Here is a 57,671-nt window from a genome sequence, read left to right as displayed (position 1 = left end):
ACGTGCCCACGGGCGAGGTGTATGCCGGTGTGGAACATCCAAAGGGCGAGTTTGGCATTTATCTGGTATCTGACGGTGGTAACAAGCCTTACCGCATGAAGATCCGTGCTCCGGGCTTCGTCCACTTGCAGGCCCTCGATGAAATGAGCCGCGGTCACATGATTGCCGACGCGGTCACTATTATCGGCACGCAGGACATTGTGTTTGGCGAGATCGACCGTTAAGGTCGCGCCTGGAAAAACGGAACCGAATTATGTTGCTTTCCGAAAAAGCCTACCAACAGATAGATAAGGAACTGAACAAGTTCCCGGCAGATCAACGTCGCTCTGCCATCATGGCCTCTTTGGCCATTGCCCAGCAGGAAAAAGGCTGGGTATCGCCTGAAATTATAGAGGATGTCGCCCAATATATTGGCGTGGAGCCCATTGCTGTTCAGGAGGTCGCGACCTTCTACAACATGTTCCATACCAAGCCTGTTGGTCGCTTCACTATTTCTGTGTGTACCAACTTGCCCTGTGCGCTGCGTGACGGCGTCAAGGCAGGCGAATACCTGAAAGAAAAGCTGGGTATCGAATACGGTGAAACCACGGCTGACGGCCAGTTCTCCCTGATCATGGGAGAGTGCATGGGCTCATGTGGTGATTCGCCCGTCATGTTGCTGAACAATCAGCACATGTGCGTGCGTATGGAAGCCGAGCGCATTGATGCCATGCTCGAAGAATTGAAGACACACGGAGAATCGGCATGATTGCACCGGACATTCTGCGTAAGTTCTCCCAGGGATTAGAGCCTAATCCTGGTGACGACTTGTCGCGCAGCATGATTTTTCATGATCGCCATATCGAGCCACAGATTCTGGCCGGTTTGAACGGCGACAACTGGGGCCTGGAAGAGTACGTTAAACGTGGTGGCTATGAAGCCCTGCGTAAAGTCTTGACCACCGGCATGAAACCCGAAGACGTTATTGCTGAAGTCAAAACTTCCGCATTGCGTGGCCGTGGTGGTGCAGGTTTCCCCTCGGGCCTGAAGTGGAGCTTTATGCCCCGCACCTTGCCCGGTCAAAAGTACCTGGTATGTAACTCTGACGAGGGCGAGCCCGGCACCTTTAAAGACCGCGATATTTTGCGTTTTAACCCGCATATCGTGATTGAAGGGATGGCTATTGCCGCCTACGCCATGGGCATTACTGTGGGTTACAACTACATCCACGGTGAAGTGTTCGAGATTTATCAGCGTTTTGAAGAAGCGCTGGAGCAGGCCCGTGAGGCCGGCTTCCTGGGTGACAAGATCCTGGGCTCGGACTTCAACTTCCAGCTGCATGCATTCCACGGTTACGGCGCCTATATTTGCGGTGAAGAGACCGCGTTGCTGGAGTCCCTGGAAGGCAAGAAGGGCCAGCCCCGTTTCAAGCCGCCATTTCCCGCCAGTTTTGGTCTGTACGGCAAGCCTACGACCATCAATAACACTGAAACATTTGCAGCTGTTCCTTGGATTCTGCGCAATAGCGGCCAGGAATACCTGGAAGTGGGTATCCCTAATGCTGGTGGCACCAAGATCTTCTCCATTACTGGCGACGTAGAGCGTCCCGGTAACTACGAAGTACCTCTGGGTACGCCTTTTGCAACCTTGCTGGAACTGGCAGGTGGCATGCGTGACGGTCGCAAACTGAAAGCGGTGATCCCTGGTGGGTCCAGCTCGCCTGTTTTGCCGGCCGACATCATGATGGCGACCAATCTGGACTATGACTCCATCGCCAAGGCGGGCTCCATGCTGGGTTCGGGTGCCGTCATTGTGATGGACGAGACACGCTGCATGGTCAAGTCTTTGCTGCGTCTGTCCTATTTTTATTATCACGAAAGTTGCGGCCAGTGCACGCCGTGCCGTGAAGGCACAGGCTGGTTGTGGCGCATGGTGCATCGCATCGAGAACGGTCAAGGTCGCGCTGAAGACTTGGACATGCTCGACGACATTGCACATAACATCATGGGCCGCACCATTTGCGCCCTGGGTGATGCTGCTGCCATGCCGGTGCGCAGTTTCGTTAAGCATTTCCGCGACGAGTTCGCACACCACATCGAGCATAAAGGCTGTGTGGTGCCTCAATATTTGTAGGCCAGGACAACGTAATGGTAGAACTCACCATCGATGGCATTAAAGTTGACGCCCCGGAAGGCAGCATGGTCATTCAGGCTGCCCATGACGCCGGTGTCTACGTGCCGCACTTCTGTTATCACAAAAAACTGAGTATTGCCGCCAACTGCCGCATGTGTTTGGTGGACGTGGAAAAAGCACCCAAGCCTTTGCCAGCTTGTGCCACTCCCGTCACCAACGGCATGGTTGTGCGTACTCGTTCGGAAAAAGCCGTTGCCGCTCAAAAGAGCGTCATGGAATTTCTGCTGATCAACCACCCGCTGGATTGCCCTGTGTGCGATCAGGGTGGTGAATGTCAGCTGCAGGATCTGGCCGTGGGTTACGGTGGCTCCGAGTCGCGCTACAAGGAAGAAAAGCGCGTTGTGGCCGCCAAGTCCATGGGTCCACTGATCTCGACCGAAGCTATGCAGCGTTGCATTCATTGCACCCGCTGTGTGCGTACTGGCGAAGAAATCGCCGGTGTTCAAGAGGTCGGGATGCTGAACCGTGGCGAACACGCCGAGATCACCACCTTTGTGGGTCGCGCAGTCGAGTCCGAGCTGTCGGGCAATATGATTGACGTCTGCCCAGTGGGTGCCTTGCTCTCCAAGCCTTTCCGCTTTAATGCGCGTACCTGGGAACTGGCTCGTCGTCGCAGCGTTAGCCCGCACGACAGCGTGGGTGCCAACCTGGTATTGCAAGCCAAGATGGACAAGGTTTTGCGTGTCGTGCCTTTCGAGAACGAAGAAGTTAACGAGTGCTGGATCAGCGACCGTGACCGTTTCTCCTACGAAGGTTTGTACACCGAAGATCGTCTGACTCGCCCCATGGTGCGTGGTGATGATGGCCAGTGGCGCGAAGCCTCCTGGAACGACGCCATGCAAACCATCGTGGCCGGCATGAATGCAGTGCGCGAGAAGTTTGGTGCGGATCAACTGGGCTGTATTGGCTCGGCGACATCCACCACAGAAGAACTGGCTTTGCTGGCTCGTCTGGGTCGTGCTCTGGGTACTGAAAACGTGGACTTCCGTCTGCGTCAGACCGATGCCCGTCTGGATGGTGCCTTGGCCGGCGTGCCTTGGTTGGGTATGCCGCTGACCGCCCTGAACGAGCTGGATCGCGTTCTGGTTGTGGGCTCCTTCCTGCGTAAAGATCATCCCTTGATGGCCCAGCGTCTGCGCCAGGCTGTTAAACGTGGTGCTCAAGTTTCCTTCATTGATTCGGCTGCCGATAATCCATTGTTCAATGCGATTGCTGGCCGCATGACGGTTGCTCCTAGCCAGTTGGCCAACTCCTTGGCTCAAGTGCTGGTCGCTGTTGCCAAGGCCAAGGAAGCCGCGGTTCCTGCTGGTCTGGAAGGCGTACAGGTTTCTGCTGAAGCTCAGCTGATCGCTGACAGCCTGGCTTCCGGTGAACGCGTGGCCATCTTGCTGGGCAATATGGCAGTCAACTCGGATCAGGCCAGCGTCATTGCTGCCAACGCCAATGCAATTGCACAGGCCAGTGGTGCCAAGCTGGGCTTCCTGACTGCTGGCGGTAACACCGTGGGTGGTTACCTGGCCAATGCAGTACCTGGCAAGGGTGGTTTGACTGCCGAGCAAATGCTGGCTCAAACCCTGCGTGCATATCTGGTTCTGAATGTTGAGCCTGCTCTGGATAGCGATCTGGGCGAGCGTGCAATAGAAACGCTTAAGTCCGCGACGTTCTCGGTGGCTCTGACTTCCTACCGTTCCGCTGCTGAGCAGTGGGCCGATGTGATGTTGCCTGTGTCTCCTTTCACGGAAACCTCCGGTACTTTTGTGAACGCCGAAGGCCGTGTACAAAGCTTCAAGGGCGCCGCAGCACCTGTAGGCGATACTCGTCCAGCTTGGAAAGTCCTGCGTGTCCTGGGCAACTTGTTCCAGCTGGATGGTTTTGACGACGAAACGTCGGAATCGGTGCGTGACTCGGTCATGGCTGCTGGTGTGGAATCGCGTCTGTCCAACCAGATCAATCTGGCTGCTGGTGTCTTGCCTGCAGGCAGTGGCCTGGAGCGTGTGGCCGATGTGCCTATCTACCGTAGCGATGCGCTGGTTCGTCGTTCGGCTCCTTTGCAGGAAACACCTGCTTCGGCCGCACCGACCGCCCGCATGGCGGCGGCCACTCTGGCTCAACTGGGCTTGTCCGATGGTGATCTGGTAAAGGTGCGTTCCTCTCAAGGTGAAGTTAGCCTGTCAGCTCAGTTGGATGACACCGTGGCATTGAACTCGGTGCGTGTTGCCACCGCTTTTTCTGAAACTGCCGCTTTGGGTAGCGCATTCGGTCAATTGACAGTGGAGCGTGCATAACATGGATTTTCTCTCTGTCATCAATAACTACGGTACCGAGCTGCTCGGACCTACCGCTTGGTTTGTTGTGTGGACCTTGCTCAAGGTAATCGCGATTGCGGTACCGGTGATCTTGTGCGTTGCCTACCTGACTTACTGGGAACGTAAGATGATCGGCTTCATGCATTCGCGTCTGGGACCCACTCGTGTGGGTTACCGCGGCTTGCTGCAGCCTTTCGCTGACGTCTTCAAGCTGCTGACCAAAGAACTGATCATTCCGGCTCAATCCAATAAGGTTCTGTATCTGTTGGCCCCTGTGGTCACCTTGATGCCTGCCTTAGCGGCTTGGGCAGTGATTCCTTTTGGTCCTGATGTGGTGCTGTCCGACATCAATGCCGGTTTGCTGTACATCCTGGCGATTACTTCCCTGGGTGTCTACGGTGTGATCGTGGCTGGCTGGGCATCCAACTCCAAGTACGCCTTGCTGGGTGGTCTGCGAGCAGCCGCTCAGGTTCTGTCCTACGAACTGGCCATTGGTTTTGTCCTGATTACCGTGTTGCTGGTTTCCGGCACGCTGAATCTGTCGGGCATCGTGATGGGCCAGACACAGGGTTACTTCGCGGACAAGGGCTTGAACTTCTTGTCGTGGAACTGGCTGCCATTGCTGCCACTATTTGTGATCTACGTAATTTCTGCTGTTGCTGAAACCAACCGTCACCCCTTTGACGTGGTGGAAGGTGAATCGGAAATTGTGGCGGGTCCCATGGTGGAGTACTCCGGTACCGGTTTTGCTCTGTTCTTTTTGGGCGAATACGCCAACATGATCTTTCTGTCGGCTCTGGCGTCCATCATGTTCTTGGGCGGTTGGACTCCGATTGTCGAGTTCGCTCCCTTCACGTGGATTCCGGGGTGGCTGTGGTTGGGTCTGAAGACCTTTATCGTGGTCTCCATGTTTATCTGGTTCCGTGCGACGTTCCCACGTTACCGCTATGACCAGATCATGCGTTTGGGCTGGAAGGTATTTATCCCGCTGACCGGTGTTTGGCTGGTTATTGTGGCGATCTGGATGCAGACGCCCTGGAACATCTGGCATTAAGGCTAAGGGGCAAGATTATGGAAGCAATCAAAGATTTCTTTGGCAGCCTGATGCTGTCCGAGATGCTCAAAGGCATGCGCCTGACGGGGAAGTATTTCTTCAAGCGTAAAGTTACGCTGCGTTATCCCGTTGAAACCACGCCGACTTCGCCACGTTTTCGCGGTTTGCACGCTTTGCGTCGCTACGAAAACGGCGAGGAGCGTTGCATCGCGTGCAAACTGTGCGAGGCCGTATGTCCCGCCATGGCCATCTCGATCGAGTCGGCAGAACGTGAGGACGGCACGCGCCGCACTACACGTTATGACATCGATCTGGCCAAGTGTATTTTCTGTGGTTTCTGTGAAGAAAGCTGCCCGGTCGACTCGATCGTGGAGACACATATTCACGAATACCACGGCGAAAAACGCGGCGATTTGTACTACACCAAGGACATGCTGCTGGCTATTGGTGACCGCTACGAAGACGAAATTGCTCGTCGTCGTGCTGCAGATGCACCTTATCGCTAAGGCCGGAGCTCTACACTCATGTTATTTACTACTGTTCTGTTTTATGTGCTGGCGCTGGTGATGGTGGTGGCCGCGTATCGCGTGATCGCTGCCAAAAACCCGGTTACGGCCGTATTGCATTTGATTCTGGTCTTTTTCACGGCTGCCATGCTGTGGATCACGATGGGCGCGGAGTTCCTGGGCCTGTTGCTGGTAGTGGTCTACGTAGGCGCGGTGATGGTGATGTTCCTGTTCGTCATCATGATGCTGGACGTACGCCAGGAATCGGCTGCCAAGAAATTCCAGGCTCACGTTCCTATGGGGCTGTTGATCGGCGCCATCATGGTTCTGGAAATGGGCTTTGTGCTGACCAAGCTGTGGTTCACCACAGCGCCTGCCGCTGCAGTGCCTGCTGACTACAACAACACCCGCGTCATTGGCGAGTTGATGTATTCCCAGTACGTACTGGCAGTCTTGCTCGGTGGCATTGTGCTGCTGGTTGGCATGATCTCGGCCATTGCGCTGACTCTGCGTAAACGTGAAGGTGTCAAACGCACCGTGTCTGGTGAGCAGGTCAAGGTTCGCGCCAAAGACCGTTTGCGTATGGTTTCTATTCCCTCTCAAACCGAAAAGCCGTCGGTGTCCAGTTCGGCTGACGCTGTCGTGCCAGGAGACAAATGATGATGACGCTGACGCTTGCGCACTATTTGGTCCTGGGCGCTGTGCTGTTCACGATCGGCCTGCTGGGCTTTTTTCTGAACCGTCGCAACCTGATTATTTTGCTGATGTCTGTTGAGCTGATTCTCTTGTCGGCCAACATTAATTTCGTGGCTTTTTCCACGTGGATGGGCAATGAGGCAGGTCAGGTGTTTGTCTTTTTCGTCCTGACGGTCGCTGCGGCCGAGGCGGCCATTGGTCTTGCAATTTTGGTTCTGTTGTTCCGCAACCTTAATTCGATCAATGTCCAAGATCTCGACCAGCTCAAGGGTTGATGGGATAGCACACTAATGAACTCCATAAATCTTTACTTAACGATTGCACTTGCTCCCCTGGTGGGCTCGGTGCTGGCTGGTTTATTTGGTACCGGCTTCCTGGGCCGATTTATCGGCAAGACAGGCGCGCATCTGCTGACGATCGCTGGCGTGCTGATTGCCTTTATCGGCTCGGTCATGGTGATGTTTCAGGTGCTGGAAGGCCAGACCTTCAATGGCCCGGTCTACACCTGGATCACCATTGGCAGCGTTCAATGGGATATCGGTTTCCTGATCGACAAGCTGACTGCCCTGATGATGGTGGTGGTGACTTCCGTGTCGCTGATGGTGCACATCTACACCATTGGGTACATGAAAGATGACCCAGGTTATCAGCGCTTTTTCTCCTATATCTCGCTGTTTACCTTCTCGATGCTGATGCTGGTCATGTCCAACAACATGCTGCAGCTGTTCTTCGGTTGGGAAGCGGTGGGTCTGGTGTCTTACTTGCTGATCGGTTTCTGGTACGAACGCAAAACGGCTATTTTTGCCAACATGAAGGCCTTTTTGGTCAACCGTGTTGGTGACTTCGGTTTTGCCCTGGGTATTGGTCTGCTCTACGCCTACACCGGCTCCATGAACTACAGCGACGTGTTTGCCAAGGTTCAGGAACTGAGCACCATGACATTCCCCGGCACTGACTGGCAATTGCTGACCGTTGCGGCTCTGGCCCTGTTTGTGGGTGCCATGGGTAAATCGGCTCAGGTTCCTTTGCACAGCTGGTTGCCTGACTCCATGGAAGGTCCTACCCCGATCTCGGCACTGATTCACGCCGCGACCATGGTGACGGCCGGTATCTTCATGGTGGCTCGTTTCTCGCCAGTCTTTGAACAGTCGACCACTGCGCTGTCCTTCATTATTGTGATCGGTGCAACCGGTGCCTTGTTCCTGGGCTTGCTGGGTATTATCCAGAACGACGTCAAACGCGTTGTGGCTTACTCCACCTTGTCTCAGCTGGGTTACATGACAGTCGCCCTGGGTGCTTCGGCTTACTCGGCCGCTGTGTTCCACCTGATGACACACGCGTTCTTTAAAGCCTTGCTGTTCCTGGGCGCTGGTTCGGTGATTATCGGTATGCACCACGATCAGGACATCCGCAATATGGGTGGTCTGCGCAAGTACATGCCTATTACCTGGCTGACTTTCCTGATCGGTACGCTGGCTCTGGTTGGTACGCCATTCTTCTCGGGTTTCTACTCGAAAGAGCACATCATCGAAGCCGCTGGCGAAGCCGGTATCTGGGGTTCGACTTACGCTTACTACGCCACACTGATTGGTGTGTTCGTGACGTCGCTGTACTCCTTCCGTCTGTACTTCCTGGTATTCCACGGCAAAGAGCGTTTCCGTGACGTCAAGCACGACGAGTCGCATGGTCATGATGATCATCATGCTCACGGGGGAGACCCTCACGAGTCGCCTTGGGTGGTTACGTTGCCCCTGGTTCTGCTGGCCATTCCGTCTATCTTTGCCGGTATCTGGTTTGTTGATCCGCTGCTGTTCGGTGGCTACTTTGACGGCATTATCACGGTTCTGCCCGACCACCCTGCGATGGCAACATTGGCCAGTCATTGGACTGACTGGATGGCTTACGCCATACATGGCTTTGGCACGCTGCCATTCTGGCTGGTTGTGGCAGGCGCAGTGGTGGCTTGGTACATGTACCTGGTCAATCCTGCTTTGCCGGCAGCAATCAAAAAGAACAGCTCTTTTATCTACCGTATCCTGGAGAACAAGTACTACGTTGACTGGTTCAACGAGCAAGTACTGTCTCGTGGCGTTCGTTGCCTGGGTACGGGCCTCTGGAAAGGTGCTGACCGCGGTCTGATCGACGGACTGGTGGTCAACGGTAGTGCGCGCGTGGTGGGCTGGGTGGCTGCAGTTAGCCGTCATATCCAGTCTGGCTATGTCTACCACTACGCCTTTGCCATGATCCTCGGGATCCTGGCGCTCTTAACCTTTTTTGTACTGACGGTTCGGTAAATGGCTAGCGATATGGCGTCTTCTACTCTTCCTTGGTTAACGCTGGCGATTTTTGTACCTATCGTCGCTGGCCTGCTGGTGCTGGCTTTGGGGCGCGATGACCGTCCCACCTTCACCCGTTGGCTGGCCCTATTGGGTTCGATTGCTGGCTTACTTGTCACGATTCCTCTGTACACGAGCTTTAATCCCGGTACGGCCGACATGCAGTTTGTCGAGCTGGCCCCCTGGATTGATGCCTTCAAGGTGAATTATCACCTTGGCGTGGACGGTATTTCCATGTGGTTCGTCCTCCTGACTGCGTTCATCACGGTAATCGTGGTGTTGGCGGGCTGGCAGGTTATTAAGAACCGCGTGGCTCAATACATGGGTGCCTTCCTGATCCTGTCGGGTCTGATGGTTGGCGTTTTCGCCGCCCTGGATGGCTTGCTGTTCTACGTGTTCTTTGAAGCCACACTGATCCCGATGTATCTGATCATCGGTATCTGGGGTGGACCGAACCGGGTGTATGCCTCGTTCAAGTTCTTCCTCTACACGCTGATGGGTTCCTTGTTGACCCTGGTTGCCTTCATCTACTTGTGGAACGTGTCCGGCGGTACTTTCGACATCCTGACCTGGCACAAAGTCCCCTTGGACTACACCACTCAGGTGCTGATCTTTGTGGCGCTGTTCATGGCTTTTGCAGTGAAAGTGCCGATGTGGCCTGTCCACACCTGGTTGCCTGATGCTCACGTGGAAGCACCTACCGGTGGTTCCGTGGTGCTGGCTGCCATCATGTTGAAACTGGGTGCTTACGGCTTCCTGCGCTTTTCTTTGCCCATCGCTCCAGATGCCTCGCAAGGTCTGGCTGGAATCATCATTGCCCTGTCCCTGGTCGCGGTGATCTACATCGGTCTGGTTGCCATCGTTCAGGATGATATGAAAAAGCTGGTGGCTTACTCCTCTGTGGCTCACATGGGTTTTGTCACACTGGGCTTTTTCGTGTTCAACACCACGGGTATGGAAGGCGCGATCATGCAGATGATCTCGCACGGTTTCGTATCCGGTGCCATGTTCCTGTGTATCGGTGTGCTGTACGACCGCATGCATAGCCGCCAAATCGCCGATTACGGTGGTGTGGTTAAAGTTATGCCACGCTTTGTCACCTTCTTTGTGCTGTTCTCCATGGCCAACAGTGGTTTGCCAGGCACCAGCGGCTTTATCGGTGAGTTCACCGTCATCATGGGCGCGGTCGAATACAACTTCTGGATTGGTCTGTTGACTGCAACAGCACTGATTACAGGGGCTTCTTATTCGCTGTGGATGCTCAAGCGCGTGGCCTTTGGCCCCGTGGGTAACGACAAAGTTGCTGGCATGAGCGACCTGAGCGGCCGTGAGTTCTTCGTTCTTGGCGTAATGGCGATTGCGGTAATCGGTATGGGTGTGTATCCCAAGCCATTTACCGAGGTCATGCACGTTTCGGTTGAAGCGTTGCTGCAACACGTCTCCATCTCGAAACTGTAGGCCGAATCACTATGGATACTACCTTTAATTTTTCTCTGGCTTTGCCGGAGATCCTGCTCCTGGTTCTGGCCTCGTGTGTGCTGATTTTTGATGCGTTCAGCACGCATAAGCAGCGCCACTCGACCTTTGTTTTCAGCCTGTTGACGCTTGCCGTGGTTGCGGCCAGCGTGGCCTGGCAGTGGTCCAAGGGCGTTAGCGGCGTCTCGTTTGGTGGTCTGTTCGTCGTCGACGAAATGGCACACTTCCTGAAGCTGCTGTCGTGTGCGGCGGTGGCTGCAACCCTGATCTACGGTCGTGAGTACGCTGAACAGCGCGACATGATGGAGCGCGGTGGCGAACTCTACACCCTGACTCTGATGGCCTTGCTGGGCCAGATGATCATGATTTCGGCCAACAGCATGTTGACCGCTTATCTGGGCGTAGAGCTGATGTCTTTCGCTCTGTATGCGCTGGTTGCCTTGCGTCGTGAGCACCGTCAGTCCATCGAAGCTGCCCTGAAGTACTTCGTGCTGGGTGCCTTGGCCTCCGGTGTCTTGTTGTACGGCATGTCCATGATCTATGGCGCTACTGGCAATCTGGAGTTCCCACGTATTGCTGAAGTGATCGCTAGCGGTCAAGCCGAACGTCTGGCTCTGGTCTTTGGTGTGGTGTTTGTGGTGGCAGGTCTGGCCTTCAAATTGACGGCTGCGCCTTTCCACATGTGGACACCGGACGTCTACCAAGGCGCTCCTACCACCGTGACCCTGATCATTGGTGCCGCACCTAAGCTGGCCGCGTTTGCTGTGACCATGCGTTTCCTGGTTGAAGCTTTACACGGCGTAGCCGTGGACTGGCAGCCTATGTTGCTGATCATGGCGGTGTTGTCGCTGGCTCTGGGTAACCTGACTGCGATCATGCAAAAGAATCTCAAGCGTATGCTTGCGTATTCGACTATTTCGCACATGGGTTTCATTTTCCTGGGCCTGCTGGCTGGCGTTTTCAATGGCGAGACTCACTCTCAAGCCTACGGCGCCTCATTGTTCTACGTGGTGATTTATGTCCTGACCACGCTGAGCACCTTTGGTCTGATTCTGATCTCCAGCCGTCGCGGTTTTGAGTGTGAAAACATCAGCGATCTGAAGGGTTTGAGCCGTCGTAATCCTGGTCTGGCCCTGGTTTGGCTGCTGTCCATGTTCTCCCTGGCAGGTATTCCTCCGCTGTCCGGCTTTGCGGCCAAGCTGAGTGTTCTGCAAGCGGTGGTCGGCGCTGGCTATGTCTGGCTGGCCGTGTTTGCCGTGATCATGTCCCTGATCGGTGCTTTCTACTACTTGCGTGTCGTGAAAGTTGTTTACTTTGACGAGCCTGAAGGCGAAGCACACCCTGTCTCTACAGGCTTGATGACTAAGCTGGTCATGCTGGTAAACGGTGTATTGATTATCGGCCTGGGCCTGTTGCCTGGTGGTCTGATGGATACCTGCATCCGCGTGATTCAGTCTTCCTTGCAGTTTTAAGTAGGTAGCACTATGGACCAAAGCCTTTCCATCTGGGTTGTGATTGTTCTTTCCGTGATTACGGCCAACTTGCCGTTTCTCGTGGAAAAACCCTTGCTGGTTTTGCCTTGGTCCTTGCCAGGCGAGAGCTCCAGTCTCTCGTCCGGCTTGCAATTGATTGTTGGTGTGGTCTACCTGGCTGTGTTGGCAGGTTTGGGATTCGGTATTTACACCGTGATCGCCTCCAGCTCTGGCCTGAGCTCCTTGCCTGTTCTGCTGGGCAAGTTGTTTCTGGGGCTGGCGGTGGTCGCTGCGGTGTTTTATTTCCCGGCTTGGCGTACCCGCCACCAGAAAGTCTCTAAAGGCTTTTTCCCCCGCTTGCTGGAAGTCTGTGCTTTTTACGGCATTGTGATTGTTTTCGGCTTTGCATTTGAGGCCAGCATCGGTAATCCGTTTAAACAGACTTGGGTGTTCTTTACTATTACCTTTGCTTTGTTTTTGGTGATGGCTTATCCCGGTTTTGTGTATCGATACTTGATGCGCCACCCCAAAGGCAAGTTTGAATAGTGCTGACTGAATGAAAAAACCTCGCAAATTACATTGCGAGGTTTTTTTTCGTCCCAGCTTTGAGCTGATTTCTTAAGCTACTGCTTATTGGGCTGCCGATCTTGTGCTGGTTTCAGTACCCATAGCTTTGCACAGACCGCAGAAGCAATTATGGCTTGTCTAAGGGGGCATGGGTAGCACCGGCCACCCCAAGGCGTTTGCAGACGCCCTGAGCCTCTTGAGCCAGTACTAGTGTTAATTGTTCAGCGGGCAGGGGACGGCCTAGGGCAGCACTTTGACCGCTCCAGAGAGAGCTGAACTCAGTGCGGCCTTTCTTTTCGGCTTCGATACGCAATGGGCTAAGTGCTGAGCCTGCATGGGGGAAGACAGGCGCGCTGCTGCTCAATGGGCCGATTTCATTCATCAAGCGGGTGCTGATGCTGCGCGCAGGGCGGCCTGAAAAGAGATTGGTCAGGGCTGTACCGTCCGATCGGCTATTGCTCAAGGCCTCACGGTGCAGTGGGGTTATTTTGGATTCAGGACAGAATAGATAGGCGGTACCAATTTGAGCCGCGCTGGCACCTAGAGCCAAAGCTGCTGCAATGCCACGGCCATCTGCAATACCTCCTGCAGCGATCACCGGCACACTGACGGCATCGGCAATCTGGGGAACCAGGGATAGGGTACCCACCTGCTGATGAACCGTGGACTCCAGGAACACTCCGCGGTGGCCACCGGCCTCCAAACCCTGAGCAATGATGATGTCGGCACCATGCTCCTGCAGCCAGACGGCTTCAGCAGTGGTCGTGGCGCTGGACATGATCAGGGCACCGGTTTTTTTCACGCGCTGGACCAATTCCGCAGAGGGCAGGCCAAAGTGAAAACTGACTACTTCAGGTTTTAGCTCTTCCATCAATTCCGCGTGTTGTCTAGAGAAAGGCGCACGCGAGGCTTTGGGCAGTTCCTGGTTAGGGTCCAGACCGTATTCCTGGTAATAGGGCAGTAGCTTCAGCCGCCACTCTTGTAAGGCCTCTGGCTCCAGACGCAGGTCTTGGTGGCAAAAAAAGTTCAAATTGATGGGAGCCGACACCGCCTGCCTGAACAGCCCTACCTGCTCACGTATCTGTTCTGGGCTCAGCATGGCGCAGGCCAAGGAGCCTAGCCCGCCTGCGCGTGCAACCGCAATGGCCAGTTCGCTGTCTTGTGCGCCGGCCATAGGGGATTGAACGATAGGGTGCTCGATATGGAGCAGATCCAGCAAAGTATGGTTGGGCCAGATATACATGAAGGACGTCCTCGTCATTTCTCGGTAGCTTTTATCGTAGCAGGATGAGTTCAGCCTGAAAACTGACATTGCAGTGTACGGGCAAGGCCGTGGCACGCTTGCCGCACGCTACAATAATCGTCTTTTGGCACGATTGCTGTGCTGTCTTTTTCTGTTTTGTGGACGATCTGATGTCTCATCTCATTCTTCAAGGGCCGCGCCTGGATAGCGCCATCATCGAAAAAATTGCGGCAGTGGTGCAGGCCGATGGCGTGCAGGAGCTAGGCCCTACCGCCGTGCGCTTGCTGGGCGCGGATGAGCAGCAGCGGGCTGAAGTCCAGGCACTGTGCAAGATGGGTGCGATGGATTTTGCTTTTCTGGCGGAAATTGACCGCCTGAAAGACATGCGTGTGCTGGCAATGGATATGGACTCCACACTGATCAATATTGAATGTATTGACGAGATTGCCGATATGGCCGGCCGCAAAGAGCAGGTTGCCACCATTACCGAAGCTGCCATGCGTGGCGAGATTACAGACTTTACTGAGAGCCTGAATCGCCGCGTGGCTTTTCTGGAAGGCGTGCCGGTTAGTGATCTGGCCCGTGTATACGAAGAGCGCTTGCAGCCCAACCTGGGCGCTGATCGCCTGATTGCGACGGCTCATGCTCACGGCCTTAGAACCTTACTGGTTTCGGGTGGCTTCACCTTCTTTACCGAACGGATGAAAGACCGTTTCAACTTGAGCTATGCGCATTCCAATACCTTGGAAGTAGTCGATGGCAAGCTGACTGGCAAAGTGCTGGGTGCGATTGTGGATGGCCAGGCCAAAGCCCGTTTCTTGCAGGAATTGACGGCCGAACTGGGCGCAGGCCCAGAGCAATGTATTGCGATTGGCGACGGAGCCAATGATTTGCCCATGATGGCCCAGGCTAAATACTCGGTTGCTTACCGTGCCAAGCCGGTGGTGCAAGAGCAAGCCAGTTTTGCACTTAATCACTCCCCGCTGGACGCGGTGCTGAACTGGTTCCGTTTGGACGTTTGATATCGGCGGATCGCCAGCCTGCCCTGGTGCTGTACCGAGCAGCACCATAAAGCGAACCAGAACTCAGGCAACAAACCTTATCGTTCAAAAGAAAAGAGCGCCGTCATCAGACAGCGCTCTTTTTACATCCAGCGGTGTTGTTTAAGGCTTACTTCTCTTTGCGCAAACTGTTCAGCACATTTCGTACAGCCTGAATGCGGTTCTTGATTTCTTCACCTTTGGTGATTTCAATCCGCAGCTTGTCGGGGCCTGCTAGACGCACCTGTTTATTCTTCTGCACCAGTTCAATAATGCTGACCGGGTCCACATTGGGTTTGGAAGAAAACTGGATCGTAGCCTGAGCTTCGCTGGCGTCGATTTTTACGATACCCAAAGGTTCGGCTTTGATACGCAGGCGATGCACCGATAGCAGGTTCTCGCCGGCCTCGGGCAGCAGGCCGTAGCGGTCGATCAGTTCCTCATGGATATGGATCAGGTCATCTTCCTTGCGTGCGTGCGACAGGGCCTTGTAATGGCCCAGACGGGCATTCACATCAGGGCAGTAGTTAGACGGCAGTAGGGCAGAGGTATGCAGATTGACCTCGCATTGCAGGGCAAAGGGCGAATCCAGGTCGGGTTCTTCACCTGCTTTCAAGGCCTTAACGGCTGTGTTGAGCATATCCGCATACATGGAATAGCCCACTTCCTGAATATCGCCGGACTGGGATTCGCCCAGTACCTCGCCTGCGCCACGAATTTCCAGATCATGCATGGCCAGGAAAAAGCCTGCCCCCAGTTCTTCCATGGCTTGAATCGCTTCCAACCGCTTTTTGGCATTGCTGGTAATGGCATCCTCGCCAGGAGTGAGCAAATAAGCATAGGCCTGGTGGTGAGAACGGCCTACGCGGCCACGCAATTGATGCAGCTGGGCCAGACCCAGGCGGTCTGCCCGGTGAATGACGATGGTATTGGCAGTAGGCACGTCAATGCCGGTTTCAATAATGGTGGTGCACAGCAACACGTTGTAGCGCTTCTGGTAAAAGCCTTTCATGACGGCTTCCAGCTCGCGCTCGGGCATCTGACCATGTGCCACGGCAATACTGGCTTCGGGCACTAGTTCTTCCAGGCGGGCTCGACGATTGAGAATGGTCTCGACTTCGTTATGCAGGAAGTAAACCTGCCCACCCCGTTTCAATTCACGCAACAGGGCTTCACGGATGGTGCTGCCATCTTCACGACGCACAAAGGTTTTAATTGCCAGCCGTTTTTGCGGCGCGGTGGCAATAACGGAAAAGTCCCGTATGCCTTCCAGGGACATGCCCAGAGTGCGCGGGATAGGGGTGGCGGTCAGCGTCAGGATGTCGACTTCAGCCCGTAGTTGCTTCAAGGCCTCTTTCTGACGCACGCCAAAACGGTGTTCCTCGTCGATGATGACCAGACCTAATTGTTTGAAACGTACGTCCGCAGACAGGATTTTGTGCGTACCAATCACAATATCCACACTGCCTTCGCGCAGGCCAGCAATGGCGGCCTGGGTTTCTTTGGTGGAGCGGAAACGGGACAGCTCAGCCACACGTATGGGCCAGTCGGCAAAGCGATCCGAGAAGGTCTGCGTGTGTTGCTCGGCCAGCAAGGTGGTCGGGCACAGCAGGGCAACTTGTTTGCCATTGGCGACGGCCAGGAAAGCGGCACGCAGAGCGACTTCGGTTTTGCCAAAGCCTACATCACCGCAAACCAGACGGTCCATGGGCTGGCCCGAGGTCATATCGTTAATCACCGCTTCAATAGCGGCAGCCTGATCGGGTGTTTCCTCAAAGCCGAAGCCTTCAGAAAAGGCCTGGTAGTCATTTAATGGCAGCTTGAATTGGAAGCCTTCACGGGCGGCACGCTGCGCATACAGGGCCAGCAGTTCGGCGGCACTGTCACGTGCTTGTTTGGCGGCACGGCGGCGTGCCTTGTCCCATTGACCAGAGCCTAATTGATGCAGTGGGGCATGCTCGGGGTCGGCACCGCTGTAGCGGGCAATCACGTGCAATTGGGCAACGGGCACATAAAGCGTGCTGCCTTTGGCGTACTCCAGGTGCAGAAACTCTACCGGGCCTTCGCCCAAGTCCATTTCCTTCAAACCGCAGTAGCGACCAATGCCGTGTTCGGCGTGAACGACGGGATCGCCTTCGCGCAATTCGGACAGGTCCCGTACCATGGCTTCCACATCGCTGCTGCGCTCGTTGCGGCGGCGGCTGCTTTGTGTACGCGTCTGGGTAGGGTAGAGATCGTTCTCGGTCAGCAGGCTCAGCTTATCCTGCACCAGGGCAAAGCCGCGCGACAAGGGCGCGACCACTAAGGCAAAGGCGGTGTCTGATTCCAGCACGTCCGCCAGATTCTGGCAGTCTGCCGCAGGCGAGAGATCATGCTCACGCAGCATTTGCAGCAGAGTTTCTCGACGGCCTGCAGAGTCTGCACACAGCACCGTGCGGTTTTTGGGGTCCAGAACCTCTTGCCGCAGCTGGGCCAGCGGATCTTTATCGCGCCGGTTTACCGCAACAAGCGGCAAGGGCTCGAAGTCAGGGTGGGCGATGGGCTGATTGTCTGCCTGGGCATTCAGGCTTAAACGGCTAAAGGGCTTGATGCCATTAAAGAACTGCTCGTCCGACAGAAACAGACTTTCTGGAGGAAGAATAGGGCGCTCGCGATCACTCTTCAGGAAGGAAAAGCGACTATGCGTATCGCTTTGAAAGCGGCCAATGGCGCTTTGTGCATCCCCGTGGGTGACGACCAGACTGCCCTCGGGCACGTAATCCATCAAGGTTGCCGTGTCTTCAAAGAACAGCGGCAGATAATATTCGATGCCGGCAAAAGCAATGCCATTGCCCACGTCTTTATAAGGAAGGGCGCGTGAGGGATCGCCTTCAAAGAACTCGCGGAAACGGGCACGGAACTGCGTACGGGCATCCTCGTCCATGGGGAATTCGCGGCCAGGTAGCAGCTGGACTTCCTTGACGGGGTACAGGCTGCGCTGCGTGTCGATATCAAAGCTGCGTATGCTTTCGATTTCGTTGTCGAATAGATCCAGACGATAAGGCAGCACTGAGCCCATAGGGAACAGGTCAATCAGGCCACCGCGGATACTGAACTCTCCGGGAGCGCTGACCTGTGTCATATGGGTATAGTTGGCCAGCATCAACTGAGCACGCAACTGGGCCTCGTCCAGCTCATCGCCCTGACGGAATGAAAAGGTGTACGCCGCCAGAAACGAGGGAGGGGCCAGACGGTACAGTGCGGTGGTGACCGGGACGGTTAATACATCGACCTCGTGCATGGTTAAGGCATGCAAGGTACGAAGTCGTTCGGAGATCAGATCCTGGTGGGGAGAGAAACTGTCATATGGCAGGGTTTCCCAGTCTGGCAGCTGACGAACCCGCAAGGCGGGGCCAAACAGCAGGATTTCCTCGGCCAGCCTTTGGGCGGTCAAGGGATCGGCGCAGAGCACTAAAATAGGCGCTTTATGTTGGCGGGCCAGGTCGGCAATCAGGCAGGCGTCGCCCGAGCCAGGGGGCATGGGCTGCGTGTAGCGTTGACCGGGGCGCAATGCAGCCAGCACCTCGTGGGTGCTGGGTAGGGACAGGAAATGCTGTTTTTCGGTTTCCATCAGGATTGTCATTATAAAATCACCCACCTATGAAGACTACCTTGATTGCAATTGTTCCAGCCGCTGGTATCGGTGCGCGCGCCCTGGATTCTGCCACGAAGGCGCAAGGCTTGCCCAAGCAATATCGTTTGCTGGGCGGGCAGCCCATGTTGCGCCGTTCTGTGCAGGCTTTGCTGGCTGATGAGCGTATCAGCCAGGTGCGGGTGGCGGTCGCCCCTGGTGATACCTGGGCAGCCGCTGCGCTGGAAGGCTTGCCGCGCACTGTCTGCCTGCCTTGTGGCGGCGAGACGCGGGCTGAAACGGTGCTCAATACTTTGCACAGTCTGGATAAGGATGCGGAACACTGGGTTCTGGTTCATGATGCCGCTCGTCCTGGCTTGCCGCGCCAGGCCTTGGAGCGTTTGATTGATGCCTGCTTGCAGGCAGGGCGTGGTGGCTTGCTGGCTTTGCCCGTGCCTGATACGGTCAAGCGTGCGACGACGATAGCACCGACTGCCGTGCAGGCGACTGTGGACCGGGAAGGGCTTTGGCTGGCGCAGACGCCCCAGTGCTTTCCCGCCCACGCTTTGCGGGCTGCCCTGCAAGAGGCCAAAGAACAGGGTCTTACCGTGACGGATGAGGCCAGTGCCATGGAACTGACCGGTAGCCAACCCTTATTAATATTGGGGTCAGCGCGTAATTTTAAAGTCACCTGGCCTGAAGATTTTGAATTGATGGAGAAATGGTTATGAGCATGCCGATTCGCGTAGGACAAGGTTTTGATGTACATGTGCTGTGCGAAGGCCGGCCCTTGATTCTGGGTGGGGTCACTATTCCGCATACCCATGGCTTGATGGGGCATTCGGATGCGGATGCCTTGCTGCATGCGATTACCGATGCCATTTTGGGCGCGGCGGGCCTGGGAGATATTGGTCGCCACTTTCCGGATACAGACCCGCAATATAAGGGAGCCGACAGCCGCGTGCTCTTGCGCCATGCTCATGAGCAGGTGCGTGCCGCCGGTTGGCGGGTAGGCAATGTGGATGCCACGATTCATGCGCAAAAACCCAAGATTGCCCCGCATGCACCTGCCATGGTGGCTAATATCGAGGCAGATCTGCAATTGGAACCGGGTAGTGTGAATATCAAGGGTAAAACAAATGAAGCTATTGGCTTTGTGGGGCGGCAGGAAGGGATTGCGGTGACTACAGTGGCCTTGTTGTACCGCGCCTGATCGAGTTTGATCTCCGCTCTAAAATAGGCCCAGGGCAAGGGGGAACCCCACCCAGGGCTTTTTAGGAGATCTTCGTGTCTTTATCGCCTTGGGTGCCGGCCGCATTACGACCCGCCCGGATACGCGGCAACTGAATACGAGCCGTCAGACCTTCGGAGGGAGCACTGACCAGTTCAAAGTGGCCACCGACCTGACCGAGTAAACGTTCCACAATTGCCAAGCCTAAACCGGCCCCACTAACGCCCGTTCGAGCGGACACGCCACGGGAGAAAGGGCGTAGCAGGCGTTGGATATCGCCTTTGGCGATCCCTGCGCCCTGATCCTTGACGGCAATGACCAGAATATTGCCATGCTGATGAGCAGACAGCTCGATGCGAGCCCGATCATCTTCGGGGCTGCGTCCATAGCGGCGCGCATTTTCGATCAGGTTGGAGATGATGCGTTTCAAGTCGTGGGCACTGATACGGGCATACAGATTAGGCTCAACCGACGCCGTCAAAATACCACCCAGCGACTCGGTGTGCGTGCGTTCACGCTCGTACACATCATTGAGCACGGCAGAGACATCAATACCATGCTCGGGGACGGCAGCAGCGGGGCGGGCGTATTCCATGAGTTGACCAATACTGTGATCAATCTGGGCTAAGTCTTCGTCAATGGCGGCACGGGTTTCGTCTGACACCTGACTTAATTCGATTTCTAGGCGCATACGCGCCAAAGGTGTGCGTAAATCGTGTGAAATACCGGCCAGCATGATTTCCCGATCCGCCTCGGTCTGGCGGATATCGCGGGCCATGCGGTTAAAGGCGATATTCATGTCGCGGATTTCAACTGGGCCTTTTTCAGGCAGGGTGCTAGGGGTTTCACCACGGGCCAGTTGCTGGGCGACTTTGGCCAGCTGTGCCAGGGGCCGGTTCACAAAACGCACACTGACTGCGGCACCGATCAAGGCCAGCAGCAAGGCGGTAGCGCCCCAGCCCAGCCATTCCACACCGGCAGTCAGGCTTAATTGTTCGCGGTCAAAGACCAGCCAATACTGATCTTCATTGATATCAAAGGAGACCCAGATGCCAGGAACGCTATTGACCGACCACATGATCAGGGTTTGGCTACCCAGTGCTCCGCGCACTTCAGTAGAGACGTGTTGCCAGTAGTTCGAGCGCGGCAGGGGTTCCAGCTCGTCGGTGTTTTCGCGTGGTTGTACGCGCAGGCTTTCTTTGGTGGCCAGATCCAGCAAAAGGGCAGGGCGTACGGCCGGGGGCGCGTAGACCAGTGCCGAGCGGGTAATACTGACAATGGACGCCACGCGTTGAGCCATTTGGGCCGCGCGTGGGCCTTCTTCCATACTGAAGAATACTTGTAGCCAGGCACCCAGGCTGACGAGCATTAACGCAGCAAGCAATAAAAAAGACCGGCTGAATAAACCCAGCCGGATACTCGAGTTTTTTGTTGCTCGGCGTTGGGCGGCCACGGCGGGCCGCCCGTCTTGCTGACCGGAAGACAAGGTCAGTTACCGCCGTCAGGAACAAAAACGTAGCCCAGACCCCATACCGTTTGAATGAACACGGGTTTGGAAGCATTGGGTTCGATCAGTTTGCGCAGACGCGAAATCTGGACGTCCAGACTACGGTCAAAGGCTTCGTATTCACGACCACGCGCCAGTTCCATCAGTTTGTCGCGCGACAAGGGGATTTTGGGGTGACGGGCAAACACTTTCAGCACAGAGAACTCGCCCGTGGTGATGGGGACGACTTCATTATTGCGTGTCAGTGTCCGTGTGGACAGGTTCAGCACATAAGGGCCGAACTCGATCGATTCATTTTCCTGACTAGGTGCGCCGGGGTGCTCCTCGGTACCACGGCGTCGCAAGATAGCGTTGACACGGGCCAGCAGTTCACGGGGGTTGAAGGGTTTGATGAGGTAGTCATCGGCGCCCATCTCCAGGCCCACGATACGGTCGATTTCCTCGGCCTTGGCGGTGAGCATGATGATAGGGGTGTTGTCGTGTCCGCCGCGCAACCGACGACAGATGGACAGGCCATCCTCGCCGGGTAGCATCAGATCCAATACCAGCAGATCGAAATGCTCGCGTTGCCACAGTTTGGCCATTTCTTTACCGTCTTCGGCGACGAAAACGTTGAACCCTTGTTCGGACAGGTAGCGGCGCAATAAATCGCGCAGCCGGGGATCGTCGTCAACGACAAGGATTTTGCGGGTGAGGGGGGGGGTCGGCGTATTCATAGCGAAAATGTAACAGGCATCAGAAAGCGCGTACAGGGGGGTGTAGAAAAATATTACACATTAAGTGTTTTGTACGATTTATGCGCCCTGCAGCGGGTCGGGGCTCATGCCGGATAATTTCGTATGGTGGCAAATCGTCTCTCGGGTCGGTTTGAGTCTGCTGAAAAAAAGCGGTGTCGACTCAAAAATGGCCCTGGATTCCTCTGGGACGCCGATGGTGGCAAGTCAATCTCATCAAGGTGCCTTTTTGGGCCTGCTTAAACTAAAATAGCGCGATGGATGCACATATTCTTGCCCTGGAGACTTCCTCCAATCTCTGTGAACTGACCTTGTTGTCTCGCACTCAAGCGGGTATTTCGCTTGTGGAACTGAGCCACGAGGGCAGTGGCGATCACGCCGAACGTCTTTTGCCTATGGCTGAGCAGTTGCTGGAGCAGGCCGGTCTGGATAGACAGGCCTTGAGCGCGATTGCTTTCGGGCAGGGGCCAGGCGGTTTTACTGGTCTGCGCGTCGCCTGTGGTGTGGCGCAAGGCATGGCTTTTGCGCTGGACTTGCCCGTGTTGCCAGTCTCCTCCCTCTTGGCGGCCGCGGCTTGCGGCACACCGGTAGAAGGCACGGCTTACGTGGTGGTGCAGGATGCTCGTATGCAGGAGGTGTATGCCGCTGTGTATAGCTGGACACCCGAGCAGTCCTGGGCAGTGCTGCAAAGCCCCGTTCTGCTGGATGCTGGGCAAGTCACGAACTGGATCGGCCGCTTGCAGGCAGAAGGCCTGATCGGTGCGCAACTGCGTATTCAGGTCTTGGGTGATGCTCTGGAGCAATTTCCCGATTTGCGTTTGGCTGTGCAAGAGCAGGGCTGGGCAGTAGGCCAGACCTGGCGAGCCACTGGTGCCAGCGTGGCCCATTTGGCGTTGCATGATTTGGATTGTGGCCGTGGTGTATCCCCGGATTTAGCCATGCCGCTGTATGTGCGCGAAAAAGTGGCCTACACCATTCTGGAACGGGAACAGGGTTCAGGTGGTAATCCCGCCGCGTTGGATCAACCCGTTCAAGTCGAAGCGATGCAGGCAGGCCATGTGTCTGCCGTGCTGGATATTGAGCGCCGGGTAGAAAGCCATCCCTGGACAGCGGGTAATTTCACGGACGCCTTGGGCAATACCGCTTACTGCTCCCGCATTATTCACAAGCAAGGCCAGGTCCAAGGCTATGCCGTGTGGCTGAAGGCCCCCGACCTGATCGAGCTTTTGCTGATTGGGGTGACCCCGGAGCAACAGCGACGCGGTCTGGGCCGACAACTGTTGGATGACGGTCTGAACTGGGCGCGTGAGCATGGAGTAGAGCGTCTGGTTCTGGAGGTTCGAGCCTCCAATGCAGCAGCTATTACCTTGTATAAAAAATACGGTTTTCATGCCGATGGCTTGCGTAAAAACTACTACCCGTTGGCGGACGGTATGCGCGAAGACGCAATACTGATGAGCCTTCACCTTGTAGGCAAGGCCGGGGCATGATTGATTTTCAAGCCATTTCACCTTTACAGCGCACTTGGCTTTTAGAGCTGGGCTTGGAGCGTGCTTTCCTGGCGCGTCTGCCCCAGGCGCGACCAGCATCGCAATCTGCGCCCGCGCAGGAGCAAGCAGGTACACCTGTAGCCCCTGCGGCAGTTGAGCGGAAACTGGATGATGCGTCTAGCTTCGTTACCAAGCCAGCCCCTGCGCGTGGTGTTGCCAGTGATGCCATGACAGCTGCCCGCGACCAGGCTTTGGCCTTGTTGCGTAAACCCGGTGCCCGACCTGTGGTGGCGGCTCCGGTCGAGGACTCGCTTGCCCAGAAACCGACTGTGCTGATTCAACCTGAAAAGACTCAGGATATGGCCAGTCTGCTGGAACAGGTTCAGGCCTGTCAGGAGTGTGGTTTGTATACGGGCCGGGCGCAGGTCGTGTTTGGGTCGGAACTGCTGGTGGAACCGGACTGGATGATTATTGGTGAAGCGCCCGGGACTAGCGATGATCGTAGTGCTCAGCCTTTTGATGGCAAAGCAGGCTTGCTATTGCAGGCTATGCTCAACAGCGCGATTCCCAATGCCTCGATCTACAAAACGCATTTAGTGAAATGCCGCCCCTTGGGCAATCGTCCGCCTACTCAGGAAGAACTGGCTGCTTGTCGAGCCTTTTTGGATGCGCAGATTCGTCTGGTACAGCCGCGTCGATTGCTGGCCGTAGGCCTGTTGGCGGCGGTGGCCTTAAGTGGCCGTGATGAGGATCTGGAGGCTTTGCGCGGCCAAACCCTGGCCTATACCGATAGTCTGGGTCGTAGCCTGCCTTTAGTGGTGACTTATCACCCCGCCTCGCTTTTGCTGCGTCCGCAGCACAAAGCCAATGCCTGGCGAGATTTGTCGCTACTGCGCGAACTGCAGGCACAGTCCTGAAGTTGGCTCCGTGGGGAGCCGTCGGGTCGCCCCAAGGTAAAAAGCGCCCCCTGGTGGGGGCGTCAGCAAGCCAAAGGCGCAGCGTGGCGGACTTCCTATTTGGCCGTTAAGGCCTGTCCATGACCTTCCTGGCCAATGCAGGCTTCCAGCTCTGGATTCGCACGTAAGTTGGCATTTTTCCAGATGATGAAGACCGTCATCAGGGATGCCACCATCAAGCCAAAGAACACAATGATGTAGTTGATGGGCAGTCGCAGCCACAGCAGCAGGCTGTACAAGGCCAGCATGAACAAGATATTCAATTGCTCATTGAAGTTCTGCACGGCAATTGAGTGTCCGGCAGACAGCATGACGTGACCACGGTGTTGCAGCAGGGCGTTCATGGGAACGACAAAAAAGCCTGACAAGCCACCGATGCCCATCAGCAAGGTATAAACCGCCCATTTCTCGTGCACCAGGGGCATGAGTAAGACCACAAAGCCCATTGCCACACCCACTGGCAGTACAGCCAGAGACTTCTTCAAGGGAACACGGGCGGCAAAGACGGCGCCGAACACCGTCCCTAAAGCGGCAACACCCATCAGCACAGAAGCCTGGTCCAGTCTGTAGCCCAGGTGCTGGGCGCCCCATTCGATCACGATAAATTGCAGTGTGGCCCCGGCGCCCCAGAACAGGGTGGTCACGGCCAGCGAAATCTGCCCCAGCTTGTCACGCCACAGAATGTGCACATACGTGCGAAATTCTTTCAGCAGCAGGAAGGGGTTTTTCTGTTGGGGAGGGTAGTGAATATTGGTGCGTGGAATCAGCAGGTTGCACAGTGCAGCCAGAAGATAAATCAGGGAAATCAGCAGGATAGCAACTTCGGAGCGCGTTTTCGCCAGAGGTGCAATCAGGGGGTGCTCTGCCAGGGTGCTGGCAATGCTAGGGCTGATCAAAATGCCACCCAGTACCGTGCCGCCGATGATGGACAGCACCGTCAGGCCTTCAATCCAGCTATTGCCTTTGACCAGTTGCTCGGGTTTGAGCATTTCGGTGACGATGCCATATTTGGCCGGCGAATAGGCCGCTGCACCCACGCCAACCAGGGTATAAGACACGAAAACCAGAATCAGTTGCTGCGAGTCGTTCATGCCAAAGTACTGATGACAGAACATCAGCATACAGCCCATCAGCTTGATGGCGTTGGTGGCAAACATGACTCGGCCCTTGGGGTAGGAGTCAGCAAAAGCCCCAACAAATGCGGCCAGCAGCACATAGGACAGCGCAAACCACCATTTCATCATGGGGACCATCCAGATAGGTCCATGCAGGTCGGCGATCAGGGCGATGGCGGCAATCAGCAAGGCATTGTCGGCGATTGACGACAATGCCTGCGCGGCCATGACCAGATAAAATCCTTTATTCAAAATACATCCCGAATGCGTGTGTCCCAAGCTGCAGTACGGCGACTGCAAGACACGAATCAAAGCCAGGTTTCAGGCAGGACGAGCTTGTTGGGGGCTGCTCGTCAGGGTTTCATGGACAAAGCCTGAGCCGGCGAAAAATTTACGAAGAGAGATGGGGAGCAAGAATAACAGGGTCTGCGGGGGCAGTGGTATCAGAAATTCATTGCGACGGTCTAACTGCGCGGATTTTCTTGCCGGTCTGGCAGTTGGCAAAGCGCTATTGTAATTGCCCTGCCCGACTGGCTTGTCGGCTTGATCAAGCAGGGTAAACAGGGCTTGACGGCGGGTGCCAGTTTACTGCCTTATCATCCCAGCCGCCGAGCGATGGTTTTCATTTGTTTTTTAGCCGTCTTGGCTGCGGGCGGCAGGTGCTGCGGTATCATACGACTCGCGGTGCCAGGCAGATAAGAATGCGCCTGCGCGCCTGTTCAAATTGGTCTTTTTTGAGCTGACTTCTACCCTGTGCGTCTAACCCAGATCAAACTTGCTGGTTTCAAATCCTTTGTGGACCCGACCACCATTCCAACTCCCAGTCAGTTGGTAGGGGTTGTCGGGCCCAATGGCTGTGGGAAATCCAACATCATCGATGCGGTTCGCTGGGTGCTGGGCGAGAGCAAAGCCTCGGAGCTGCGTGGCGAGTCCATGCAGGACGTGATCTTCAATGGTTCGTCTCAACGTAAACCGGCTGGCCGCGCCTCGGTTGAGCTGGTCTTTGATAATTCTGAAGGGCGTGCCTCGGGTCAGTGGAGTACCTACGCTGAAATCTCGGTACGGCGTGTGCTGAGCCGGGATGGCACTAGCAGCTATTTTCTGAATAATCAGGCCGTCCGGCGACGCGATATTCACGACATTTTTCTGGGCACAGGCCTGGGGGCGCGAGGGTACGCGATTATCGGGCAGGGCATGATTAACCGCCTGATTGAAGCCAAGCCCGAAGAGCTGCGTGTTTTCCTGGAAGAGGCCGCCGGTGTGTCGCGCTACAAAGAGCGCCGTCGCGAAACGGAAAGCCGTTTGCGTGATACCCGCGAAAACCTGCTGCGCGTGGAAGATATCCAAAGAGAACTGGATACGCAGTTGGAGAAACTGCAGGCGCAGGCCGAGGTGGCGCGTCAATACCGCGATTTGCAGCAAGATGGCGAGTTAAAACAAAACCTGCTGTGGTTATTGAAAGAATCCAATGCGCAGGGCGATCAAAAAGCCCGTTTTTTGGCGATTGAACAGGCTCAGACCAAGCTGGAAGAATCCATTGCTGGTTTGCGGCATACCGAATCGACCCTGGAGTCGCAGCGACAAGCCCATTTACAAGCGGGCGATGCCTTGCATCTGGCGCAAAGCCAGCTGTATGAAGCGGGTTCTCAAGTGTCCAGTCTGGAAGCGGAAATCCGCCATGTGCTGGATTCGCGTAGCCGTATGGCTCAACGCCGCGAGCAGCTGGAACAGCAGCAGCGCGATTGGGTCGAGCAACAAGAGCATTGTCAGCAGGAACTGGAAAACAGCGAACAACAGCGGGAAGAAGCCGCTGTGAAGCTGGAGGAACTGCAGATTCTGCTGGAAGAAGCCCAGGGCGTTTTGCCGGACCTGGAGCAAGGTGTCCGCGAACAGACCCAGCGCCGAGATGAGATGCGCATGGGTCTGGCTCGCCTGGAACAAAATCTGGCACTGGCTGCGCAATCGCAACGCGATGCAGATCGGCAGATTCAAGGCCTGGAACAGCGCCAGGAACGCTTGAAGCAGGAGCTGCGGGAGCTCAATGCCCCTGATCCAGACAATCTGGAGCGTTTGCAGGGCGATTTGAATATGCTGCAAAACCAGTTGCAGCAAGCCCAGGAGCATATGCAGCACCTGGAAGTCCAGCTTCCTCGTCTGGAGGACGAGCGTAGAAAGGCGCAGGAGCAGGCTTTGCAAGGCGGGCAGGATATGGCCCGTCTGGAAGCGCGGCACCTGGCCTTGAGCCGTCTGCAGGAAGATGTCGCCCGTAAAGGCACGTTGGAGCCGTGGCTGGCCAAACATGGGCTGGAGAGTATGAAGCGGCTCTGGCAAAGCCTGGATGTCGAAAAAGGCTGGGAAACCGCGCTGGAGGCGGTGCTGCGCGAGCGCATGACAGCTTTGGAGTTGCGCCGCCTGGATATGGCCGCCGCTTTTGCCAGTGATGCGCCACCAGCCCGTTTAAGTTTTTATCAGTTGCCAGCTGTGGCTACGCCTGCCACACCTGATCTGGACCTGCCCTTGTTGACGTCGGTACTGCGGCAGCAAGAAGGTGCTTTGCGCAGCTTGCTGGATGACTGGTTGCATCAAGTCTACGTATGCACGGACTTAAAGCAGGCTTTGGGCCTGCGCGAACAACTATCCGATCAGATGTCGATTGTGGTGCAAGACGGCCATTTGGTAGATAGACATAGCATTCGTTTTTATGCGCCCGACTCTGAGCAGGCCGGGATGCTGGCCCGTCAGCAAGAGATTGCTCATTTGGAGCGGGAACTGCGTGGCGCTCAGTTGATTGTGGACGAGCTGGGCCATGCCAGCACCCAAGCCGAGGTGGCGTTGCAGCAGGTGCGTGGCGGACTGGTTCCAGCTCGTGCCCGTGTGGGCGAGCTGACGGCCCGTATGCACGATGTGCAACTGGAGCATTCCAAGCTGGCACAGTTGGCCCAGCAGTCACAAGAGCGTGGTGGCCGAATTAACGACGAGTTGGAAGAGTTAAACGTGCAGCGTGAAGAGCTGCAGGCGAACCGCGAAGAATTCGAGGCCCGTTTTGAAACGCTGGATGAGGAACTGGCCGAGCATCAAGGCGTGTTTGCTGACGCCCAGATGGAAGGTGAGCAAGGCGCTGAGCGGGCTGAGCAGGCCCGCCGTACCGTCCATGAGCGTGAGCGCGCCGTGCATGATGCCCAGTTCGCCGAGCGCGCCTTGGTGCAGCGCATGGCGGAGCTGGAGCGTAATCTGGCCTTGGCCCAAGAGCAGGCACAGCGTACGGCTGGCCAGTTGGAGGGCTTGCAAGGCGAGCTGCTGGATCTGGATGCCTCGGCCGCACAAGCTGGTTTGCAGGATGCATTGGAATTGCGGGCCGAGCGTGAAGAGGCTGTCCGCTTGGCTAAAATTGCGCTGGATACCTTGGCCGCACAATTGCGCGAGCATGAGCAGTCCCGTTCGGAAAACGAAAAAAATCTGGAACCCTTGCGCGAGCAAGTCATCGAATTGCAATTGCAGGAACAAGCTTCCCGTCTGGCGGTCGAACAGTTTGCTGAGCAGTTGGATAGCCGCAAGGTAAACCGTTCCGAGCTGTGGAGCTTGTTACAGGAAAAGACAGCAGAATGGCAACGCGTGGGCTGGTTGCAGTCCGAAGTGCAGCGTATTTCGCGTCAGGTTGAAGGTCTGGGTCCGGTGAATCTGGCGGCCCTTGAAGAGCTGAGCACAGCGCAAGAACGCAAGACCTATCTGGATGCCCAGCATAAAGACTTGAGTGATGCTATCGAGACGCTGGAAGACGCTATTCGCAAGATCGACCGCGAGACGCGCCAGTTGCTCATGGAAACATTCAACATCGTTAATCAGCACTTTGGTGAGCTTTTCCCAAGGCTATTTGGTGGTGGAGAGGCTAAACTGACGCTGGTGGGCGATGAAGTGCTGGATGCTGGTGTGCAAGTCATGGCGCAACCGCCGGGCAAACGCAATAGCACTATTCATTTGCTCTCTGGTGGTGAAAAAGCGTTGACGGCTACCGCCTTGGTTTTTGCTTTCTTCAAGTTGAATCCTGCGCCATTTTGCTTGCTGGACGAGGTGGATGCGCCATTGGATGATGCCAATACTGAACGCTATGCCAATCTGGTAGCCGCCATGAGCGACCAAACCCAGTTTTTATTTATTTCTCACAATAAAATTGCAATGCAAATGGCTAAGCAACTGATCGGTGTCACCATGCAAGAGCAGGGTGTTTCCCGTATTGTGGCGGTAGACGTAGATGCTGCAATGCAGATGAGCAGTGTGTAAGCCTGTTTTTTTTAATCCGGTAGTGTTGATTCGACGGAACTGACAATGAGTGATTTGCAAATCGCACTGATTTTATTGGGCATTTTGCTCATCTTGCTCGTGGTGGTATTTAACTGGTGGCAAGACCGCCGTGTGCGCCAGCAGATGCAAAGCCAATTCCCGGACGGGGATACTGACCCCTTGATGAGCCAGCTCACCGAGTTGGAACGACGCGAGCCCAGCGTCGGCCGCGGTGAGGCTGCCGCAGCTGATGGCGAGCATGATGCCGCCGAGGCTGATTGCACGACCGAGGCTGTCATTGACATCAGTTTCAGCCAGCCTGTGGATGCTCAGGATCTGGCACAGGCCTTGCAGGCCGCCTCGCGCAGCGGCTCCAAGCCCGTGCGCTATTTTGCTGAGTGTGAAGGGGGCGGTCACCGCGCCCGTTTGCGTGCCGGCGAGTCCTACGCCAGCATGCAGATTGCCGTTTTGCTGGCTAATCGCAGCGGCCCCTTGTCGGCCATTGAGTGGTCGCAGGTCTGGATGGCAGCCCAGTCCCTGGCCCAACAGTTTGATGGCTCGGTAGAAGGCCCAGAACAGGACGACGTATTGCGTCGTGCCGCCTCTTTGGACAATACCTGCGCTGATCTGGACGCGTTGGTGGGCGTGTCGGTGCGTTTGTCCGGCCCCATGCCTGCAAGCTCAGTTATTCAGATGGTGAAAGATGCCGGTTTCCTGCCTTTTGCTCAGCAACTGGCTTGGCTGGCGGATTCGGGTCAGCCCCGTTTCACCGCCATGTTTGACGGTGCACAGCCTAAGGATATTCAGTCCGCCAGCATTGAGCGTATCGACTTGCTGCTGGACTTGCCTAATAGCCCGGCAGATGACCATGCCTTTAGCCGTATGGCAACGGTGGCCCGAGACTTGGCCAGCCGCCTGGATGCGGTGGTGCTGGATGACCAGGGCCGTCCTTTGCCAGAGAGCACCGACCAAAACATTGATGAACAACTAAGCAATCTGTACGAACGTCTGGAGCAAGCCGGCTTTACGGCAGGCCAGGAACGTACAGGCAGGATTTTTTCGTGAGTTTGAAGCGAGTACAGCAGTTACATGAAGAACTGGCCCAGCATAACTGGGCCTATTACGTTCAGGATGCCCCCAGCATTTCGGACGCGCAATACGATGTATTGATGAACGAGTTGCTGGCGCTGGAAGCCGAGCACCCGGAATGGATCACTCCTGACTCACCCACGCAGCGTGTGGGTGCAGCCCCTTTGGATGGTTTTGACACCGTCCAGCATGCGGTTCCCATGCTGTCGCTGGGTAATGCCTTTGATGACGAGGAAGTGCAGGCTTTCGACAAGCGTGTTGCCGATACGCTGGTCGATGCTGGTGTGGTCGGTTTGGACCGCCGGGTGGATTATCTGGCTGAATACAAGTTTGATGGTCTGGCTATCAGCCTGCGCTACGAGCAAGGCGTTCTGGTTCAGGCGTCGACTCGGGGTGATGGCACCACGGGGGAAGATGTCACGACCAATATCCGCACCATCAACTCCATTCCCTTGCGCTTGCGTGGGGATGCTGCGCAATTGCCCGCCGTGCTGGAAGTGCGTGGTGAAGTCTTGATGAACCGGGCAGACTTCGAACGTCTGAATGAAAATCAGACCAAGCGTGGTGAAAAAGTATTTGTGAATCCGCGCAATGCGGCGGCAGGCAGCTTGCGCCAGCTGGACCCCAAAGTGACGGCGAAACGGCCATTGCGATTTTTTGCCTATGGCTGGGGGGAAGTCAGCCCCATGCCCGCCGCGAATCAGCCACAAAACGCCTTATTTTCCGATCCGGTAACGGATGCGCTGCCGCGCGATACGCAGTCCGGGATGATGGATTGGCTGGAAAGCCTGGGCATGCCTTTAAGCCGCGACCGTAAAGTCGTGAAGGGTGTGCAAGGTTTGCTGGATTTCTATGCTCAAACCCAGCAGCGTCGCCCCGACTTGCCTTTTGAGATTGATGGCGTGGTCTACAAGGTGAATGCCTTGGCCGCGCAGCGTGTTCTGGGTTATGTAGCACGGGCTCCGCGTTTTGCCGTGGCTCATAAGTTTCCGGCACAGGAAGAAATCACCCTTGTTGAGAGCATTGAGTTCCAGGTGGGCCGTACGGGGGTTGTGACGCCCGTCGCGCGTCTGAAACCTGTGTTTGTAGGTGGGGTGACGGTAACTAATGCCACGCTGCACAACGAGGATGAAGTGCGTCGCAAAGATGTACGCGCAGGCGATACCGTTGTGGTGCGTCGTGCCGGGGATGTGATTCCTGAAGTGGTGGCTGTGGTGCTGGAAAAGCGGCTTGAGGGCAGCCTGCCTTTCGAGATGGTCAAGGAATGCCCGGCCTGTCATTCCGCTCTGGAGCGTTTGGACGGTGAATCGGCTTGGCGGTGTACGGGTGGGCTGATTTGTCCTGCTCAGCGCAAACAAACTTTGATTCACGCAGCTAGCCGTAAAGCCCTGGATATTGAAGGTCTGGGTGAAAAACTGGTGGATCAACTGGTGGAAACCGGCCTGGTTCACACCTTGGCGGACATCTTCAAACTCAAAGTAGAAAAGCTGATCCTGCTGGAGCGCATGGGACGCAAGTCTGCCGAGAACCTGATCGAAGCTATCGACAAAGTGCGTGAGCCGGCCTTGAATCGCCTGATCTATGCCCTGGGTATCCGTCATGTGGGTGAGACCACGGCGCGCGATCTGGCGCAGCATTTTGGCTCTTTGCAGGCGTTAGAACAGGCCGAGGAAGAGGCGCTGTTGCAAGTCAATGAAGTGGGGCCGGTGGTTGCCGCGTCTGTGCGTCATTTTTTCCAGGAGCCCCACAACCGGGAAGCGTTGGAGGCTTTGTTGGCGGCCGGGGTTACTCCCCAGCAGGCACAAGCCCGTGCCAATAGCGCTAATCTGCCGCTGGCGGGCAAAACGGTGGTCATTACGGGTACCTTGCCCAGTATGAGCCGTGACGAGGCCACACGCCGCGTATTGGAAGCGGGTGGCAAGGCCAGTGGTTCGGTATCCAAGAAAACAGCCTATGTGCTGGCGGGTGCGGAGGCTGGCTCCAAGCTGACCAAGGCACAGGAATTAGGCGTGACCATTTTGGACGAAGCTCAGTTTCTGGCTTTATTGGTGGGTGAGTAGCGCACTGGTACACACAGTGCGCTAGCCGCGCCCTGATCCTAATTTCAAGCTTAGGGCTTATCTGCTGCTGATTTTGGGGTTTAAGCACCCCCATGAGCGACACTTTGTGAACGCTCTTTATTACAAACAAACATGGCGCCCTTGGGGCGCCATGTTTGTTTGTCCTTAAACCGCTTTGCCCAAAGGCAAAGCGGTACTCGAAACCATTACTTGATGTTGGCTTCTTTCAGGATTTTTTGCTGGAACTCGGCCAGTTTGCGCTGACGCATCATTTCTTCCAACTGAGGCTTTACTTCGGCCATCGAAGGGAACGTCACGGGACGGGCATCGTCCACCTGGATGATGTGCCAGCCAAACTGCGATTGCACAGGAGTAGCGCTCAGCTCGCCTTTCTTCATCTTCTCAACGGCCTGAGCAAACTCAGGAACGTAGGTTGCGCTTGGAGCCCAGCCCAGATCGCCGCCTTGCTGGCCGCTACCGGTGTCGATAGAGTCTTTCTTGGCGGCGTCAGCAAAGCTGGTTTTCTTGGACTTGATCTTGGCCAGTAGGTCTTTGGCGGTTTGCTCGTCCTTAACCAGAATGTGGCGTACCTTGTATTCCTGCTGACCTTCTTCCATCGACTTGATGGTGTTGTACTCCTTGGTCAGGTCGGCGTCGGTGACGGGATTCTTTTTCAAGTAGTCAGCCATCAATGCGCGGACCAGAATGCTTTGGCGAGCCAGTTCTGTTTCTTGCTGAACCTGGCTGGTTTTGTCGATACCGGCTTTTTCAGCAGCTTGCACCACAGCCAGGCGGTTGACCATTTCTTGCTTGACCTGTTCGCGCAGCTCAGGCGAATCTTTGGCGCCTTGCTCGACCAAGACGGCAACGAACTGATCCAGGTCTTTTTGCGTGAGGTTTTTGCCGTTGACGGTGGCAATCGTCTGGGCATAGACGGGAGCAGCCATAGCGCAGGTCAGGGCAAATGCGGCAATACGTTTCATGAGCATCCTTAAGCGGTGGGTTTGGCTTGAATAGCCAATGCGTGAATAGGGAAAGGCATTAGATCGTGGACGCGATCATACACAAGTCTGTGTCGTGCCAGTGTTGAAATTCCATCAAATTGTTTCGAGGTGATGATCACTCGAAAGTGGCTTGCGCCACCTTGTGCACCGGCATGGCCAGCGTGCAGATGGGATTCATTGATGATGTCCAGTTCTGACGGTTCCAGTGCCTGGAGTCGTTCGTGGATCAGGGAGGCAAGCGCGTCTGTCATGGCTAAATCAGGATTTGGGAGGATGGGAGTTGTCGGAAGAGTCTTGCAGGTAGCGGCCCAGCCACAGGGATTGAGCAACGACAAACACCAGCATCAAACCCAGCAGACCGAAGGCCTTGAAGTTGACCCATTGGGATTCGGTAAAGTGGCCGGAAAAGGCAACGTACAGATTGACCAAACCTGTGATGATGAAAAACAGGGCCCAGACCAGGTTTAATTTGTCCCAGACGTGGCCGGGCAACACCAGATGGGTGCCCATGAATTTTTGCATCAGGTTGCGGTGCATCAGGTAGCGTCCGCCCAGCAGCACCAGGGCAAAGATCCAGTACAGCACCGTGGGTTTCCAGCGAATGAAAACATCGTTTTGGAAGAACAGGGTCGCACCGCCAAAAATGACGATGACCGCCAGATTGATCCAGTGCGAGGTCTCGATGACTTTGCTGGTGAGCTTTAACCAGAGTATCTGCAGGACCGAGGCCGCCATGGCCACACCGGTTGCCGTATAGATATCGGAAAAGCGAAACGCCAGAAAGAACAGGACGAGCGGGAATAGATCAAATAAGAGCTTCTTCATGCTTCAGGTTCAAAGGTCATCGACAGGGAGTTAATGCAATATCGTAGCCCAGTGGGGGGCGGGCCGTCTTCAAAGACGTGGCCTAAATGGGCATCGCAGACATTGCACAGCACTTCGGTACGGCGCATGCCGTGGCTGACATCCTGCTCTTCGCGCACATTGTCGGGGTTCAGAGGGGTGAAGTAGCTGGGCCAGCCGCAACCCGCATCAAATTTGGTGTCCGAGGCAAACAGAGCCGTCCCACAACCGACACAGCGATAAATTCCGGCAGTTGTGGTGTCCCAGTAGCGGCCGGTAAAAGGGCGTTCCGTGCCTTTTTGACGGGTGACATAGAATTCTTCAGGGCTGAGTTGGGCACGCCACTCGGCCTCGGTTTTGCGTACTTTTTCCACGTGTGCTGCCTTATGAAAAACAGATCAATGCCTACAGGAGGCGCAGTCCTACATAGTAATCGACAATTAGAGTGCGTTTGGAGCAGAGGGTTCCAAAGTGCCAGGCAGTAATAGAGGCCTAAGCAGGAAAATGCTCGTTGGGCGCACTTAATTAGTGAGCTATCACTTTAGTTAGTGCAATATTTAAACTTTTAATATTTAAGGTAAACACCAATATCTGAAATCCGCGTGACTTGATACGTTTCTGGTATGTGCTGGTGATTATCTGTATTACGATTTTTGACCGCTAAATCCGGTCCACAACAATGAACAAATATTGGGAGAAAAGGATGAACTGCATTTCTACTGGGCGCCTGACGACATTGGCTGCAGCCCTGGCTTTGTGCCTGCCCGTGGCGGTGTCCGCGCAGATCAAAGTGGGTGTGACGGTGGCGGCAACAGGACCGGCGGCCTCGCTGGGCATTCCTGAGCGCAATACAGTCAGCCTGCTGCCTACCGAAGTGGCCGGGCAGAAAATTGAATACATCGTGCTGGACGATGCAACCGATACCACGGTTGCCGTACGCAATATGCGCAAGCTCATCACTGACGACAAAGTGGACGTGGTGATCGGTACTTCCGTGACTCCAGGCTCCCTGGCCATGGTGGACGTGGCTGGCGAAACCAAAACGCCTATGATCAGCGTGGCCGCCAACGCCAAGATTGTTGATCCGGTTGAAGGCGCTCGTACCTGGGTGTTCAAGACCCCTCAGAATGACCAGTTGATGGCCGGTGCCCTGGCTGAAGCCATGGTCAAGCAAAACGTCAAAACCCTGGGCTTTATTGGTTACAACGATGCCTACGGTGATGGCTGGCTGAATGTGATTACCGAAGCGGCTGAAGCCAAAGGCATTAAAGTGCTGGGCGCCGAGCGCTATGGCCGTAACGACACCAGCGTGACAGGTCAGGTTCTGAAGCTGCTTGGCACCAAGCCTGATGCGGTGCTGATCGCCGGTTCCGGTACGCCTGTTGCCTTGCCTCAGCGCGAACTGAAAGGCCGTGGCTACGCGGGCATCATTTACCAAACACACGGTGCCGCTAACAGCGACGTGCTGCGCGTGTGTGGTAAAGACTGTAATGACATGATCCTGCCAGCCGGTCCTTTGCTGGTTGCCGAACAACTGCCTGATAGCAGCTCGGTGAAAAAGACCGCCATGGACTACAAGGAAAAATATGAAGCCAAGTACGGTGCAGGCTCCATCAATACTTTCGGTGGCCATATGTGGGATGCTGGTCTGCTCGTGACCGAAGCCATTCCAGTCGCTCTGAAATCCGGTGCCAAACCCGGTACTCCTGAGTTCCGCGCTGCCCTGCGTGACGCTCTGGAACAGACCAAGGAGCTGGCTGCTTCCCAAGGTGTGTTCACGATGTCCCCAACCGACCATGCCGGTCTGGACAAACGTGCCCACGTCATTGTGAAAGTGGTCGACGGTAAATGGACGTATCAGCCTGATCTGTAATATCTGACAGGCAAAAACCGGCTCAAAAGCCGGTTTTTTCCAAGGCGGGTGCTGGCTGATCCTGGCACCCGTTCCCGCTACAGGCCTGCGTTACCGTAAGCCCTTTGCCCTTTTTGTTGTACAGGATGTTGTCCGACATGGATACCACCATTGCTTTAATTTTGTTGCAGGATGGCATATTGAATGGCGCCATCTATGCCTTGCTCGGGCTCGCCCTGGTTCTGGTTTTCCTAGTTACCCGCGTCATTTTTATCCCGCAAGGTGAGTTCGTCACCTTTGGCGCCTTGACCCTGGCTTTTGTGGTCAATGGTCGTATGCCGGGAACGGTTATTTTGCTATTGATCGCCGGTGCTCTGGTGTTCTTGCTGGAACTGCTGTCTGCCTGGCGCAGTCGTAGTCTTGCGGGTATGCCACGCAAGTTCCTGGTCAATATCGTGATCCCCGTGGCCGTATACTTCGCTGCCCCGGCGATTGTCAGCTCGCAGCTGCCCTTGTGGGTTGCCGTGCTGTTCTCCCTGGCTGTCGTGATCCCGCTGGGTCCGATGGTGTATCGCCTGGTGTATCAGCCTATTGCCGAAGCCAGTGTGCTGGTGCTGCTGATTACTTCGGTAGCGGTGCACTTTGCGCTGACCGGTCTGGGTCTGGTGTTTTTTGGTCCGGAAGGCTGGCGTACGCCCCCCTTCATGGAAGGTGAGATTTCTTTGGGCGCAGTGAGCTGGTCCGCACAAACCTTCTTTGTAATGGGCGCCTGCGTGCTGCTGATTCTGGCTTTGTGGGGCTTTTTCGGTAAGACCCTCTATGGTCGCGCTTTGCGTGCCACAGCCGTGAACCGTCGTGGTGCCCGTCTGGTGGGTATCAGCACGAATATGTCCGGCTCCCTGACCTTCACCCTGGCTGCAGCCATTGGTGCCTTGTCCGGCATGCTGATCGCCCCTGTAACGACCATCTACTACGACACGGGCTTTCTGATTGGCCTTAAAGGCTTTGTGGCGGCGATTTTTGGCGGTCTGATCAGTTACCCCGCTACCCTGTTCGGAGCCTTGTTCCTGGGTGTTCTGGAGGCGTTTTCGTCTTTCTGGGCCAGTGCCTATAAAGAAGTCATTGTATTTACCATGGTGATACCGGTGTTGTTGTGGCGCTCCTTCGGTAGCAAGCACGTGGATGATGAGGAGTAAATCACATGAGACACTTGCTGACGCTACTGTTTATTGCTGTTCTATTGGTCTTGCCTCAACTGGGCGCAACGCCCGAGTTCTGGATTACCCAGCTTAACTATATTGGTTTGACCAGCCTGGTCGTTCTGGGCCTGGTTTTGTTGACCGGGGTGGGTGGTCTGACTTCCTTTGGTCAAGCGGCTTTTGTGGGCCTGGGTGCCTACACCACGGCGTATCTGACTGCCCGCCTGGGCTGGTCGCCCTGGTTCAATCTGCTGATTGGGGTGGCGATCACCATGATGGTGGCCTACCTGCTGGGGGCGATCACGCTGCGGTTGTCCGGCCATTTCTTGCCTCTGTGTACATTGGCATGGGGCCTGGCTCTGTACTACTTGTTCGGCAACCTGGAGTTCTTGGGCCAGTACGACGGTATTTCCGGTATTGCTCCTTTGGAGTTCTTTGGTATTTCCCTGGCCTCGGGCCGGAATATTTACTACCTGATCTGGGCATTTGCTTTGCTGGCCATGTGGGGGACGCGTAACTTGCTGAACTCCCGTCCTGGCCGTGCGATTCGTGCCTTGAAACATGGCAGCGGCATGGCGGAGTCCTTTGGCGTGAATATGGCCAATTACAAGGTCATTGTCTTTGTCTACGCTGCCTTGCTGGCTTGTGTGTCGGGTTGGCTATACGCCCACTACCAACGCGCTGTGTCACCCAGCCCCTTTGGCCTGAACTACGGTATTGAATACCTGTTTATGGCTGTCTTGGGCGGAGCAGGCAGTGTGTGGGGAGCGGTATTGGGTTCGGCCTTGGTGCTGAGCCTGAAGGATCAGTTGCAGAACTGGTTGCCCAAGCTGCTCAATACCGATATCAACTTCGAGCTGATCGTATTCGGCATCTTGATGGTCTTGATTTTGCAGTACGCCCGCGATGGTCTGTGGCCGATCTTGCACAAGGCCTGGGAGCAGGTCTTCGGTGCAGCAAAGCGCAATCAGGCTGCGCCACCCCAGGCAGAACCCTTGCCTCAGCGTGAGCGTCCCGAGGCCGGTTCGCTGGTCCTGGAAGTAAACAAGATCCGCAAAGAGTTTGGTGGTCTGGTTGCCGTGAATGACATCAGCTTCACCTTGAATGCAGGTCAAATCATGGGGTTGATCGGTCCTAACGGTGCGGGCAAAAGCACGACCTTCAACCTGATTACCGGCGTTTTGTCGGCAACCAGCGGTCAGGTCAGTTTTCTGGGCAAGCGTATTGATGGTCAGCCTGCGCGTGAAATTTCACGCTTGGGTGTCGGTCGGACTTTTCAGCATGTGCAACTCTTGCCGACGATGACCGTTCTGGAGAACGTGGCGCTAGGCGCTCACTTGCGTCGTAAGGTCGGTGTGGTGTCGGCGGTATTGCACACCGAGCGCCGCAGTGAAGCAGAGCTGCTGCATGAAGCGGCGGTTCAGTTGCAGCGTGTGGGCTTGGGTGACTACCTGTACGAAGAGGCCGGCAATCTGGCTTTGGGCCAGCAGCGTATTTTGGAAATTGCCCGTGCTCTGGCATCCGACCCTCTGCTCCTGCTGCTGGATGAACCGGCTGCGGGTCTGCGCTACAAAGAGAAGCAGGAACTGGCCAAAGTGCTGGATCAGCTGCGTAGCGAAGGCATGAGTATTTTGCTGGTCGAGCATGACATGGACTTTGTCATGAATTTGACGGACAAGCTGGTTGTCATGGATTTTGGCACCAAGCTGGCCGAAGGTTTGCCCAAGGAAATTCAGGAAAATCCAGCTGTGCTGGAAGCCTACCTGGGTGGTATTGATGACGACCTGGATCTGGATCAGGTCAATGAGCCCGCCTCGGCAGGAGCAGCGTTATGAGTTCAGCACAATCGAACGATATTATTTTGAAGGTGGATAATCTGGCGGCTCAATACGGCAAAGTCAGTGCCGTAATGGGTGCCAGCCTGGACGTACGCGCCGGCAGCATCGTGACCGTTATTGGTGCCAATGGCGCCGGTAAATCCACCTTGCTTAACGCCATGATGGGCTCTTTGCCCAGCGTGGGTCGCAGCACGGGCTCGGTACAGTACGAAGGCCAGGAGATCAGCCACTGGGAAGTGGAACGCCGTGTGGCGGCTGGCATCTCCCTGGTGCCGGAGCGTCGTGAGCTGTTTGGCAGCATGACGGTTGAAGACAATTTGTTGTTAGGTGGTTTCCGCCTGTATCGCGCTCGTCATCCAGGCTGGCGCGACACCATGGACAAGGTCTACACCCTGTTTCCACGCCTGAAAGAGCGTCGTACGCAGTTGGCCGGGACATTATCGGGTGGGGAGCGGCAGATGCTGGCCGTGGGCCGTGCCTTGATGGCGCAACCCAAAGTACTGATGCTGGATGAACCCAGCCTGGGTCTAGCGCCGCGTGTGGTGCGGGAGATCTTCATGATCATCGCCCGGCTGCGCAGTACCGGTGTGGCCATCTTGCTGGTCGAGCAAAATGCTCGTGCCGCTTTGCAAGTGGCTGACTATGGCTATGTACTGGAGACGGGCGATGTGGTGTTGCAAGGCCCTGCGTCTGACCTGGCCCATAATCCCCGAGTGATAGAAAGCTATCTGGGCTTGGGGCAGGGCAAACGCGAGCAGGAAGAGGCGAACGCTTAGAAGCGGTAGCCGATCCCGATGGTGGCAACCACGGGGTCCAGCTTGGCTTTGCCAATGGACTGGCCGTTCAGCTTCACGTCTGGGCGGATGCTGATGTAGCGTACATCGGCATTCAGGAACCAGTTCTTGTCCAGCTTGTAATCTACGCCGACCTGGGCTGCAAAACCCCAGCTGTTTTTCAGCTTCAGGTCGGAGCCAGCCAGTGCACCACGCGATTCGGTGTCAAAGAACATGGTGTAGTTCACGCCCACGCCCACATAGGGTTGGAAGTCGCTATCAGGCAAGAAGTGATATTGCAGGCTCAGGGTAGGGGGCAAGTGTTTGGTCTTGCCGATACGGCCCAGATTGCTGTCAATATTGTGCTGGAAGGGGAATGCACCCAGCAGTTCCACGCCAATGTTGCGGGTTGCCATATAGGTCAGCGAGAAGCTGGGGCGTGCATTATTGCCCACGTCCAGATCCACGGTGCCGTTGGCGACCGAGCCATTATTGGATTTGGGAGCCACCCAGGTCACACCGGCTTTGAGCAAGAAATCACCCGCTTCGTGTGTTTGGCCTTGGGGGGCATACAAGACAGCTGCCAGCCCGACTGCGAGCAAGGACAGGTGCAGACCGGGTAACAAGTGGCGGGTTTTCATAGTAGCTCCGTAGGGATGTGTAAAGCCTACAGAGTGCATGAGGGGGGCTGCGCTGGACTTGATCCAAAGCAAGCTTCAGAAGTAGTTGGCCGCCTGACCTTGTTGTAGATCAAGTAGGCAAGATTCATTGCAGCCTGATTTGACCCCACTGTCTTTTTTTAGCATCACTTGGTAACAGCCCAAAAATAGAAGCCTCCAGGACTTGGCGGGTCAATTGCGCGCTGTATAGCAGAGTCTCTCAGGGCTTAGTGCCAGGTTCCCGGCGGGGAGGGGTTAAGGGCCTTAATGTGATGCGCTCAGACGCCCAGGAGTGCGTGTAGCGCTTCGTGTTTATGGCCCAGTTCGCTACCGCTAAAGCGTTCCACAATCTGCCCTTGCTCCAGAACATGGAAGTGATCGCTGAACTCTGCGGAGAATTGCGGGCATTGCTCCGCCAGCACAATGGTGTAGCCTTCGCTGCGCAAAGAGCAGATCAGCTTGGCCAGTGCCTGTGCCTGAATCGGCGCCAAACCTTCTGACACCTTATCCAATAAGAGTAGATTCACGCCGGTACGCAGCAAACGGGCAATAGCCAGGACTTTTTGTTCGCCCGTGGAGAGCTGGGCCGCCATATGGTGGCGACGTTGCTCCAAGCTGGGCAAAAGCTCGTAGATTTGTACCAGAGACATGCCACCGCCCAAGGTCGTGCCGATGGCAGGGGGGAGCAGCAGGTTCTCCTCGCAGCTCAGGCCGGTAAAGATACTTTGTTCGTAAGGACTGTAGCCCACTCCCAGATCAGATAATTGATGCTGGTTTAGATGGATGGCTTCGGTGCCTTGAATGCGTATGGAGCCACGACGGCTATCGGTTAATCCCACCATGGCACGTAGCATTGCGCTGCGGCCAGCCCGGTTACGGCTCAGGACGGTGCAAACTTCACCTTGGGCAACTTGTAAATTCAAACCGCGCAAGAGCGGAAACTCTCGGTGCCAGGCGTATAAATTCTCAATATCCAGGGCAGCCCGTGTCATGAGAACGCTCCTTGTCGTGAGTCTTCAATATGGGCCTGGAGCGTGGTGGTTTGACGAAGAATGTCACTACGTATCTTTCGTCCTGGATTGCGTTGACACCCATCGCCAGCAAACTCTAGGCAGAGTCCTTCATGCGTTTCAGTATGGAAGCGCCGATGAAGCAAAACTATGCGGGTTTGTCATAGGATGGTCTGGTTTAATACGCTGTTTAGTAAACAAATGTTGTTAAACCGGTTATGTGTTACTTAAGTGTTAACGGTTTTGGGTTTGAAGTCACACAAATCCGAGATACCGCATTGCGGGCACTTGGGTTTACGGGCCACACAGATATAGCGGCCATGCAAGATCAACCAGTGGTGCGCGTCCAGCAAAAAGGGTTTGGGAATTACCCGTTCCAGTTTTTTTTCTACTTCGACCACGTTTTTGCCCGGTGCAATTCCGGTACGGTTGGAGACACGAAAAATATGCGTGTCCACAGCAATAGTGGGCAGGCCAAAGGCGGTGTTCAACACCACATTCGCTGTTTTGCGACCTACGCCTGGAAGGGCTTCCAAAGCGGCGCGGTCACAGGGGACCTGGCCTTGATGCTGCTCCAGCAAGATTCGACAGGTCTTGATGACATTGGCGGCTTTAGTTTTATAGAGACCAATTGTCTTGATCGCTTCGCGCAGACCTTCTTCACCCATGGCCAGAATGCCTTCGGGCGTGCCCTGCTCCGGGAAGAAACGGGCGGTGGCCAGGTTCACGGACCGGTCTGTGGCTTGCGCCGACAGAATCACTGCAATCAGCAATTGAAAGGTATCGGCGTATTCGAGTTCGGTGGTCGGTTTGGGGTTGGCCGCTTGGAAACGGCTGAAAATTTCGTAGCGCTTGGCAGCGTTCATGGTGTGGTTCCGCTTGCGGTCTTGCTGGCGCGTCGGGCACGAGCGCGGGCCAGGGCAGAGGCAATCGAAGCCTCACGTTTATCGGCCTGATCGGCATTGGTGGCCAGGACGGGTTTATTGGCCAGGGTACGAGCGGCCAGATCCGAGCTTTCTTTGTGTCGGCCTAGCAGGCGGTCACGGCGCTGTTCGGTGTCCTGACGAGCCTGCTCGGCTTGCGCGCTATTCCAGTCGTCGGTAGGCACCAGACTGATGCAATCCACCGGACAAGGCGGCACACAGAGCTCACAGCCTGTGCAACGGTCGGCCAGCACGGTGTGCATCAGCTTGTTGGCGCCAACAATGGCATCGACCGGACAGGCCTGAATACACAGGGTGCAGCCTATACAGTGCTCTTCAATAATCACCGCACGGCTGGGACCGGTGAATTCACCACAGGCGGGGTCCAGGGGTAGGGGGTCGCGCTCCAGCAGTTCGGCCAAAGCCTGGACGCCTTCCTGCCCGCCGGGCGGGCAGCGGTTGATCGCCTCGCCTTCAAGAGCGATAGCTTGTGCATAGGGTAAACAGGCGTCATAACCACAGCGCGTGCACTGGGTTTGAGGGAGCAGGGCGTCAATGCGCCGTATTAAGGTGTCGGACATGAATACAAAGACGGGGCCATTTGGCCCCGTCAGAAGCGGCGAAAGCCAAAATCAGTTGTGCTGACGGATGAAGTCTTTGATTTTAGGACAGATCAGGGTGCGCCAACGGCTTCCGGAGAAAATCCCGTAATGACCACAGTTGGGCGCGGTGAATTCCTGCTTCAGTTCAGGCGCGATTTTTGCACACAGTCCTTGAGCCGAATGCGTCTGACCTTGACCAGAAATATCGTCCAGCTCGCCTTCAATCGTGAACAAGGCTACCCCATCAATATCTTGGGGGCGGACCTGTTCGCCATGGACATGCCACTGACCTTTAGGCAGGCGATGCTCCTGGAACACAATGCGGATAGTGTCCAGATAGAACTCGGCCGGCATATCCAGCACGGCATTGTATTCATCGTAGAAACGACGATGTGCCTGCGCGTCGTCGTCATCACCCTTGATCAAGTGCTGATAAAAATCGTAGTGCGAGCTGACATGGCGGTCCGGATTCATGGCTACAAAACCGGCGTGCTGCAAAAAGCCGGGATACACGCGACGGTGGGCACCAGGGTACTTGGTAGGCACGCGGTGAATCAGATTGTTTTCAAACCAGGAATAGGACTTGGTGGTGGCCAAACGGTTGACTTCGGTAGGAGACTGACGGGTATCGATAGGGCCACCCATCATGATCATGCTGCGCGGCATGACAGGTGAGCGGCGAGTCGCCATCAGCGAGACCGCTGCCAAAACCGGCACGGTGGGCTGACAGACCGACATCACATGGACATTCGAGCCCAGGGTCTGGATGAATTCCTGCACATACAGTACGTAATCATCCAGATGGAAGGGGCCTGCGGAGCGGGGCACCATGCGAGCATCAATCCAGTCCGTCACGTACACGGAGTGATCGGGCAGCAAGGTGCGGACAGTTTCGCGCAACAAAGTCGCGTGGTGTCCGGATAAGGGGGCGACCAGCAAGATGATGGGGTCCTGATCTGCTTTGGGGTGATCTCGCTCAAAGTGGATCAGCCTGCAGAAGGGTTTGCTCAGATGCACGGTCTCGCGCACGGGCACGGTTTGCCCGTCAATCTGGGTTTCGTTCAGGCCCCAAGCCGGCTTTTCGTACTCTTTGCCGATACGGTGGACCAGTTCAGAGGCCGCCGCCAGTTGGCGCGACAGGGGGGTATAGGCCAGTGGACTGTAGGGGTTGGAGAACCATTGAGAGCTGGTGCCGGTAAAGGCCGCCAGCGGAGCCAGAAAGGACCGCTGAAGTTCGTGCAGATCGTAAAGCATAGTGTGCGCCTTGGTGTTGCCTAATTTGATACAGAGAAATGCATATGCTTATTTCCTGTGGGAAACAATACGACGTTTGCAGTTTCTCTGGACTTGGGATTTTCCCTTGCTGCAGTGCGGCAAGTTTTTTTATCAAAAGGCGAGATTGGGCGCAAGAGTGGCTGAATAAGATTGCAGCCACCCGGCAAGGCTTGCACAGGGCGGGCTACGTGTTTAGCGCTCCAGGTACTGTAGTTTGTTCTCCACACCGTTCCAGTCGTCGGCATCTTCCAGCGGTTTTTTGGAGCGGTTGATGCTGCCAAAGATAGGGGTCAGTTCTGCGTTCAGCTCGATGAAGGGGACTTGATCCTGCGGGACGTCTTCTTCGGCAAAAATGGCATTGGCCGGGCATTCGGGAATACAGACGGCGCAATCGATGCATTCGTCCGGGTCAATCACCAGAAAGTTCGGGCCTTCACGAAAACAGTCAACGGGGCACACATCCACACAATCGGTGAATTTGCACTTGATACAGTTTTCGGTGACGACGTGGGTCATTTCAGTAACACTCCTGCGGTATCGCTAAGGCGTTTAGCCACGGCAAAAGGGCCGTGGGCGGGTGCGCGACAACGCACAGGGCCTGAACGATAAAAATGGGATTTAAATCGAATCTTACGATTTTAACGAATATTCAGCTTCTTGCTTATTGAGATGGCGCAATAGCTCTCTTGCTAGATAGCGGTTCGCAAGAACTGACGCGCGTGCTATGGTTGCGCAATCAAAATCGGTAGGTTTGCGATGATCATCACCTCTTTGCTTGATACGGATCTGTACAAGTTTTCCATGATGCAGGTTGTTTTGCATCATTTCCCCGCCGCGCATGTGGAGTATCGCTATAAATGCCGTACTGCCAACATCAATTTGAGCCAGTATCTGGACGAAATTCGGGCAGAAATCCATGCCTTGTGCCAGTTGCGTTTTTCAGACGAAGAACTGGATTATTTGCGTAGTCTACGCTTTATCAAAAGTGACTTCGTCGATTTCCTGGGGCTGTTCCATTTGCCCGAGCGCTGCATTCAAGTGCAGGCGGGCGATAAGCCTGGCGAAATCGAGATTTTGGTACAGGGCCCCTGGCTGCATACGATCTTGTTCGAGATTCCCGTGCTGGCCATTGTGAACGAGGTCTACTTCCGTAACGAACGTCCGCAACCACCGTGGACAGAAGGGCGCGAGCGCCTGCAGTCCAAAATGCGGCTGGTGGTGGATGACCCGGCCTTGAGCGATTTTCGGGTAGCTGATTACGGCACGCGCCGCCGTTTTTCCAAGCAGTGGCACGAAGAAGTGGTCACCACCATGATCGATCAGATGAAGCCGCATTTTGCAGGCACCAGCAATGTCTGGCTGGCCATGAAATATGGGGTAACGCCGTTGGGCACCATGGGCCATGAGTATCTGCAGGCGTGTCAGGCGCTGGGTCCCCGTTTACGGGATTCGCAGATTTTCGCTCTGGAGGTCTGGGCCAAAGAATACCGCGGTGACTTGGGTATTGCCTTGTCGGATGTCTATGGCATGGATGCCTTCCTGCGCGATTTCGATATGTACTTCTGCAAGCTGTTTGACGGCGCGCGTCACGATTCCGGTGATCCTTTCATCTGGGGTGAGCGTTTGCTGGCTCACTATCAGGCCAACCGTACCGACCCGCGCACCAAAACTTTGGTGTTCTCCGACGGCCTGACGATTCCTAAAGCGATTGAACTGGCTTTACGCTTTGCTGGTCGTTGCAAAGTGTCCTTTGGAATTGGCACCAATCTGACCAATGATCTGGGCCATGAGCCTTTGCAGATCGTCATGAAAATGGTGCGCTGTAATGGTCAGCCTGTGGCCAAAGTGTCGGATGCCCCGGAAAAGACCATGTGTGATGATCCGGCGTATCTGGCGTATTTGCGGCAGGTTTTCCAGTTACCGCCAGCGTAGATATTGGGTTCCCCTTTCTCGATTGCCTTGCTGGTTGAGGCAAATGGTAGTTGGGTGGGGGAGGTAAAGGCATCGTAGTCAGTGATGCCCGTGATTTCAGGCGGACGGCATCGTTTTAAAGCGATAAAGTCATAGAGCTAACAGTTTGAATCAAAGCTCTTTGCTTAATGCAAAGGGCTTTTTTTATAGACACAGCAAGGCAGCCAAATACCCACCGGCTTCCCGGGCCTGGGTAATTTGCTCTTCACTCAAAGTCTTGGGAGCCTGAATGGCCTCAGGCGTCTGGGCGTCGAAATTAAATATACGAGTAGGGGCGGCCAGTTCCAGCCGCCAGCCGGTACAAATCCGCTCCAGTTGTCGCAGGGCACCTTGCCCATCGCTGCCTGCGCTGATTAACCCGGCATAGGGGCGACCATTCAGCCGATCCAACACCTCGTAGTAAAGCCGATCCAGACACTCCTTCATGGCCCCACTTAAACTGCCCAGATTTTCGGGGGCGCAGAATAAGTAGGCCTGGGAATCGAGCAAATCCTGTACTTGCACCTGATCACAATGCAAGCGTTTGATAGAGACCTGGTCTGTCTCGCCCAGTTCCTTGAGCACCTCTAGTGCTTCTTCTTCGGCCTGCTCGGCCAATTGTCTGGCTGCACCAGTACGGGAGTGCCAAACGATCAGAAGCTGGCGGTATGTGTTCAGACTCATAAGCTCTTACTCACGGTGATAGACTAGCGTCTACAGTATAGAGAGCCACTTCCGCGCTGAGTGGCCACATCGACGTAAACCACATGAATCACACCGCTTCTCCCCCTATGGCCGAGTCGGCCTTCAATCCTCTATGGTTTGCGCAAGCCAGCCACGGACTGGATGAAGCAGGGCGTACGCTCTTGCAGGCCGCTGCCGATTGGGCAGGCCCCATTTTGCTTGATTTGACCGGGAGTACCGGCGAACCCTTGGACAGTCATTGCGCTCAGGTAGCGGTCATTCTGGCTGGCTTGGGGGTGGACGCTCAAACCCGTGCCAGCGCTTTATTGGCTGTGACCCCTGCACCCGGTCCGGAGGTCAAGCAGGACCCGGTTCAGAAAGCCTTTGGAACCGAGGTCATGACGCTAGTGCGCGGCTCGCGGGCCTTGTATCGCTTGGGCTCCATTACGGGGCAGGCTAAAGATCAAACAGGCGGGGGCGATCAAAAAGAAATGAAGCGCAAGATGCTGCTGGCGATGGCCGCAGATTTGCGTATTGTGATGATGCGACTGGCTTCGCGTTTGCAGTCCCTGCGCTGGTACAGACAGTCCAAGACCGTGTGCCCAGTGGAGTTTGCGCGGGAAACGCTGGAACTGTATACGCCGCTGGCTAACCGGCTGGGTATTTGGCAGGTCAAATGGGAAATGGAAGATCTGGCATTTCGCTTTCTGAATCCCGAGGTTTACAAAAATATCGCCAGCCAGTTGGAAGATAAGCGGGTTGAACGTGAAACCTTGATCAGTCAGGTGCGCGACCAGCTCTTGGCGGCGTTGAAGCGAGAAAATATTGTGGCCGAGGTCTCGGGCCGGCCCAAGCATATCTTCAGCATCTGGAACAAGATGCGGAACAAGCACCTGGATTTTGAGCAGCTGTTTGATCTGCGAGCCTTGCGCGTCATTGTCGATGACGAGCGAAGCTGCTATCACACGCTGGCCGTGGTGCATTCCTTGTGGACGCCGGTGCCCGAGGAATTTGATGACTATATCTCCCGGCCCAAGCCCAACGGCTACCGCTCCTTGCATACCGTGATCGCGGATGCGCAAGGGCGTTGTTATGAAATTCAGATCCGTACCCGTGATATGCACCAGTTTGCAGAATACGGGATGGCGGCACACTGGCGATATAAGGAAGCCGGGGCCCAGGGTGGCCAGCAAACCGCGGATGGCGAGGACGATAGGAAAATCGCCTGGATGCGCCAGTTGCTGGCCTGGGATCGTGAGGCCTCGACATCCAATGCGCCTGATCCTGGCCCGCAGCCGGAAAGCAGCAAGGATGCGGCCGTGGAGCCGGTCCTTGAAGCAAGCTCAAGTAAAAAACCAGTACCGTCTCGTCCTTTGAAGGCGCAGGATGACGAGCACATTTACGTATTGACCCCACAAGCTCGGGTGATCGAGCTGCCTGTGGGGGCGACGCCGGTGGATTTCGCCTATTACCTGCATACCGACTTGGGACACCGTTGCCGAGGCGCGCGGGTGGATGGGCACATGGTGCCCTTGTCCACCCGCTTGTTGACGGGGCAGACGGTAGAGATCGTGGCGGCCAAGTCTGGCGGCCCATCGCGAGACTGGCTCAACACACAGCTGGGTTTTCTTGCTAGCCCGCGTTCACGCTCTAAAGTGCGGGCCTGGTTCAATGCCATCGAATTGCAGCAACGCATCTCCCAAGGCCAGACCATGGTCGAAAAAGAGCTGCAAAGGCTGGGTCGCACAGCGGTCAATCTGGAGCAGATGGCACAGCAGCTGGGCTTTGCCAAGGCGGATGACTTGTATATCGCCGTTGCCAAAGACGAGTTCAGTCTGCGTCAGGTGGATGCCTTGTTCCGGGAGGATACCCAGGAAGAGGAACCCATCCAGCGCGTCTTTGATGCGGCCAGGGAGAGCGTTTCCAAAACTGGAAAAAGTGGCGTGCTGGTTGTGGGCGTGGATTCGCTGATGACGCAATTGGCCCGTTGCTGCCGTCCCGCACCGCCAGACCTGATTGCGGGTTTTGTAACGCGTGGCCGAGGAGTGTCGATCCACCGGGCCGATTGCAAGTCCTACCACGAGCTGGCCGAACGTCAGCCTGAAAGGGCTATTAGCGTGGATTGGGGCGATACGGGCGATACTCAATATCCGGTAGATCTGGCGATTGAAGCGCAAGAGCATCCCAACCTTCTGCGAGACCTGTCGGAAGTGTTTGCCCGCCTGCGTTTGAACGTGACCGGTATCAATACCTTGAGCCGACGTTCGCTGACACGCATGATATTTACGATTGAAGTGCGTGATGGCGAGCAAATTCAAAAGGCTTTGGCGGCCTTGAACGAGTTATCCGGCGTCAGTGCCCGCCGTTACGCGTCCTGAACTGCTAAAATCAGTAAACCTAAACCTCGCGGGCGTTGTGCCCGCGATTGTTCTTGTCAATCAAGAGAGCGAGCCTTGAAAACCTATACCTTGCCCGACCCGGATGGACATTTTGGTCAGTTTGGTGGTTCGTTTGTCGCTGAAACGCTGGTCCACGCCCTGGACGAGTTAAAAGCAGCCTACGAACACTATCGGAACGATCCTGAGTTCTTGCGCGAGTTCCATTACGAACTCAAGCATTTTGTCGGTCGTCCCAGCCCTGTGTACCATGCTCGTCGATGGTCGGAGCAACTAGGTGGAGCTCAAATCTGGTTCAAGCGCGAAGACCTTAATCACACAGGTGCGCACAAGATCAACAACTGTATTGGTCAGATTCTGCTGGCTCGCCGTATGGGCAAGCCGCGCATTATTGCTGAAACTGGTGCAGGCCAGCACGGCGTGGCAACGGCAACCGTCGCCGCCCGTTATGGCCTGGAGTGCGTAGTCTATATGGGCAGCGAGGACGTACGTCGTCAGGCCTCTAACGTGTATCGCATGAAGCTGCTGGGCGCGACAGTTGTGCCCGTGGAATCCGGTTCGCGCACCCTGAAAGATGCGTTGAACGAAGCCATGCGCGATTGGGTCACCAATATCAGCAATACCTTCTACATTATTGGTACGGTTGCTGGCCCTCATCCTTACCCGATGATGGTTCGCGATTTCCAGTGTGTGATCGGTGATGAGTGCGTAGAGCAGATGCCTCAGGACGCAGGCCGTCAGCCGGATTACGTGCTGGCATCAGTGGGCGGTGGTTCCAATGCCATGGGCATTTTCTACCCCTACATCGAGCACAAAGACGTAGAGCTGATCGGTGTGGAAGCGGCTGGACGTGGTCTGGATACGCTGGCGCACTCGGCCTCTCTGAACAAGGGCATGGTTGGCGTGCTGCACGGTAATCGCACGTATGTGCTGCAGGACGATGATGGCAATGTCATGCCTACGCACTCGGTGTCTGCAGGTCTGGATTACCCCGGCGTAGGCCCTGAGCACGCTTGGCTGAAAGACTGTGGCCGTGCGCAATATGCCACCTGCACCGATGAGGACGCCTTGAAGGCTTTTCATGATTGCTGCCGTATCGAAGGCATTATGCCGGCGCTGGAGTCTTCGCACGCACTGGCTCATGCCGCTCGTATCGCCCCGACTTTGCCCAAGGATAAAATCATCCTGGTCAGCTTGTCCGGTCGTGGCGACAAAGACATGCACACGGTCGCCGAATACGGCGGCTTGACTCTGTAAGCAATCGGGAACTGATATGTCGAGTAATGTGCGTCTGAAAAAGACGTTTGAAGGTTTGAACGGGCGCTGCGCCCTGGTGCCTTATATTACGGCTGGCGATCCTTCGGTGCCTGCGACCGTAGCCCTGATGCATGCTTTGCGTCAGGCCGGGGCGGATGTCATTGAATTAGGGGTGCCGTTTTCTGATCCTACTGCGGATGGTCCTGTGATTCAGCAAGCTGCTGAACGTGCCATTAGCCGTGGTGTGGGTTTGCGTAAAGTGCTGGAGATTGTGCAGCAGTTTCGTCTGATCGACGAAGAAACACCGGTGGTACTGATGGGCTACGCCAATCCGATCGAACGTATCGGTCAGGCCGAGTTCGCCGTGATGGCGGGCAAGGCTGGGGTGGACGGCGTGCTGACGGTGGATTATCCACCTGAAGAGTCTGAAGACTTTACCCGCATGCTGACCGAGCAGGGCGTGGATACCATTTTCCTGCTCTCACCCACCTCTACCGATGAGCGCATTGCCAAAGTGGCTGCTCTGGCTCAGGGCTATGTGTATTATGTGTCCCTGAAAGGGGTGACCGGTTCGGCTCAGATTGATGTGGCCGATGTGGAGCACCACTTGCAGCGCATTCGCAAGCACGTCAAAATTCCGGTCGGAGTGGGTTTCGGGATTCGCGATGCGCAAAGCGCCAAAGCCATCTCCCGTAGCGCTGATGCAGTTGTCATTGGTTCCAAGTTGATTCAGACCATGGAACAAGCGGTACTGGATAATGCGGGCAAGGAGCCCAAGGACGTTGATGCAGCTGCGGTTGTAGCTGCCAGCCAATGGCTCGCGCAGATACGTCAGGCATTGGATAATTAGCCTAAATACCTATTCCGCGTATAGAATCATCTGCCTGTTCCTTGAGAACAGGCGCTTTTTTTCAGAATAAAGAGGCTAGCGGGCCAGGTGCCGGCTAAGCGAAAACAGGATCTCACAATGAGCTGGATCGAGAAAATACTCCCGCCACGAATTAACCGCAACCCTGAAAGCAGCCGTCGCGTGCCCGAAGGGCTGTGGGTGAAATGTCCGTCGTGTGAGTCAGTGCTCTACAAGGAAGATCTCCAGGCAACATTGAATGTCTGCCCCAAGTGCAGCCATCATATGCGTATTGGTGCGCGCGGCCGGATCAAGTCCTTGCTGGATGCTGAAGGCCAGACCGAGATTGGTTCCAACACGCGTCCTATGGACCCTTTGAAGTTCCGTGATTCGCGCAAGTACACGGAGCGCGTTGCCGAGGCGGCCAAGCAAACCGGTGAAACTGAAGCCATGGTGGTCATGAGCGGCACGATTTTGTCTGTGCCTGCTGTGGTGGCTTGTTTCGAGTTTGAATACATGGCTGGTTCCATGGGTTCGGTGGTCGGCGAGCGTTTCACCCGTGGTGTGCAAGCGGCTATTGCCAATCGCAGTCCTTTTATCTGTGTGGCCGCTTCGGGTGGCGCACGCATGCAGGAAAGTCTGTTCTCTTTGATGCAAATGGCCAAGACCAACGCGATTTTGGCCGAGTTGGCCGAGGCGGGCTTGCCTTTCATCAGTATTCTTACTGACCCTACTATGGGTGGTGTATCGGCCAGTTTCGCCTTTATGGGCGATGTGGTGATTGCTGAGCCTAACGCTTTGATTGGCTTTGCCGGTCCTCGCGTGATCGAGCAGACGGTGCGTGAGAAGCTGCCTGAAGGTTTCCAGCGTGCGGAGTTCCTGCTGGAGAAGGGTGCCATTGATATGGTGGTTGATCGCCGTGAGTTGCAGCGTAAATTGGCGGAGCTGTTGGCTCTGTTGACTCGTCAACCTGCTGAGGCTGTGTCGCGCCATCCTTGATTTTGAAGGCTAGGTTGACTGAAGGAAAACGCCATCTGGGTTCAGGTGGCGTTTTTTTATTGTCTGCTGTTTTTGTGGGCTGCCAGGGGGAGGTTGGCTCTAGAAAAAAGAAACATCGGAGAGCGCAAAAACTGATTGCTGAGAAAGTATAAGAGAGGGGCTAGGAGGGGAGGCAAGTCAAGAGGTGGAGACAGAGGCAGCAGTAGGAGTGAAGGTGCAGGCGGAGAAGACTAATGACATCAGCAAATATCACAGGCATAAAAAAACGCCGCCCTTGATTAGGGCGGCGTTTTTGGTCTGATACTTACTGCGTTTCGACCTGTTGCATCGGCTCGTTGGCTTCAGCTTGAACTGCACGCTTGCGTGGGCGACCCAAACGGACTGGAGCCGCTTGGTAATCGTCCTGCACTGCCGAGCGAGCTGTTTCTACCAGTTCGATGCCAGCTGCGTTCAGCACGTCATCCAGAGGAATGGCGGCTGCTTGTGGAGCTTCGGCAGCAGGTGTCGATGTTTCCACTGCGGCTGCAGGAGCCTCTGTGACTTCTGCTACTGCGGCGGCTTCAACGGTAGTGTCTTCAACCGCTGCCTTAACGGCAGCTTGGGTTTCAGCGACTACGGCTGCAGCTTGAACAACTGGTTCAGCTTGCACGTTTGTAGCTTCTTCACGGACGGGCTCAGTAGCAGCGGTTGTTGTCACCTCTTCGGCAGCTGGAGCTTCCTGGGGGATTTCTGCTTCTGCAGCGGGTGCAGCAGCTTCTTCCTGGACAGGAGTTGCTTCAGAAGCAACGGACTCTGGCTGGGTGCTAGTGGTTTCTTCAGCTGCGCTGACTTCCGCTACTGGAGTTTCAACTGCAGGAGCTTCAACAACGGGGGCTTCAACAGCAACGGCTGTTTCTGTTGCGACCTGGGTTTGCACTTGTTCGGCAACAGGAGCAGCAGCGATGCTCGGCTCTTGGGCCGCGGTCGCTTCCTTAACTGCTGGTTCGGCTTGCAGTGCAGGAGCGCTTTCTTGGGCTACCACTGGAGCAGGAGCGGCTTCTGGGCTTTCCTGAACGGTCTGGGCGGCGACAGGAGCTGTCTCTTGAACTGCTGGTGCCTCTGCCGTTACCTGAGCGGGTGCGGGCTGTGCAGCAGCGGCTTGGGCAGCCTGCTCTTCCGCATTCAAGGCAGCGGGGTTGAAGCTAGGCGTTTCGTGAGCAACGTAGGCGCTTTGATTGCCTTCTTCGCTGTTCTCTTCGTTTTCTGCAACGGCGTTGGTGTCGGTGCTACGACGACCACGACGGCTGCGACGACGACGACGCTTGCGTTCTGGATCCAGTGCACCGTTTTCGTTACTTTCGTCCGAGTCGGCATCCAGGTTATCGCTGGTATCGGCGTTATCGGCATCTGCCAGCTGGTCAGCGCGGTTTTGCGCTTCTTGCTTGGTGGCAGAAATAGCAGCTACAGCGGCAACGCTGGCAACGGCAGCAGCCTGTTCGGACTGGGTGTCGGTGCTAGTGGCGTCTTTGTTCAACTCGACGTTTTCTGCACTGCCTTCTTCGCGACGTTGGCGGCCACGACCTCGACGATTGCGTGGGTTGCGGCTATTGCTGCTGCCTTCGTCTGTGGTAGCGGGTGCTGCGCTGGTGTTTTGTGGGGTTTCCAGAGCCGATTCGCTAGCGGCCGACGTGTTGCGACGACGACCACGTGTATTGCTGTTGCTGCTTTCAGCGCTGGCTTTTTCTTCCGGAGCGGCTTCTGCCGGGCGATTGGAAGGGCGACGGCCACGTCCACCTTGACCACGGCCATTGTTGGACTGGCCTGGACGACCTTGGCGACGACCCGACGCGGATTTGCTTGCGTCGGTTTTGGCTGCTTCGGCGGCAGGTTCGGCAGGTTTGCCGGACAACCAGTTCAGCAAGCGTGTGAGCAGGCCGGGCTTATTGTCGTTTGCGGCTGCACTGGCGGCTGCGGCAGCGGCAGGCTTGCTCATGGGAGCAGGCTGGGCAGGTGTGGTGCTCTTGACCAGGGCTTCTGGGCGAGGCTTGATCTCGTGGCTGCGGTGCGGCACCAGGCTGTCTTGCTGCTCAGGTTGCTGTACCAGTTCATAGCTGCTGCGCAGTTCGTCCAGACGAGGATCATCGTGACGCAGGCGCTCGATGATGTGGTGCGGGGTTTCCAGACTCTTGTTCGGAATCAGGATCAGGGCAATGTTCAGACGCGATTCAATCTTGGTGATGTCGGCGCGTTTTTCGTTCAGCAAGAAGGTGGCTACATCCACTGGCACTTGAGCGTGCAGGGCGGCTGTGCCTTCTTTCATAGCTTCTTCTTGCAGCAGACGCAAGACATGCAGGGCGCTGGATTCGGCATCGCGAATCACGCCGGTGCCTGTGCATCGTGGGCATGTAATGTGAGAGCCTTCGTTCAGGGCAGGGCGCAGGCGCTGACGGGATAATTCCATCAAACCAAAACGCGAAATCTTGCCCATTTGTACGCGGGCACGGTCCAGATGCAGGGCATCGCGCAGGCGTTGTTCGACAGCACGCTGATTCTTGCTGTCTTCCATATCGATGAAGTCGATAACAATCAGGCCGCCCAAGTCGCGCAAGCGCAACTGGCGGGCCACTTCGTCAGCGGCTTCCTGGTTAGTGCGCAGGGCGGTTTCTTCAATATCGGCACCCCGTGTGGAGCGGGCCGAGTTCACGTCGATGGCAACCAGGGCCTCGGTGTGGTCAATAACGACCGCACCGCCCGAAGGCAACTGAACGGTGCGTGAGTACGCGGTTTCAATCTGGTGTTCGATCTGAAAGCGCGAGAACAGGGGGATGTCATCGCGGTACATCTTTACGCGATGCAAGTTGTCGGGCATGACCACGCTCATGAAAGCGGCGGCCTGCTCATGAATCTCGTCCGTGTCTATCAGGATCTCGCCAATATCGGGCGAGAAGTAATCGCGGATAGCCCGGATAACCAGGCTGGATTCCAGATAAATCAGGATGGGAGCAGAGTTGTCGCGGGCTGCGCCATCAATGGCGGTCCACAACTGCATCAGGTAGTTCAAGTCCCACTGCAGTTCTTCGGCGCTGCGGCCGATGCCTGCGGTGCGGGCAATGATGCTCATGCCTTGAGGGATGTCCAACTGGTCCATCGCCTCGCGCAGTTCCTGACGATCTTCGCCCTCAACACGGCGCGATACGCCACCCCCGCGAGGGTTGTTGGGCATCAGAACCAGATAGCGGCCAGCCAGCGAGATAAAGGTGGTCAGGGCAGCGCCCTTGTTGCCACGCTCTTCTTTTTCAACCTGGATGATCAGTTCCTGACCTTCAACCAGGGCGTCCTGGATGCGGGCGGAACGAACATCAACCCCTTCTTTGAAGTAGCTGCGAGCTACCTCTTTAAAGGGCAGAAAGCCGTGACGTTCTTCGCCATAACTGACAAAGCAGGCTTCCAGGCCAGGTTCGATGCGGGTGATGACCCCTTTGTAAATGTTGCCTTTGCGCTGTTCGCGCCCGGCTGTTTCGATGTCGAGGTCAATGAGTTTTTGACCGTCAACAATGGCGACGCGTAGTTCTTCTTGATGCGTCGCATTGAACAACATGCGTTTCATGAGTGTGGATCTCCGTTGTCATGGAGCACCGAAATATCGGCGCACGACCGCGGGTCACAGGGTGTGTAGCGCTATAGCTGCATCAGCTTGGTGCAGGCAGGCAAAATGGCCTACCGGCTTATAGTCTGGGAGGCACGAGTCGCGCCAAAGCGCGAAGTTCAATCAGCAGGGGGGTCAGAGTCACGTTGTGTGTTTGACGAATATAAAATTGCTGGGGGAACGGCAGCTGCATAAATCATGCGGCTGGTGCAAAAGAGCGGGACAATCTGTGCAGGAATTCAGCGCGGCACGCGGGAGGAAAACATCTCTTGGAAAGCGGGCCTTCTTGCCACACGACTTTCGCTATTTCGGACTCACCCCGGCGACCTTATGACCCGGAAGCTGGAACTCAAGGATACAATTATCAGTCCTTGGTCATCCAACGGAGACGCACCCTTTGCATCTCTACGCTGGACCCAGTCTCAGCTTCCATAGGCTGAAGCGATTATATGCCCCTTTTTGTTATGTGCAAACCTCATGAATCACAAAGATCAGCCCCTCAAGTGCGAATACTGCGCATTGATGAAACGCGGGCGGGTCAGCGTATAGATAATTTTTTGTTACGCGAATGTAAAGGGGTGCCAAAAAGCCACATTTACAAAGCCATTCGCGGTGGACAGGTGCGAGTCAATAAAGGCCGCATCAGCAGTGATTACCGTCTTCAGGATGGCGATATGGTGCGGATTCCGCCCCTGCGCCTGCCCGAACCCGAGCAGCCTCGTCATGTGCCTGCTGCGGCGTTTCCTGTAGTGTTCGAGGACGAACACCTGTTGGTAATTGATAAACCAGCCGGTGTGGCGGTGCACGGTGGTAGCGGCGTATCTTTTGGGGTCATTGAGCAGTTGCGCGCTGCCCGGCCCGAGGAGCCATTCCTGGAATTGGCCCACCGCCTGGATCGGGATACCTCCGGTTTGTTGATTATTGCTAAACGTCGCGCAGCTCTAGTAGGCCTGCACGATATGTTTCGCGAAATCCGTGCTCGCAAATTTTATTGGGC

Annotated in this window: 47 protein-coding genes (2 of these 47 cut by a window edge); 30 read left to right on the top strand and 17 right to left on the bottom strand. The window is 55.7% G+C overall.

Annotation, left to right across the window (positions count from 1 at the left end):
- The 12 genes in view from IE156_RS03875 to IE156_RS18350 are tightly spaced (at most 29 nt apart) and all read left to right on the top strand, a layout consistent with a single transcriptional unit that may run on beyond the window.
- Positions 1-224, top strand: partial view of an NADH-quinone oxidoreductase subunit D gene (locus IE156_RS03875; protein WP_189391138.1) — the final stretch only. 1,030 nt of this gene lie to the left of the window's left edge; the window shows 224 of its 1,254 coding nt (coding positions 1,031-1,254); its start codon lies beyond the left edge, outside the window; it ends in the stop codon at positions 222-224.
- 29 nt (positions 225-253) lie between these two features.
- Positions 254-748, top strand: a complete 495-nt coding sequence (gene nuoE, locus IE156_RS03870) for an NADH-quinone oxidoreductase subunit NuoE (RefSeq protein ID WP_189391137.1) — start codon at positions 254-256, stop codon at positions 746-748.
- Positions 745-2,112, top strand: a complete 1,368-nt coding sequence (gene nuoF, locus IE156_RS03865) for an NADH-quinone oxidoreductase subunit NuoF (protein WP_189391136.1) — start codon at positions 745-747, stop codon at positions 2,110-2,112. The genes nuoE and nuoF overlap by 4 nt, the downstream gene beginning before the upstream one ends.
- A 14-nt stretch (positions 2,113-2,126) precedes the next feature.
- Positions 2,127-4,457, top strand: coding sequence for an NADH-quinone oxidoreductase subunit NuoG (nuoG, locus tag IE156_RS03860; RefSeq protein WP_189391135.1), 2,331 nt, complete (start codon positions 2,127-2,129; stop codon positions 4,455-4,457).
- Position 4,458: 1 nt separating this feature from the next.
- Entirely contained in the window at positions 4,459-5,532 is a 1,074-nt protein-coding gene (gene nuoH / locus IE156_RS03855; RefSeq protein WP_189391134.1) for an NADH-quinone oxidoreductase subunit NuoH, read from the top strand.
- 17 nt (positions 5,533-5,549) lie between these two features.
- The gene (nuoI, locus tag IE156_RS03850; protein WP_189391133.1) at positions 5,550-6,038 is read left to right on the top strand and encodes an NADH-quinone oxidoreductase subunit NuoI; all 489 of its coding nucleotides are present in this window, start codon (positions 5,550-5,552) and stop codon (positions 6,036-6,038) included.
- Between the two features lie 18 nt (positions 6,039-6,056).
- On the top strand, positions 6,057-6,698 hold the full coding sequence (locus IE156_RS03845) for an NADH-quinone oxidoreductase subunit J (protein WP_189391132.1): 642 nt from the start codon (positions 6,057-6,059) through the stop codon (positions 6,696-6,698).
- Positions 6,699-6,700: 2 nt separating this feature from the next.
- Positions 6,701-7,009 carry an NADH-quinone oxidoreductase subunit NuoK gene (nuoK, locus tag IE156_RS03840; protein WP_189391422.1) on the top strand — a complete coding sequence of 103 codons (309 nt, stop codon included), beginning with the start codon at positions 6,701-6,703 and terminating at the stop codon, positions 7,007-7,009.
- Positions 7,010-7,024: 15 nt separating this feature from the next.
- The gene (gene nuoL / locus IE156_RS03835; protein WP_189391131.1) at positions 7,025-9,028 is read left to right on the top strand and encodes an NADH-quinone oxidoreductase subunit L; all 2,004 of its coding nucleotides are present in this window, start codon (positions 7,025-7,027) and stop codon (positions 9,026-9,028) included.
- Between the two features lie 12 nt (positions 9,029-9,040).
- Entirely contained in the window at positions 9,041-10,528 is a 1,488-nt protein-coding gene (locus IE156_RS03830; protein WP_189391130.1) for an NADH-quinone oxidoreductase subunit M, read from the top strand.
- 11 nt (positions 10,529-10,539) lie between these two features.
- The gene (gene nuoN / locus IE156_RS03825; RefSeq protein WP_189391129.1) at positions 10,540-12,018 is read left to right on the top strand and encodes an NADH-quinone oxidoreductase subunit NuoN; all 1,479 of its coding nucleotides are present in this window, start codon (positions 10,540-10,542) and stop codon (positions 12,016-12,018) included.
- Positions 12,019-12,030: 12 nt separating this feature from the next.
- Positions 12,031-12,564, top strand: coding sequence for a DUF2818 family protein (locus IE156_RS18350; RefSeq protein ID WP_229840964.1), 534 nt, complete (start codon positions 12,031-12,033; stop codon positions 12,562-12,564).
- Between the two features lie 148 nt (positions 12,565-12,712).
- Here IE156_RS18350 and IE156_RS03815 read toward each other — a convergent pair whose 3' ends face one another.
- Complete coding sequence (locus IE156_RS03815) at positions 12,713-13,828, bottom strand: NAD(P)H-dependent flavin oxidoreductase (RefSeq protein WP_229840962.1); 1,116 nt, start codon at positions 13,826-13,828, stop codon at positions 12,713-12,715.
- Between the two features lie 170 nt (positions 13,829-13,998).
- Here IE156_RS03815 and serB point away from each other — a divergent pair, with 170 nt between their 5' ends.
- Positions 13,999-14,850 (top strand): phosphoserine phosphatase SerB, encoded by an 852-nt coding sequence (gene serB / locus IE156_RS03810; RefSeq protein ID WP_189391128.1) that lies wholly within the window; start codon positions 13,999-14,001, stop codon positions 14,848-14,850.
- 148 nt (positions 14,851-14,998) lie between these two features.
- On the opposite strand, the gene mfd is transcribed toward serB, so the two are convergent.
- The gene (mfd, locus tag IE156_RS03805; RefSeq protein WP_189391127.1) at positions 14,999-18,490 is read right to left on the bottom strand and encodes a transcription-repair coupling factor; all 3,492 of its coding nucleotides are present in this window, start codon (positions 18,488-18,490) and stop codon (positions 14,999-15,001) included.
- Positions 18,491-18,507: 17 nt separating this feature from the next.
- On the opposite strand from mfd, the gene ispD reads away from it, so the two are divergent.
- Both ispD and ispF read left to right on the top strand, forming a co-directional pair.
- Complete coding sequence (ispD, locus tag IE156_RS03800; protein WP_189391126.1) at positions 18,508-19,209, top strand: 2-C-methyl-D-erythritol 4-phosphate cytidylyltransferase; 702 nt, start codon at positions 18,508-18,510, stop codon at positions 19,207-19,209.
- On the top strand, positions 19,206-19,691 hold the full coding sequence (ispF, locus tag IE156_RS03795) for a 2-C-methyl-D-erythritol 2,4-cyclodiphosphate synthase (protein WP_189391125.1): 486 nt from the start codon (positions 19,206-19,208) through the stop codon (positions 19,689-19,691). The genes ispD and ispF overlap by 4 nt, the downstream gene beginning before the upstream one ends.
- Before the next feature lie 61 nt (positions 19,692-19,752).
- Here the strand turns inward: ispF and IE156_RS03790 are convergent, their stop codons facing one another.
- Entirely contained in the window at positions 19,753-21,078 is a 1,326-nt protein-coding gene (locus IE156_RS03790) for a sensor histidine kinase family protein (protein WP_229840959.1), read from the bottom strand.
- Between the two features lie 119 nt (positions 21,079-21,197).
- The gene (gene ompR, locus IE156_RS03785; protein WP_003801024.1) at positions 21,198-21,932 is read right to left on the bottom strand and encodes an osmolarity response regulator transcription factor OmpR; all 735 of its coding nucleotides are present in this window, start codon (positions 21,930-21,932) and stop codon (positions 21,198-21,200) included.
- Between the two features lie 275 nt (positions 21,933-22,207).
- On the opposite strand from ompR, the gene tsaB reads away from it, so the two are divergent.
- The gene (tsaB, locus tag IE156_RS03780; RefSeq protein WP_189391124.1) at positions 22,208-23,440 is read left to right on the top strand and encodes a tRNA (adenosine(37)-N6)-threonylcarbamoyltransferase complex dimerization subunit type 1 TsaB; all 1,233 of its coding nucleotides are present in this window, start codon (positions 22,208-22,210) and stop codon (positions 23,438-23,440) included.
- On the top strand, positions 23,437-24,357 hold the full coding sequence (locus IE156_RS03775; protein WP_189391123.1) for a uracil-DNA glycosylase: 921 nt from the start codon (positions 23,437-23,439) through the stop codon (positions 24,355-24,357). The genes tsaB and IE156_RS03775 overlap by 4 nt, the downstream gene beginning before the upstream one ends.
- Positions 24,358-24,452: 95 nt before the next feature.
- Here IE156_RS03775 and lplT read toward each other — a convergent pair whose 3' ends face one another.
- Complete coding sequence (gene lplT, locus IE156_RS03770; protein ID WP_189391122.1) at positions 24,453-25,763, bottom strand: lysophospholipid transporter LplT; 1,311 nt, start codon at positions 25,761-25,763, stop codon at positions 24,453-24,455.
- Positions 25,764-26,264: 501 nt separating this feature from the next.
- On the opposite strand from lplT, the gene smc reads away from it, so the two are divergent.
- Genes smc through ligA form a run of 3 tightly spaced genes read left to right on the top strand, consistent with a single transcriptional unit; the run spans position 26,265 to position 32,938 of the window.
- Positions 26,265-29,789 carry a chromosome segregation protein SMC gene (gene smc / locus IE156_RS03765; protein ID WP_189391121.1) on the top strand — a complete coding sequence of 1,175 codons (3,525 nt, stop codon included), beginning with the start codon at positions 26,265-26,267 and terminating at the stop codon, positions 29,787-29,789.
- Between the two features lie 45 nt (positions 29,790-29,834).
- Positions 29,835-30,854: a cell division protein ZipA C-terminal FtsZ-binding domain-containing protein gene (locus IE156_RS03760; protein ID WP_189391120.1), complete on the top strand. Its 1,020-nt coding sequence runs from the start codon at positions 29,835-29,837 to the stop codon at positions 30,852-30,854.
- A complete protein-coding gene (ligA, locus tag IE156_RS03755) occupies positions 30,851-32,938 on the top strand; it encodes an NAD-dependent DNA ligase LigA (RefSeq protein ID WP_189391119.1) in 2,088 nt (695 codons plus the stop codon). Before IE156_RS03760 ends, ligA begins: the two co-directional genes overlap by 4 nt.
- A 206-nt stretch (positions 32,939-33,144) precedes the next feature.
- Here the strand turns inward: ligA and IE156_RS03750 are convergent, their stop codons facing one another.
- The 4 genes from IE156_RS03750 to msrB are packed head-to-tail and all read right to left on the bottom strand — an operon-like array spanning position 33,145 to position 35,159.
- Positions 33,145-33,921, bottom strand: a complete 777-nt coding sequence (locus IE156_RS03750; RefSeq protein WP_189391118.1) for a peptidylprolyl isomerase — start codon at positions 33,919-33,921, stop codon at positions 33,145-33,147.
- A gap of 8 nt (positions 33,922-33,929) precedes the next feature.
- Complete coding sequence (locus IE156_RS03745; protein ID WP_189391117.1) at positions 33,930-34,193, bottom strand: BolA family protein; 264 nt, start codon at positions 34,191-34,193, stop codon at positions 33,930-33,932.
- 7 nt (positions 34,194-34,200) lie between these two features.
- Positions 34,201-34,767, bottom strand: coding sequence for a septation protein A (locus IE156_RS03740; RefSeq protein WP_189391116.1), 567 nt, complete (start codon positions 34,765-34,767; stop codon positions 34,201-34,203).
- Positions 34,764-35,159 (bottom strand): peptide-methionine (R)-S-oxide reductase MsrB, encoded by a 396-nt coding sequence (msrB, locus tag IE156_RS03735; RefSeq protein ID WP_189391115.1) that lies wholly within the window; start codon positions 35,157-35,159, stop codon positions 34,764-34,766. The genes IE156_RS03740 and msrB overlap by 4 nt, the downstream gene beginning before the upstream one ends.
- A gap of 329 nt (positions 35,160-35,488) precedes the next feature.
- On the opposite strand from msrB, the gene IE156_RS03730 reads away from it, so the two are divergent.
- From IE156_RS03730 to IE156_RS03715, 4 genes are all read left to right on the top strand, one after another.
- A complete protein-coding gene (locus IE156_RS03730; RefSeq protein WP_189391114.1) occupies positions 35,489-36,658 on the top strand; it encodes an ABC transporter substrate-binding protein in 1,170 nt (389 codons plus the stop codon).
- 137 nt (positions 36,659-36,795) lie between these two features.
- Positions 36,796-37,833, top strand: coding sequence for a branched-chain amino acid ABC transporter permease (locus tag IE156_RS03725; protein ID WP_189391113.1), 1,038 nt, complete (start codon positions 36,796-36,798; stop codon positions 37,831-37,833).
- 5 nt (positions 37,834-37,838) lie between these two features.
- Positions 37,839-39,671, top strand: a complete 1,833-nt coding sequence (locus tag IE156_RS03720; RefSeq protein ID WP_189391112.1) for a branched-chain amino acid ABC transporter ATP-binding protein/permease — start codon at positions 37,839-37,841, stop codon at positions 39,669-39,671.
- Positions 39,668-40,450: an ABC transporter ATP-binding protein gene (locus IE156_RS03715; RefSeq protein ID WP_189391111.1), complete on the top strand. Its 783-nt coding sequence runs from the start codon at positions 39,668-39,670 to the stop codon at positions 40,448-40,450. Before IE156_RS03720 ends, IE156_RS03715 begins: the two co-directional genes overlap by 4 nt.
- Here IE156_RS03715 and IE156_RS03710 read toward each other — a convergent pair.
- The 6 genes from IE156_RS03710 to fdxA all read right to left on the bottom strand — a co-directional run bounded on the left by IE156_RS03710 (position 40,447) and on the right by fdxA (position 45,432).
- Entirely contained in the window at positions 40,447-41,088 is a 642-nt protein-coding gene (locus IE156_RS03710; protein WP_189391110.1) for an OmpW/AlkL family protein, read from the bottom strand. The two genes, IE156_RS03715 and IE156_RS03710, sit on opposite strands and share 4 nt — an antisense overlap.
- A 296-nt stretch (positions 41,089-41,384) precedes the next feature.
- Positions 41,385-42,098 carry an ABC transporter ATP-binding protein gene (locus tag IE156_RS03705; protein ID WP_189391109.1) on the bottom strand — a complete coding sequence of 238 codons (714 nt, stop codon included), beginning with the start codon at positions 42,096-42,098 and terminating at the stop codon, positions 41,385-41,387.
- 245 nt (positions 42,099-42,343) lie between these two features.
- A complete protein-coding gene (gene nth / locus IE156_RS03700; RefSeq protein ID WP_189391108.1) occupies positions 42,344-42,982 on the bottom strand; it encodes an endonuclease III in 639 nt (212 codons plus the stop codon).
- Entirely contained in the window at positions 42,979-43,620 is a 642-nt protein-coding gene (locus IE156_RS03695) for an RnfABCDGE type electron transport complex subunit B (protein ID WP_189391107.1), read from the bottom strand. The genes nth and IE156_RS03695 overlap by 4 nt, the downstream gene beginning before the upstream one ends.
- Positions 43,621-43,671: 51 nt before the next feature.
- Positions 43,672-44,895, bottom strand: a complete 1,224-nt coding sequence (locus IE156_RS03690; protein WP_189391106.1) for a polyhydroxyalkanoate depolymerase — start codon at positions 44,893-44,895, stop codon at positions 43,672-43,674.
- A gap of 213 nt (positions 44,896-45,108) precedes the next feature.
- The gene (gene fdxA / locus IE156_RS03685) at positions 45,109-45,432 is read right to left on the bottom strand and encodes a ferredoxin FdxA (RefSeq protein ID WP_153230656.1); all 324 of its coding nucleotides are present in this window, start codon (positions 45,430-45,432) and stop codon (positions 45,109-45,111) included.
- Between the two features lie 240 nt (positions 45,433-45,672).
- Here fdxA and pncB point away from each other — a divergent pair, with 240 nt between their 5' ends.
- Entirely contained in the window at positions 45,673-46,848 is a 1,176-nt protein-coding gene (gene pncB, locus IE156_RS03680; RefSeq protein WP_189391105.1) for a nicotinate phosphoribosyltransferase, read from the top strand.
- 183 nt (positions 46,849-47,031) lie between these two features.
- Here pncB and IE156_RS03675 read toward each other — a convergent pair whose 3' ends face one another.
- Complete coding sequence (locus tag IE156_RS03675; protein ID WP_189391104.1) at positions 47,032-47,550, bottom strand: flavodoxin family protein; 519 nt, start codon at positions 47,548-47,550, stop codon at positions 47,032-47,034.
- Between the two features lie 83 nt (positions 47,551-47,633).
- Between IE156_RS03675 and IE156_RS03670 the strand changes: the two genes are divergently transcribed.
- The 4 genes from IE156_RS03670 to accD all read left to right on the top strand — a co-directional run bounded on the left by IE156_RS03670 (position 47,634) and on the right by accD (position 53,049).
- Complete coding sequence (locus tag IE156_RS03670; RefSeq protein ID WP_189391103.1) at positions 47,634-49,928, top strand: RelA/SpoT family protein; 2,295 nt, start codon at positions 47,634-47,636, stop codon at positions 49,926-49,928.
- A 75-nt stretch (positions 49,929-50,003) separates the two neighbouring features.
- Entirely contained in the window at positions 50,004-51,203 is a 1,200-nt protein-coding gene (trpB, locus tag IE156_RS03665; protein WP_189391102.1) for a tryptophan synthase subunit beta, read from the top strand.
- A 16-nt stretch (positions 51,204-51,219) separates the two neighbouring features.
- On the top strand, positions 51,220-52,053 hold the full coding sequence (gene trpA, locus IE156_RS03660) for a tryptophan synthase subunit alpha (protein ID WP_189391101.1): 834 nt from the start codon (positions 51,220-51,222) through the stop codon (positions 52,051-52,053).
- 117 nt (positions 52,054-52,170) lie between these two features.
- Positions 52,171-53,049 (top strand): acetyl-CoA carboxylase, carboxyltransferase subunit beta, encoded by an 879-nt coding sequence (gene accD, locus IE156_RS03655; RefSeq protein ID WP_189391100.1) that lies wholly within the window; start codon positions 52,171-52,173, stop codon positions 53,047-53,049.
- A gap of 304 nt (positions 53,050-53,353) precedes the next feature.
- Here the strand turns inward: accD and IE156_RS03650 are convergent, their stop codons facing one another.
- Complete coding sequence (locus IE156_RS03650) at positions 53,354-56,635, bottom strand: Rne/Rng family ribonuclease (protein ID WP_189391099.1); 3,282 nt, start codon at positions 56,633-56,635, stop codon at positions 53,354-53,356.
- 488 nt (positions 56,636-57,123) lie between these two features.
- Here IE156_RS03650 and IE156_RS03645 point away from each other — a divergent pair, with 488 nt between their 5' ends.
- Positions 57,124-57,671, top strand: the 5' portion of a protein-coding gene (locus tag IE156_RS03645) for an RluA family pseudouridine synthase (protein WP_373296481.1). The gene runs 415 nt beyond the window's last position; only the first 548 of its 963 coding nucleotides appear in the window; its start codon is at positions 57,124-57,126; its stop codon lies beyond the right edge, outside the window.

Origin of the sequence: Alcaligenes pakistanensis (assembly GCF_014652815.1) — a bacterium.
Taxonomy (GTDB): domain Bacteria; phylum Pseudomonadota; class Gammaproteobacteria; order Burkholderiales; family Burkholderiaceae_B; genus Alcaligenes; species Alcaligenes pakistanensis.
The sequence above is the reverse complement of the archived record's forward strand: the minus strand, read 5'-3'. Positions and strand labels throughout refer to the sequence as shown.

Bases quoted from the DNA above. Each gene is read 5' to 3' on its own strand.
- nuoK (WP_189391422.1), top strand. From the start codon at position 6,701: ATGACGCTGACGCTTGCGCACTATTTGGTCCTGGGCGCTGTGCTGTTC.
- IE156_RS03750 (WP_189391118.1), bottom strand. From the start codon at position 33,921: ATGAAACGTATTGCCGCATTTGCCCTGACCTGCGCTATGGCTGCTCCC.
- IE156_RS03740 (WP_189391116.1), bottom strand. From the start codon at position 34,767: ATGAAGAAGCTCTTATTTGATCTATTCCCGCTCGTCCTGTTCTTTCTG.
- IE156_RS03705 (WP_189391109.1), bottom strand. From the start codon at position 42,098: ATGACACGGGCTGCCCTGGATATTGAGAATTTATACGCCTGGCACCGA.
- IE156_RS03690 (WP_189391106.1), bottom strand. From the start codon at position 44,895: ATGCTTTACGATCTGCACGAACTTCAGCGGTCCTTTCTGGCTCCGCTG.
- IE156_RS03715 (WP_189391111.1), top strand. From the start codon at position 39,668: ATGAGTTCAGCACAATCGAACGATATTATTTTGAAGGTGGATAATCTG.
- ompR (WP_003801024.1), bottom strand. From the start codon at position 21,932: ATGAATACGCCGACCCCCCCCCTCACCCGCAAAATCCTTGTCGTTGAC.
- serB (WP_189391128.1), top strand. From the start codon at position 13,999: ATGTCTCATCTCATTCTTCAAGGGCCGCGCCTGGATAGCGCCATCATC.
- IE156_RS03790 (WP_229840959.1), bottom strand. From the start codon at position 21,078: ATGCTCGTCAGCCTGGGTGCCTGGCTACAAGTATTCTTCAGTATGGAA.
- ispF (WP_189391125.1), top strand. From the start codon at position 19,206: ATGAGCATGCCGATTCGCGTAGGACAAGGTTTTGATGTACATGTGCTG.
- IE156_RS03650 (WP_189391099.1), bottom strand. From the start codon at position 56,635: ATGAAACGCATGTTGTTCAATGCGACGCATCAAGAAGAACTACGCGTC.
- IE156_RS03775 (WP_189391123.1), top strand. From the start codon at position 23,437: ATGATTGATTTTCAAGCCATTTCACCTTTACAGCGCACTTGGCTTTTA.
- nuoG (WP_189391135.1), top strand. From the start codon at position 2,127: ATGGTAGAACTCACCATCGATGGCATTAAAGTTGACGCCCCGGAAGGC.
- IE156_RS03830 (WP_189391130.1), top strand. From the start codon at position 9,041: ATGGCGTCTTCTACTCTTCCTTGGTTAACGCTGGCGATTTTTGTACCT.
- ispD (WP_189391126.1), top strand. From the start codon at position 18,508: ATGAAGACTACCTTGATTGCAATTGTTCCAGCCGCTGGTATCGGTGCG.
- IE156_RS03745 (WP_189391117.1), bottom strand. From the start codon at position 34,193: ATGACAGACGCGCTTGCCTCCCTGATCCACGAACGACTCCAGGCACTG.
- IE156_RS03720 (WP_189391112.1), top strand. From the start codon at position 37,839: ATGAGACACTTGCTGACGCTACTGTTTATTGCTGTTCTATTGGTCTTG.
- IE156_RS18350 (WP_229840964.1), top strand. From the start codon at position 12,031: ATGGACCAAAGCCTTTCCATCTGGGTTGTGATTGTTCTTTCCGTGATT.
- nuoE (WP_189391137.1), top strand. From the start codon at position 254: ATGTTGCTTTCCGAAAAAGCCTACCAACAGATAGATAAGGAACTGAAC.
- accD (WP_189391100.1), top strand. From the start codon at position 52,171: ATGAGCTGGATCGAGAAAATACTCCCGCCACGAATTAACCGCAACCCT.
- pncB (WP_189391105.1), top strand. From the start codon at position 45,673: ATGATCATCACCTCTTTGCTTGATACGGATCTGTACAAGTTTTCCATG.
- fdxA (WP_153230656.1), bottom strand. From the start codon at position 45,432: ATGACCCACGTCGTCACCGAAAACTGTATCAAGTGCAAATTCACCGAT.
- IE156_RS03725 (WP_189391113.1), top strand. From the start codon at position 36,796: ATGGATACCACCATTGCTTTAATTTTGTTGCAGGATGGCATATTGAAT.
- IE156_RS03760 (WP_189391120.1), top strand. From the start codon at position 29,835: ATGAGTGATTTGCAAATCGCACTGATTTTATTGGGCATTTTGCTCATC.
- nuoH (WP_189391134.1), top strand. From the start codon at position 4,459: ATGGATTTTCTCTCTGTCATCAATAACTACGGTACCGAGCTGCTCGGA.
- IE156_RS03845 (WP_189391132.1), top strand. From the start codon at position 6,057: ATGTTATTTACTACTGTTCTGTTTTATGTGCTGGCGCTGGTGATGGTG.
- IE156_RS03670 (WP_189391103.1), top strand. From the start codon at position 47,634: ATGAATCACACCGCTTCTCCCCCTATGGCCGAGTCGGCCTTCAATCCT.
- nuoI (WP_189391133.1), top strand. From the start codon at position 5,550: ATGGAAGCAATCAAAGATTTCTTTGGCAGCCTGATGCTGTCCGAGATG.
- IE156_RS03675 (WP_189391104.1), bottom strand. From the start codon at position 47,550: ATGAGTCTGAACACATACCGCCAGCTTCTGATCGTTTGGCACTCCCGT.
- mfd (WP_189391127.1), bottom strand. From the start codon at position 18,490: ATGACAATCCTGATGGAAACCGAAAAACAGCATTTCCTGTCCCTACCC.
- nth (WP_189391108.1), bottom strand. From the start codon at position 42,982: ATGAACGCTGCCAAGCGCTACGAAATTTTCAGCCGTTTCCAAGCGGCC.
- trpA (WP_189391101.1), top strand. From the start codon at position 51,220: ATGTCGAGTAATGTGCGTCTGAAAAAGACGTTTGAAGGTTTGAACGGG.
- nuoL (WP_189391131.1), top strand. From the start codon at position 7,025: ATGAACTCCATAAATCTTTACTTAACGATTGCACTTGCTCCCCTGGTG.
- nuoN (WP_189391129.1), top strand. From the start codon at position 10,540: ATGGATACTACCTTTAATTTTTCTCTGGCTTTGCCGGAGATCCTGCTC.
- IE156_RS03710 (WP_189391110.1), bottom strand. From the start codon at position 41,088: ATGAAAACCCGCCACTTGTTACCCGGTCTGCACCTGTCCTTGCTCGCA.
- tsaB (WP_189391124.1), top strand. From the start codon at position 22,208: ATGGATGCACATATTCTTGCCCTGGAGACTTCCTCCAATCTCTGTGAA.
- IE156_RS03730 (WP_189391114.1), top strand. From the start codon at position 35,489: ATGAACTGCATTTCTACTGGGCGCCTGACGACATTGGCTGCAGCCCTG.
- nuoF (WP_189391136.1), top strand. From the start codon at position 745: ATGATTGCACCGGACATTCTGCGTAAGTTCTCCCAGGGATTAGAGCCT.
- IE156_RS03695 (WP_189391107.1), bottom strand. From the start codon at position 43,620: ATGTCCGACACCTTAATACGGCGCATTGACGCCCTGCTCCCTCAAACC.
- IE156_RS03815 (WP_229840962.1), bottom strand. From the start codon at position 13,828: ATGTATATCTGGCCCAACCATACTTTGCTGGATCTGCTCCATATCGAG.